We start from the raw sequence: 50,745 nt of genomic DNA, 5'->3' as shown, positions 1-50,745 counted from the left end.
TACCGCCGGCTTCCTTCAGATTCCCCCTCGCGAAGGACACCCTTGCCTTAAGTTAACGTTTCCCACTATCAAGGCACGTTCGGGACTTACACCCTAGAGTTCACGCCCATGCCGGGCGCACATAAAAGTAAAAAGCTCGTTTTAAAAAACGAGCTTTTTACTTTTATCTTATTATTGATTTGTTAAACTTCTACAAGTTTCATTTTAGGAACTAAAGATTTCATAATGAACCATGCCACTATATAGGCTACGGCACAAATACTAAACATAATAGTGTATCCTGTGTCAATATTACCCAAAGCGTCATATTTATCAAAAAGAAATCCACCTAATTTTGACATCACCACACCTCCGATACCTCCAGCCATACCGCCAATTCCTGTAACAGATGCAACCGTAGTTTTTGGGAACATATCCGATACTGTAGAAAAGATATTTGCAGACCATGCTTGATGTGCAGAAGCACCTACTCCTATCAATAAAACAGGAACCCAATAAGAAATATCACCGAATGGCTGAGCCAATAATACTACTAATGGGAATAATGCTATAATTAACATGGCTTTCATACGCCCATCGTAAGCATTATAACCTTTATTGATAAAGTACATTGGAAACCAACCTCCACCTATACTTCCAACCATTGTCATACTATACAATACAGCCAAAGGAAGCATGATTTGCGTTCCTGTCATCGCATATTGATCTTTTAAGAAAGAAGGCAACCAGAATAAGAAAAACCACCATACTCCATCAGTCATAAACTTACCAATAGCAAAGGCCCAAGTCTGTTTGAAGCTCAACAATTTGTACCAAGGAATATTGTATTTAATTTCATTACCGGAAGCATCTTCTGTCGGTAATAAAGTATCGCTATTAATATATTCTAACTCAGCCGCAGAAAGACGTTTTTGCTTAGATGGTTTTTCATAGAATATAAACCAGAAAATCAACCATAAGAATCCAACAATACCCACAACCCAGAAAGCCGATTGCCAGCCCCAGGTTACGGCCATCCAAGGCACAGTCAATGGTGCTAAAATAGCACCAATATTAGAACCAGAATTGAAAATACCTGTCGCTAAGGCACGTTCTTTTTTAGGGAAATATTCTGCCGTAGTTTTGATGGCTGCTGGAAAGTTTCCAGACTCCCCAAAACCTAATAATACACGAGATACCATAAAACCTATTACAGAAACGGATAATCCTGTAATTCCTAATACCCCTAGAATAGTAGCTGAAAATCCACCAACTTCAACAGCATAAGCATGTAAAATAGCTGCCAATGACCAAATAACAATGGCCCAAGCAAATCCTTTTTTAGTTCCCAACTTATCGATAAATCGACCAGCAAACAGCATAGCTATGGCATAAGAAAACTGAAAAGCTGCTGTAATATTAGCGTAATCTGTTTTAGTCCATCCAAACTCTTCTTCTAAAGTTGGATGTAATAAACTTAAAACCTGTCTATCTAGATAATTAATCGTAGTTGCAAAAAAAAGCAAGGCGCATATAGTCCACCTATATTTCCCAATATTCCCCATAATCTTATTTTATATAATTCTGTTATCGTATATTATCTTGAATTAACTTCCTAAGATACCTAATTCCAAACCTCGCAATTCTGCCAAACCTCTTAATCTACCTATAGCGGAATAACCAGGATTTGTCACTTTATTCAAATCATCCAACATTTGATGACCATGATCAGGACGGAAAGGAATTGCTGTATCTCGTTTTTGATTTTCAGCAACAATAGATTTCATTATTTTGTACATATCCACATTACCCTCTAAATGGTCTGCCTCATAAAAATTGCCTAATTCATCAATTTGTACGTTCCGCAAATGCGTGAAGTACACTCTATCTTTGATAAGATCAAAAATGGACAATAAATCATTATTTGGATTAGCCCCTAAAGATCCTGTACAGAAACAAAATCCATTGAAAGGTTGGTTAACTCCTTCCAAAATAGCTTTATAATTATCGTAGTTAGAAACCACACGTGGCAATCCTAAAATAGGAAATGGCGGATCATCTGGATGAATAGTCATCTTTATACCAGTTTCTTGACACGTATCTGCTATCTCACTCAAGAACCAAAGCAGATTATCCTTTAGCCCTTCAGTTCCAATATTTTTATAAATATTAATGCTAGCAGTCAAATCTTCTAATAGAATTTCCTTTTCTGTAGGAATGCCCATCAAAATATTTTGCGTCAAAAGTTTCAAATCCGCGTCAGTAAGTGAAGTTAGCTTCTCTTCTACCTGTGCTAAAATTTCTGCATTATAATCTTTCTCCGCACCTTCACGTTTTAAAATATGGATATCAAACAAGGCCAAATCTGACCAGTTAAAATATAACGCCTTCGAGCCGTCTATCATCTCATATTCCAAATCTGTACGTGTCCAATCCAATACGGGCATAAAATTGTAACATACTGTTTTGATTCCGCACGAAGCTAAATTTCGAAGTGTTTGCTTATAATTTTCAATATATTTACCCGCATCCGCAGATCTTGTTTTAATTGCTTCATGTACAGGAACAGATTCAACGACAGACCAAGTTAAACCTGCCGATTCAATAATATTTTTTCTTTCCAGAATATCTTCAACTGGCCATATTTCGCCATGTGCTATATAATGTAAAGCTGATACGATTCCTGTTGCACCTGCTTGTTTCACGTCTGACAAACTCACCGAATCATTCGGCCCATACCATCTCCAAGTTTGTTCTAATTTCTGTTTGCTCATTTATATTTAACGTTTATACTCCAGTCCAAGCTGTAAAACCACCATCAACATATAATACTTCGCCATTCACGAAACTTGCCGCATCACTCAATAGAAATACTAATGCTCCTTCTAATTCTGAAGGATTTCCTAGACGTGAAAAAGGTGTATTGTTTATAAATTTTTGTCCTCTCTCAGTGTATGATCCATCTGGATTAGTAACCAGTGCTCTATTTTGTTCAGTTAAGAAAACTCCTGGAGCAATAGCATTCACGCGCACTCCATCTCCATAACGAAGAGACAACTCTGTAGCCATCCATTTTGTATAGCCTACAATTCCTGTTTTCGCTACCGTGTAGCCCAAAACACGTGTAATAGCCTGATGCGAAGACAGAGAAGCAATGTTGATAATTGAACCTTTACCTTTTTCAGCTATGACCTGGCCAAATATATGTGTAGGAATGATGGTACCATTTAAATTTAATTCGATAGCTGCTAAGGTATCAGTGACTGCTACCTCAAATAGATTTTTATCTGGTCCGATAGTAGCATTTGGCATATTGCCTCCAGCTGCATTAACCAATCCATCTATTGTACCCCATTTTTCTAAAATCTGCTCTTTGGCACGTATAATTTGTTCTTCCTTCAGTACATCTGCTTGGATAGCAAGCCCTTCCCTACCTAAGGATTCTACCAATTGAACACGTTCTATAGCCTTCTCTAGATTTCGGCCTAAAATAGCAACTTTGGCACCCGCTTCGGCCAATGCTTTTACAAAAGATTCTCCGAGTATTCCTGTTCCTCCTGTAATAATGATAACTTTCCCTTTTAAGGAAAATTGATCCAATATACCCATGATATGATACTGTCTTAAAATAAGGTTTATAACTATTATAAAGGTGCTAATATCAGGCTACAATTAAAAAAAATACAACGATTATTTACGGTAACGATTTCGCAAAATTATAAATGGTCTGCTTCGAGTATTTTGTAAAGTATTTGTAATTTGGGTGATTATTGAAATCTAAAATGAATAAACCTAATAAAAGAGTATTGTGTTTTGGAGAACTACTTGTTCGCCTCCAATCTACTGCAGATTCATTTTTCGGCAATCAACAAAATACACTTAAAATTTATGCTGGTGGATCAGAAGCAAATGTAGCTGTGACACTTGGACAGTTAGGTATTGCTACAAGCTATTTCACGGCCGTTCCGAAAAACGCAATATCTAAAGAAATTGAAAGTATACTTGAATCAAAACAGGTAGATACTTCGAAAATTTTGCATCAAGGCGATCGTATAGGTTCTTACTTTTTGCTCTCGGCAAATGGTTTGACAAGCGGCGAAGTAATCTATGATCGCAAGTACTCTGCTTTCAGTGATTTGAAAGTGGAAAATATAAATTGGGACAAACTTTATGACGGAATTGATTGGTTTCACTTTACAGCCATCACGCCAGCACTGAATGAAAGTCTAGCTTATCTAACAGAAGTAGCTTTAGAAGAAGCTATAAAAAGAAATATTACGATATCTGTAGACCTGAACTACCGAAGTAAATTATGGCAATATGGAAAAGATCCTATAGAGATAATGCCGAACTTAATTCGATATGCGGATGTTGTTATGGGTAATATTTGGGCTTCTAATAAAATGTTGGGAACCAGTATTCAAGAGCATTTGGATAGAAGTACCTCAAAAGAAGAATATGTAAATTTTGCAAACCAAGTAGCGTACGAAATGATGGAAAAATTCCCAAAAGTTAGTCAAGTTGCTAACACCTATCGTTTCATGGATAATCCTAAGCACAACCTATTTTATGGAACCTACCACACACGCGAAACAAATGTATTTTCTGATACACGTGAAACTTTTGAAGTCATAGATCGTATTGGTAGTGGAGACGCTTTTATGGGCGGATTGATCTACGCATTAATAAACGAATTGCCCGCACAAGAAATTATTGATACAGCAACAGCCGCTGGTTTCGAAAAACTTTTTGTGAAAGGTGATTTAGGAAATGGTAAAATCTAACATAATGAATATACGAGAAACTATACAAGCCTATCCCGTAATACCAGTATATTATAATGACGATGCTGAAAAATGTATTGAAGTGGTTAAACAATGTTATTCTGGTGGAATTCGGGTATTTGAATTTGTAAATCGTGGAGCCAAAGCTTTAGAAAATTTCAAAATCTTACTGGAATACAAAAACGAAAATCTCCCTGATTTAAAATTGGGCATTGGTACAATTAAAACAGCAGAGCAAGCTAGAGAGTTTGCAGAAGCAGGAACTGAATTTTTAGTCAGTCCAATTGTCAAAGCAGAAATAGCTGTCGTTGCAAAAGAATATAATTTGGATTGGATTCCTGGTTGTATGACCCCAACTGAAATAGCTTTAGCTGAAGAATTAGAAGCTAAATTGGTTAAATTATTTCCAGGTGATACTTTAGGACCTAACTTCCTAAAAGCCATTAAACCATTATTTCCTACATTGAAGTTTATGCCAACAGGTGGAGTGGATACTACTAAAGAAAGTATTAAATCTTGGCGACAAGCAGGTGTATTCTCTGTAGGATTGGGTTCAAAATTATTTGCTGCTCCAAACGAAGCCTCCAATGAAAATTGGTTAGCTGAAAGATGTACACAATTATTAGAATGGGCTAAATAATTACAATTTAGATATAAGAAGTAAAGGCTTTCCAAAATTGGAAAGCCTTTACTTCTTATAAGGAAGAAGAAGATTAATCTTCTTCTTTCGAAGCCAATAATTGATCGTATTCTTCGCGAGAACCTACGATAATATTGCTGTAAGAACGTAAACCTGTACCTGAAGGAATCAAGTGACCTACGATTACGTTTTCTTTCAAACCTAATAAGTTATCACGTTTACCAGCGATCGCTGCCTCATTCAATACTTTAGTAGTTTCTTGGAAAGAAGCCGCCGAGATGAATGATTTAGTACCTAATGAAGCACGTGTGATACCTTGTAGCATAGGGCTTGATGTAGCTGGAACAGCATCGCGTACTTGAACCAATTTCAAATCCTGACGTTTCAAGTTAGAGTTTTCCTCACGCAATCTACGTAAAGTAACGATCTGACCTGGACGCAATGTATTTGAATCACCAGCATCTACTACTACTTTTTTATCAAATAACGAATCGTTTTCTTCCATGAAGTCCCATTTGTTTACTGCTTCTTTTTCTAAGAAACGAGTATCTCCTGGATCTTCGATGTGAACTTTTTGCATCATTTGGTGTACGATTGTCTCAAAGTGTTTATCGTTGATTTTCACACCTTGAAGACGGTAAACCTCTTGAATACCATTAACGATATATTCTTGTACTGCAGCTGGACCTTTGATATTCAAGATATCGCCAGGAGCAATCTGACCATCCGATAATGGCATACCTGCTTTTACGAAGTCGTTATCTTGTACCAAGATGTGTTTCGAAAGTGGAACCAAGTATTTTTTAACTTGACCGTCACGAGACTCGATTGAGATCTCACGGTTACCACGTTTCACACCACCTAAAGTTACAACACCATCGATTTCAGTTACAACAGCTGGATTTGAAGGGTTACGAGCCTCGAATAACTCCGTTACACGAGGAAGACCCCCTGTGATATCTCGTGTCTTACCTGTAGAACGAGGGATCTTAACAAGGATAGCACCTTCTTTCAATTTTTGACCATCTGAAACTGCAACGTGAGCTCCTACTGGAATGTTGTATGAACGAACTACCTCACCTTTGTTGTCAAGGACTTTGATAGTAGGGTTTTTCGTTTTATCACGAGTTTCGATAATAACTTTCTCCTTGTGACCTGTTTGCTCATCAGATTCTTCACGGAAAGTAACACCTTCGATGATGGCATCGAATTCTACTTTACCCGCAAATTCAGAGATGATTACCGCATTATATGGATCCCAGTCAACAAGTTTAGTACCTTTTTCAACTTTCTCACCTTCTTTCACGTATAAGTTCGATCCGTAAGGAATGATTTGTTGGTAAAGAACTTTACCGTTGTTAACGATTTTGATCTCACCTGAACGACCTAATACAATTTGGTAAGGACCTTCTTCACCTTCTTTTTCTACTGTACGAACGTTTTCGAATTCGATAGTACCTTCGTATTTTGCGATGATAGATGAATCAGAAGCAATGTTAGAAGCCGTACCACCGACGTGGAACGTACGAAGTGTCAACTGTGTACCTGGCTCACCAATTGATTGTGCTGCGATTACACCGACAGCTTCACCCAACTGAACGCGTTTACCAGAAGCTAAGTTACGACCGTAACAACAAGCACATACACCACGTTTAGACTCACAAGTCAATACCGAACGAATTTCTAAACCTTCGATACCTGCTTCGTCAATAGCTTGTGCCACTTCTTCAGTGATATCTTCGTTAGCCGCTACGATTAATTCGTTAGTCTCAGGGTGGTACACATCATTTAATGGTGTACGACCCAAGATACGATCGTATAATGGTTCAACGATATCATCGTTATCTTTTAATGCAGTTGTATAAATACCTCTTAAACCTCCACAGTCGAAATCAACAACGATCATGTCTTGTGCTACGTCATGTAAACGACGAGTCAAGTAACCAGCATCGGCTGTTTTCAAGGCTGTATCGGCAAGACCTTTACGCGCACCGTGGGTAGAGATAAAGTACTCTAATACGGATAGACCTTCTTTGAAGTTTGATAAGATCGGGTTTTCGATAATTTCACCACCAGAAGATCCTGATTTTTGAGGCTTAGCCATCAAACCACGCATACCTGCTAACTGACGAATCTGCTCTTTCGAACCACGGGCACCAGAATCCAACATCATGTATACAGAGTTGAAACCTTGGTTATCATTCGAAAGAATTTCCATCACGTGTGACGTCAACTTATTGTTGATACGTGTCCAGATATCGATGATTTGGTTGTAACGCTCGTTGTTTGTAATGAAACCCATGTTATAGTTATTCATTACTTCTTCAACTTCAGCAGTAGCTTGAGCAATCAAATCCGTTTTAGCTGCAGGAATTTGAACATCTTGTAAGTTGAATGAAAGACCTCCTTTGAATGCTGTTTGGAAACCTAATTCCTTCATATCATCCAAGAACTGAGCAGCGCGCGCCATACCTGTAGTCTTAACGATCTCACCAATTACATTACGTAATGATTTTTTCGTTAAGATTTCATTGATATAACCAACTTCTTCTGGAACGATTTGGTTAAAAATTACACGACCTACTGTAGTCTCGATAATTTTTTGAACCAACTCACCGTTTTCATTCAAGTCTTTAGTTCGTACTTTGATCCAAGAGTGAAGATCTACTTGTTTCTCGTTCAAGGCAATAATTACCTCTTCTGGAGAATAGAAAGTACTTCCCTCCCCTTTCATCTTACGATTTTCATCCGATTTACGGCCTTTAGTAATATAGTAAAGACCCAATACCATGTCTTGAGATGGTACTGTAACTGGAGAACCGTTAGCCGGGTTAAGGATATTGTGTGCCGCCAACATTAAGATCTGAGCTTCCAAAATTGCAGCATTACCTAATGGTAAGTGAACCGCCATCTGGTCACCGTCGAAATCGGCGTTGAACGCTGTACACACTAATGGGTGTAATTGAATCGCTTTACCTTCTACTAATGTAGGTTGGAAAGCTTGGATACCCAAACGGTGAAGCGTAGGAGCACGGTTAAGTAATACTGGGTGTCCTTTTAATACATTCTCCAGGATATCCCATACGATAGGATCTTTGCGATCTACGATTTTCTTAGCCGATTTTACAGTTTTTACAACACCACGCTCTATCATCTTACGGATGATGAATGGTTTGTAAAGCTCTGCAGCCATATCTTTAGGAAGACCACACTCGTGTAGTTTCAAGTGAGGACCTACGACGATTACAGAACGAGCAGAGTAGTCAACACGTTTACCTAATAAGTTTTGACGGAAACGACCTTGTTTACCTTTCAAAATATCAGATAATGATTTCAACGCACGGTTACCTTCTGTTTTCACAGCGTTAACTTTACGTGAATTATCAAATAACGAGTCAACAGCCTCTTGAAGCATACGTTTTTCGTTACGTAAGATTACTTCTGGAGCTTTGATTTCGATCAAACGTTTCAAACGGTTGTTACGGATGATTACACGACGGTATAAGTCATTCAAATCCGAAGTCGCGAAACGACCACCATCCAAAGGCACTAAAGGACGTAACTCAGGTGGAATAATAGGAACGATCTTCACGATCATCCATTCTGGTCTGTTTTCGATACGCTCGTTAGCTCCACGGAAAGCTTCTACAACATGAAGACGTTTTAACGCTTCGTTTTTACGTTGTTGAGAAGTTTCGTTAGCAGCTTGGTGACGTAAATCGTATGATAACTGATCTAAATCAAGACGTTTCAATAATTCTTCTAACGCCTCAGCACCCATTTTAGCAACGAATTTTTGAGGATCGTTATCGTCTAAGTATTGGTTTTCTTTTGGTAAAGTATCTAAAATATCTAAATACTCTTCTTCTGTCAAGAAATCCATGTAAGAAATACCATCATCTTCTTTGATACCCGCTTGGATAACTACGTATCTTTCGTAGTAGATGATCATATCTAATTTCTTAGTAGGAAGACCTAATAAGTAACCAATTTTATTAGGAAGAGAACGGAAGTACCAAATGTGTGCAACAGGAACTACCAAAGCAATGTGTCCCATACGCTCACGACGTACTTTTTTCTCCGTAACTTCAACACCACAACGGTCACATACGATACCTTTATAACGGATACGTTTGTATTTACCACAGTGACATTCGTAATCCTTTACAGGACCGAAGATACGCTCACAGAATAAACCGTCACGTTCTGGTTTGTAGGTACGATAGTTGATCGTTTCTGGTTTAGTAACCTCACCGCTTGAACGCTCCAAAATAGTTTCTGGAGAAGCTAAGCTAATCGTGATTGAAGTAAAGTTACTTTTAATTTTATTATCTTTTTTGTAAGACATACGTTGTATAACTTAAAGATGTATGTTAGAGCATAAGAGGCTCATCGCCTCCTATGCTTGAATATTACTTGATTAATCTAATGTGATATCTAAACCTAAACCACGCAATTCGTGTACTAATACGTTGAATGATTCAGGAACAGATGGTGTTGGTAAGTTGTTACCTTTTACGATAGCTTCGTAAGTTTTAGCACGACCTACAACGTCATCTGATTTCACAGTTAAGATCTCTTGTAAGATGTTAGATGCACCGAATGCCTCAAGCGCCCAAACCTCCATCTCACCGAAACGTTGACCACCGAACTGAGCTTTACCACCCAATGGCTGTTGTGTAATCAATGAGTAAGGACCGATAGAACGAGCGTGCATTTTGTCATCCACCATGTGACCTAATTTCAACATGTAGATAACACCTACAGTAGTTGGTTGGTCAAAACGCTCACCTGTCAAACCATTGTGTAAATATGTACGACCTGATTTAGGTAATCCTGCCTTCTCTACCCACTCTTCTACTTGGTCCATTTCAGCACCATCGAAGATTGGAGTAGCAAACTTAACGCCTAATTTTTGACCAGCCCATCCAAGAACTGTTTCATAAATCTGACCTAAGTTCATACGAGAAGGTACACCTAGAGGGTTCAATACGATATCTACTGGAGTACCGTCTTCTAAGAATGGCATATCCTCATCACGTACGATACGTGCTACGATACCTTTGTTACCGTGACGACCCGCCATCTTATCACCCACTTTCAATTTACGTTTCTTAGCTACGTAAACTTTAGCCATCTGAACGATACCAGAAGGAAGCTCATCACCCACAGAAACTGCGAATTTATCACGTTTGAAAGCTCCTAATTCTTCGTTCAATTTAATATTGTAGTGGTGAAGCGCTAATTTAATTAACTCATTTTTGTCTTCATCAGTAGTCCAACCAAACGGATTAATGTTTGCATAGTCTAAGTCAGTTAAGATTTTTTGAGTGAATTTAGCACCTTTAGCTACTAACAACTCTTTGTATACATTATAGACACCTTGGCTAGTTTTGCCATTCACGATAGTGAATAATTTCTCTACCAAACGCTCTTTTAATACTCTTAAGTTTTTCTCGTGTGCTACTTCTAATTTTTCTAAAGCTTTTCTTTCAACTTCTTTAGACATTTTCTTAGCACGAGAAAATAATTTAGTATCGATAACTACACCTTTGATTGAAGGTGGAGTTTTCAAAGAAGCATCTTTTACGTCACCCGCTTTGTCACCAAAGATCGCACGTAATAATTTCTCTTCTGGAGAAGGATCTGATTCACCTTTAGGCGTAATCTTACCAATTAAGATATCACCTTCACCTACCTCAGCACCTACACGGATAATACCGTTTTCATCTAAGTCTTTAGTAGCTTCTTCCGATACGTTAGGGATATCAGCAGTTAATTCCTCTTCCCCACGTTTTGTATCACGTACTTCCAATTCAAACTCTTCAATGTGAAGTGAAGTGAAAATATCTTGAGATACTACACGCTCAGAGATTACAATCGCATCCTCAAAGTTGTATCCTTGCCAAGGCATGAACGCTACTTTCAAGTTACGACCTAATGCTAATTCGCCATTTTCAGTTGCATAACCTTCACATAATACTTGACCTTTAGTCACTTTCTGACCTTTCTTAACGATAGGTTTCAAGTTGATACAAGTATTTTGGTTGGTTTTCTTGAACTTAATTAATTTATATGTTTTGATATCATCGTCAAATGATACTAAACGCTCATCTTCATTACGTTCGTAACGGATTTTGATTTCTTCAGCATCAACATACTCTACAACACCATTACCTTCAGCATTGATCAATGTACGAGAGTCAGAAGCCACACGACCTTCCAAACCAGTACCTACGATAGGTGCTTGAGGGCGTAACAATGGCACCGCTTGGCGCTGCATGTTTGATCCCATCAATGCACGGTTGGCATCATCATGCTCCAAGAATGGAATCAATGAAGCCGCGATTGAAGTAATTTGGTTTGGAGCAACGTCCATATAATCCAATTTCTCTGGCTCAATAATAGGGAAGTCACCCTCGTATCTAGCTTTTACTTTTGGATCTACGAAGTTACCTTTATCATCGTAGTAAGCATTCGCTTGCGCGATTGTTTTGCCGTCTTCATCCTCAGCCGATAAGTAAACTACAGGCTCATCTACGACTACTTTACCGTCTCTTACTTTACGGTAAGGAGTTTCGATAAATCCTAAGTTGTTAATCTTAGCGTGAACAGATAAAGATGAAATCAAACCGATGTTTGGACCCTCAGGAGTTTCGATAGTACACAAACGACCGTAGTGCGTGTAGTGAACGTCACGAACCTCAAAACCAGCACGCTCACGTGATAGACCACCAGGACCTAACGCTGACAAACGACGTTTGTGCGTGATCTCAGCCAATGGGTTAGTTTGGTCCATGAACTGAGAAAGTTGGTTCGTTCCGAAGAACGAATTGATTACTGATGACAATGTACGAGCATTAATCAAATCAGTAGGTGTAAATACTTCGTTGTCACGAATGTTCATACGCTCACGAATAGTACGTGCCATACGAGCCAAACCTACACCGAATTGTGCATACAACTGCTCACCAACAGTACGTACACGACGATTTGACAAGTGGTCAATATCATCCACCTCAGCTTTAGAGTTGATCAAGTTGATCAAGTACTTCACGATAGCGATGATATCTTGACGAGTCAACACTTTAGTTTCAGGATCAGTATCCAACTTCAACTTACGATTAATGCGGTAACGACCTACATCACCTAAATCATAACGTTTGTCTGAGAAGAATAAACGATCGATGATACCACGAGCAGTTTCCTCATCAGGTGGTTCAGCGTTACGTAATTGACGATAGATATGCTCCACCGCTTCTTTCTCTGAGTTAGATGTATCCTTTTGTAAAGTGTTATATATGATAGAATAGTCCGCATTGTTTGCTTCATCTTCTTTCGCTAAGATAATAGACTTAACGCCAGCGTCGATGATCAAGTCAATGTGATCTTCTTCTAATACAGTTTCACGTTCAAGGATAATTTCGTTACGATCGATAGATACTACCTCACCAGTATCCTCATCTACGAAATCTTCCGTCCATTTATTCAATACCCTTGCCGCTAAACGACGACCAACGTATTTCTTTAATCCAGATTTACTAACTTTAATTTCATCAGCTAAATCGAATAATTCTAAGATATCTTTATCTGAATCATAACCGATTGCACGTAATAAAGTAGTAACTGGGAATTTTTTCTTACGATCAATATACGCATACATCACGTTGTTAACGTCTGTAGCGAACTCAATCCAAGATCCTTTAAAAGGAATTACCCTTGCAGAATAAAGTTTTGTACCATTTGTGTGTCTACTCTGACCAAAGAAAACACCAGGAGAACGGTGTAGCTGAGATACAATTACACGCTCCGCACCATTGACAACGAAAGTGCCCTTTGGTGTCATGTATGGAATTGTACCTAAGTATACATCTTGTACGATAGTTTCGAAATCTTCGTGTTCTTCGTCATTACAAGACAACTTCAATTTTGCTTTCAAAGGCACGCTATAAGTCAAGCCACGCTCAATACACTCTTGAATATCATAGCGAGGAGGATCAATGAAGTAATCCAAAAACTCTAGCACGAATATGTTTCTTGAATCAGAAATAGGGAAGTTTTCCGCGAAAACCTTGTACAACCCTTCCTGATGGCGGTTATCAGAAGTAGTTTCTAATTGAAAAAACTCCCTGAAAGACTCCAATTGCACATCCAAGAAATCAGGATAATCGATTACCTTTTTACTTGTAGCAAAATTTACTCTTTCGTTTTGAATATTATTGTTTGCCAAGGGAATAAGATTTTAGTTTAAAAAAACTGAAATTAATGTTTTGCTGTTTTGAGTCTTTAGATCATGCGACAGCATACACACGAAAAGACTTATTATATATTAAAACGGGAATAGACTCTGATAAATTATCAGAGTCTAATCTCGTTTTGGTGTTATTTGAAATTATTTAATCTCAACAACAGCACCAGCTTCTTCTAATTGTTTTTTCAAAGCTTCAGCTTCGTCTTTAGAAACACCAGCTTTTAATTCTTTAGGAGCACCGTCAACTAAATCTTTAGCTTCTTTCAATCCTAAACCAGCTAAGTCTTTTACTAATTTAACTACAGCTAATTTTTGACCACCAGCTTCTTTCAAGATAACGTCGAATGAAGTTTTCTCTTCAGCAGCAGCAGCGCCACCTTCAGCTGGAGCAGCAGCAACTGCAACAGCAGCAGCAGCAGGCTCGATACCGTACTCGTCTTTTAAGATATCAGCTAATTCTTTAACTTCTTTTACTGTTAAGTTAACTAACTGTTCAGCAAGTTGTTTTAAATCTGCCATTTTATTTTGATTTTTTGAATGTTCTTTTAAAAAATATTGTTAATTAAACTACGAACTTTTTTAATTGTATAAGGTGCTCGTTAACCTCTTTGTTCTAAAGCTTTTAATACGCCAGAGATTGTATTTCCACCCGATGAAAGAGCAGAGATAACATTTTTCGCTGGAGATTGAAGTGCCGCGATAACGTCTGCGATAAGCTCTTCTTTCGATTTTAGAGTTACTAAAGCATTTAATTGATCATCACCTACGAAAGCAGTTTCTTGAATGTATGCTGCTTTTAATACTGGTTTGTCACCTGCTTTACGCAATTCTTTAATCAATTTCGCTGGAGCATTACCTGTCTCAGAGAATAATAATGTAGAAGCACCTTTCAATACACCTACTAACTCAGGAGACTCGATACCTGCTTCGATTAATGCTTTCTCGATCAAAGTGTTTTTAGCCACTTGCATCACGATACCTGCATCGAAACATTTACGGCGAATTCCGTTGATTTTTTCAACAGTTAAATCAGCAGTATCAGTAATATAGAAGTTACCGTAAGATTTAATCTGTTCTGCTAAAGCTTGAACAATTTCTTGTTTTTCTTCTTTTCTCATGATTAAATACCTGCTACTGATTTAGTTTCTACATGAATACCCGGACTCATAGTTGATGAGATGTGGATACTCTTGAAGTATGTTCCCTTAGCTGCTGAAGGTTTTAATTTAGCGATTACTTGCAATACTTCTAAAGCGTTTTCGTAAATCTTCTCTGCTGGGAAAGACACTTTTCCTACCGAAGTATGGATGATACCTGTTTTGTCAACTTTAAAATCGATCTTACCGCCTTTTACGTCTGTTACAGCTTTACCTACCTCTGTAGTTACTGTACCAGTCTTAGGGTTAGGCATTAAGTTTCTTGGACCTAAAATACGACCCAATTTACCTACTTTAGCCATTACCGAAGGCATAGTGATGATAATGTCAACGTCAGTCCAACCACCTTCAATTTTGCTGATGTACTCATCTAAACCTACGAAGTCTGCACCTGCAGCTTTAGCTTCTTCTTCCTTATCAGGAGTTACTAATGCTAAAACACGAACAGTCTTACCAGTCCCGTGAGGTAATGTCGCAATACCACGAACCATTTGATTCGCTTTGCGTGGATCTACGCCTAAACGTACGTCGATATCCACAGAAGCATCAAATTTTGTTGTAGTAATCTCTTTCACTAAAGCAGAAGCTTCAGCCAAAGTATACGCTTTACCAGCTTCAATTTTGGATAGTGCCGCTTTTTGATTTTTTGTTAATCTAGCCACTTTCTTAAACTGATTTCGTTAATTAATTTTTCCAAGGAGCGTCACCTGAAACAGTGATACCCATACTACGCGCTGTACCAGCTACCATGCTCATTGCAGATTCTACAGTGAAAGCATTTAAGTCAGTCATTTTGTCTTTTGCAATCGTTTCAACTTGCTCCCAAGTAATAGAAGCAACTTTTTTACGATTTGGCTCACCTGATCCACTTTTCAATTTAGCAGCATCTTTTAACTGAACTGCTACTGGTGGAGTTTTGATGATAAAATCAAATGACTTGTCAGCATAAACAGTAATTACTACTGGTAATACTTGACCTGGTTTGTCTTGCGTACGAGCATTGAACTGTTTACAGAAATCCATAATGTTCACACCTTTAGCACCTAAAGCAGGTCCTACTGGAGGAGATGGATTTGCTGCACCGCCCTTAACTTGTAATTTTACTAACGCACTGACTTCTTTTGCCATTTTGTTTTGAATTTAATTTGTTAAATGTTTGTTAGTAAGTTGGAAGCAATAACGTAACATTTACTTTTCGTTTACCGTTAAACAATAGTTTTCACAACTAAACGAGGTGCAAAGATAATAAGAATATTTTAAATACAAAAGAATACTGAAAATATTTAATACTAACCTTACTAAAATTTATTTAAGCATAAAAAAGCCTTCCCACGTATAATAGGAAGGCTTAATTTATTATAAATAATATTATTCTTTTTCTACTTGCATGTAGTTTAATTCAAGTGGTGTCTTACGACCGAATACTTTAACCATTACAGTTAATTTTTTCTTATCCTCATGAACCTCTTCAATCTCACCCGTAAATCCGTTGAAAGGACCATCTGTCACTTTCACTGACTCACCTACGAAGTATGCTACATTGATAGATTCACCTTGCTCCGCCATTTCATCCACTTTACCTAAGATTCTATTCACCTCAGCTTGACGCAATGGAATTGCTACACCAGCTTTATCACCTAAGAAACCGATAACACTATTCAAATTTTTGATTGCGTGTTCGATTTCACCATTTAAAGCAGCCTCTATTAATACATATCCTGGATAGTAGTTACGCTCTTTCGCTACTTTTTTTCCGTCGCGCATTTGGTAATACTTCTCCATCGGAATTAACACTTGAGGTACTACGTGTTGAATACCTAATCTATTAACTTCCGCCTCTATGTATTGTTTTACTTTCTTCTCTTTACCACTTACAGCACGTACAACGTACCACTTTAAACTTTGATCAGCCATATTATTCTTCTAGATAGAACTTTATTTAGTACCGTATAATAACTCCAATACATTACTTGAAGCCTTATCCATTACCAATACTACTAAAGCTATGATCAACGAAGCTACAAGTACTACCACTGCATGGTTTTGCAATTGAGACCAAGTAGGCCAAGTAACCTTCTCAGTTACCTCTTGATAAGACTCTTTAAAAAAATCAAGTACTTTAGCCATTGTTTGATTATTTATTTAAGTTATTTAGCACGGGCACCAGGACTCGAACCCAGACCAAAGGTTTTGGAGACCTTCGTTCTACCTTTAAACTATGCCCGTGTATTTCTTATTTTGTGATGCAAATATAGTGTTCTATTAGCATTAGACCAAATATTTTTTGCTTTTTTTACTATTTAAAGAACAATATTTACATTGAAAAAAATAAGCTAATCAGCATCAGCTAATTAGCTTATTTTATATTTTATAGATAATCTATAAGATTACGCTAAGATTTCAGTTACCTGACCAGCACCTACTGTACGACCACCTTCACGGATAGCGAAACGTAGACCTTTTTCCATAGCGATAGCGTTGATCAACTTAACAGTGATTGTAACGTTATCACCTGGCATAACCATCTCAGTACCTTCTGGTAAAGAAATTTCACCCGTTACGTCAGTTGTACGGAAGTAGAATTGAGGACGGTATTTGTTGAAGAATGGAGTGTGACGACCACCTTCAGCTTTTGATAATACGTAAACCTCAGCTTTGAAATCTGTGTGAGGAGTTACTGAACCTGGTTTACAGATAACCATACCACGTTTGATATCAGTTTTCTCAATACCACGTAACAATAAACCTACGTTATCACCAGCTTCACCGTAATCTAAGATTTTACGGAACATCTCAACACCTGTTACTGTAGATTTCAAGTTCTCAGCACCCATACCTAAGATCTCAACTGGATCACCAGAGTTGATTACACCTCTTTCGATACGACCTGTAGCAACTGTACCACGACCAGTGATTGAGAATACGTCCTCGATTGGCATCAAGAAAGGTAAGTCAGTCAAACGTGGAGGAATTGGAATGTAGTTATCTACAGCATCCATTAATTCCATAATTTTTTCAACCCACTCAGGCTCACCATTCAATGCACCTAAAGCAGAACCTTTGATTACTGGAATATCATCACCTGGGAATTCGTAGAATGATAATAATTCACGAACTTCCATTTCAACTAAGTCTAATAATTCTGGATCATCAACTAAGTCAGTTTTGTTCATGAAAACTACTAACGCAGGAACACCTACTTGGCGAGCCAATAAGATGTGCTCACGAGTTTGAGGCATAGGACCATCAGTAGCAGCAACTACGATGATAGCACCGTCCATTTGAGCAGCACCAGTAACCATGTTTTTCACGTAATCGGCGTGACCTGGACAGTCAACGTGTGCATAGTGACGGTTAGCTGTTGAATACTCAACGTGCGCTGTGTTAATAGTGATACCACGTTCTTTTTCTTCAGGAGCAGAGTCAATTGAATCAAATGAACGAGCTTCTGATAAACCTTTATCAGCTAATACTTTAGTGATAGCTGCAGTTGTAGTAGTTTTACCGTGGTCAACGTGACCGATTGTACCTATGTTTAAGTGCGGTTTACTACGGTCAAATTTCTCTTTTGCCATGTTTATGCGAATTAGTAATTATTAAATATTTCTTATTAAATTCTGTTACAAAAATAATAAACTTATTGTATCGAGCCAAAGATGGGATTTGAACCCACGACCTCTTCCTTACCAAGGAAGTGCTCTACCCCTGAGCTACTTCGGCTTTTTATAAAAGCTTATTTACGGAATTATGCCTCCACCTTACACATTTGAACCATGAAAGATAGAGACTGAAAAACCTTGAAAATTTGGAGCGGAAGACGAGGTTCGAACTCGCGACCTATAGCTTGGAAGGCTATCGCTCTACCAACTGAGCTACTTCCGCTTTTGTTTACAACCTCTAATATTGATTTAAATTGTAAACTAACAATATTAGTGTGGAGGGAGAAGGATTCGAACCTTCGAAGCCGAAGCAACGGATTTACAGTCCGTCCCATTTGACCGCTCTGGAACCCCTCCAGACCTGTGATTTCTCACATTTAGAGCCTCCTATCGGAATCGAACCAATGACCTACTGATTACAAGTCAGTTGCTCTACCAGCTGAGCTAAGGAGGCTTTTATTTTTATTGTCTTATCAAACTCTCGAAGAACATCTACTCTTCCGAGTAGCTGGTGCAAAGATAGAAAAATTCATTTCAAATTTGCAAGAGAATTTATCAAAAACTTTTTATTATTTATTTCTTAAAGAACACTATCAAAATACGTCCTCAATTCATCGCCTGTGTTCGTTTTTGATGTTGCAAAGATAGACACAGGATTCACATTTCAAAAATTTTTAATCAAAAAAAGATATTCAAAAACGTCATTAAGCTGATATGCAGCTCAATAATTTTTCATTAAAAAATTTAAACAAACCTTTACAAATGTTTTGGGTTATATTTGAAACGACAATTTTCAACATATGTTGTATGAAAAAACACTTAACTATTTTTTTATTGCTGCTCATTTCTGGATCTATACACGCTCAAGATTTCACAAATTTTATCAAAAGAATTATCAAAAACACTTTTTCATCACAGGGTGACACCACACGAAAAGGAAGCTTTTTCATCTTACCAGCCTTTGCATACGCTCAAGAAACTGGCGCAGAATTTGGAATCGCAGCTACTTACAACTTCTATTTGGATAAAGAAAATGTAACAAGCCGCACTTCTAACATCTCTTTGATAAGTACTATCACAACGGAAAAGCAAAAAAAAATTAATATAAACGCTGATCTTTGGACAAAAAATAATGATTACCATATCCTACTAGAACTCAGAGCGCGGGATTGGCCATTCAACTTTTATGGCATAGGGAATAATACTTGGAAAGCAGACGAAGATTATTTAGATCAAACACTCTATCGCATTAAAGCAGATGTAGAAAAAAGAATAGCTCCTAAATTATATCTTGGAGTCAATACAAGTTATGATCATTTCAAATTTGAAGACATAGAAAATGGAGGGATTTTCGACAGAGATCCCAGCATTTCAGGAAAAACAGGAGGACAATATGCAAGTATTGGATTATCTGCATTATATGACACACGCGATGTCACCACTTATACAAACAAAGGTTTTTACAGCCGTTTCAAATATGCTTTTGTCCCTCAATTATTCAAGGAAACAGACTTTAACGGTTCACTTTTAGAAGCTGATGTACGCGGGTTTCACCCATTATCAAAAAAGGTTAACGTTGCTGGGCAGATTTTATATCGTGGCACGTATGGAGAAAATATTCCTTTTTATAGTTTACGTGATTTAGGAGGAGACATGACTATGCGCGGATATTATTTAGGACGCTATAAAGACAAAAACTATTTAGCTACGCAAGCGGAATTACGCTATCGTTTCCACCCTCGATTCGGAATACTAGCTTTTGGCGGCACTGGTACTACTTTTTCTCCAGAACACAAAGCTCGCTTTATACCTAGTTACGGTGCTGGTATGCGCTATTTCTTTAGTATAGAACATAGCAGCAGTATACGTTTTGATTATGCTTTCGGGGAAAAAAGAACTGGAGAAGAAAGGCAAACAGGTTTTTACCTCAGCTTAAGCGAAGCGTTTTAATAGAACCAATACGGAAAGCGCAACTTAAAGGATTCCTTGGGTTGCTCTTTTCTTTTACAGATTATTCCAAATTCAAATAAATCAATCAATACCACAAAATCTGTATGTTCCTGCATGGATTTCCAGATTCTTCTATGAGTTGCCTTTTGATGTATGTCTTTGACGAAAATCATAAAATACGAATCTTGTAAAGCCAATAGATCGTCTAAAGAATGCTGATGAAAATCGGTAATTAAAAAAGAAGAACTCTCCACCCCTTTTACATTATAATAATCTATAATATCCTCTATCAACGATTTACTTCGCGTGATGTTCTTATTATAAATCAATTCATCAGTCAAAGCATATACAAATGGGGAGTGCGTACCATGACGGCTATTTGACGTGATAAAATGCTTGATTTTTTTCAGAAGATAAATCATAGCGCAAAAATACACATATTGATTAACAATTTTTGAAAGCTGAATTCTTAATAAATGAATCAATTTTACTAAATTTAATATATGAATGAGAGAGAGGTAAAAGCGATAATATCTTTATTAGACGATCCAGATACAGAAATTTTCAATCAGTTGGAGCAACGTCTTGTGACATTTGGCCCAGAAGTAATTCCACTACTGGAAGAAAATTGGGAATCTTCGTTTGATCCATTATCTCAGTCTAGAATTGAAAATATAATTCACAAAATCCAATTTGACCAGATAAAATATGATCTTCAATTTTGGGATTTAAAAAACAATGATGACTTACTAGAAGGTCTATTAATTATAAATCGATACCAATACCCTAATTTGGATGAAAATAATGTATTGTTGACCATCTCGGAACTGAAGCGAAACGCGTGGTTTCAATTAATGTACGATATGAGTCCGCTGGAGAAAGTAAAACTGCTTAACAATATAATCTTCCGCGAATTTGGACTTTCAGGCAATACCACAAATTATCACGATCCGCAAAACTCCTTTATTCATAAAGTATTAGAAACAAAACGTGGAAATCCTATTTCCTTATCGTGTATATATAGCATCATCGCCCAACAATTGGATATCCCGATTTATGGCATAAATCTTCCAAAACACTTTATAGTAGCGTACATGGAAGATATGGAACAACCTCCCTTGTTTTACATCAACGCGTTCAATAGAGGCCAAATCATGCATCAAAACGATATACATTCCTTCTTGAAGCAATTGAACCTTCCTTCAAGTGAAGAATACACCATGCCCTGTACGAACAAAGCCATTATTAAACGCGTATTACGCAATTTAATAACGGCTTATGAAAATATTGGGAATCCTCAGAAAAGAGAGGAAATTGACATCCTTTTAAAAATTATCGAAGATTAACGCGCATCCAACGAAATACTTTCGGGTGTTCTACCTCTTAAGTTTAATTCTGCATTAGGAGCAACATTCCCGTTATCTTCAATCAAATAACGAAAAACTCTTTTAGCTCCAGAATCAGCGACATAGATATATTTACCGTCTGCACGAGAGTCAATCGCCACATCCATTGGCTGTTTGAGTTTTGTAGCAGCGCCAGTTATAATACGCGTAGGCGTAATTTTTTGTGTAGTACTATGCGAAGAAAAGTTTTCAAACACTAAAATTCGACCATCTCTAACTTCGTTACCAACTACCGAATAATCAGTCAATAATAATATATCTTTTGATTTAGAATAAGAAATCCCTCTTAAATTTCTAGCACCTTCAATTGTTAAGGTATAGGTTGGAGAAATATTTGTTAACGTAGTATCCGATTTCTCGATGAGATTTTGAGCAAATCCTTTATAAGATACAACCGCCCCTTCAATACTCGCATCTCCTGTACGAACAATATATACATCCTTTTCATCCATCGTTATACCCCAAGGAATAAAATCTAATACCATTTGAAAACGAGGTTTAGCATAGAAACCTGAATTAATAGGCTTATAAAAAGCAAATAAATAAGGTGTAGCAACAGTATCCGATTTTTGAATAGCTAATAGAAACTCTTGAGCTAAAGTACCCGTGGCGTTATTTACAACGGTGTAATGCATCCCCCTTACATTGTCTAACCTTCTGTTCGGTAACTTTGCGCGGCTCGAAGGCACTCCCAAAACATTCACAGATAACACTTGAATGGAAGTATCATTTAAACCAGGTGAATTTATCCCCGATTGAAATATCATACCATTGCTCAACGGAGAATAATGAATAGTTCTACCCCCTTTTGCTGCGGACACATAACCTTTCACATCTGATTCTGCGGGAAAAGTATCGCCATCAGCGGGATCCACAATCCAGATATTTTCTAAATTAGTCGACGCTCCAGCCTGATAATCTGAAGTAGAAACGTATAATCTTGAAATAGCTTTTATCTCTCTTGCTGGTGGTTCATCATCATCACGTTGACATGAAATAGCTCCTATTAATAGTGTCGGTATTAAATATAAAAATAATAATTTGCGCATATAATTCGAATCGATTACTTCGTTTACAAATGTATAAATTTTTGTTAGTAAGTATTTAAACGAAAATAGCATTCTGAACGTTACAAAATTGAAATTACTTTTAAAAGCCAGCAGATTTCCGTAAAATTGTAGTCGAATACCTTTGAGGCTATGGAAACTAAAAAAGAATTGATAAGAGAGAAACTTGAATTACCTAATCAGGGCAAAAAATTACTTCTGCACTCCTGCTGTGCTCCTTGTGCCGGCGAAGTCATGGAGGCTTTGATTGCATCTGATATAGAATTCACTATCTATTTCTACAATCCAAATATTCATCCACGCAAAGAATACGACATTCGTAAAGAAGAGAATATTCGTTTTGCTGAGAAACACAATATCCCCTTCATCGATGCGGATTATGACGTTGACCATTGGTTTGAATTAGCCAAAGGCATGGAGCATGCTCCTGAAAGAGGCGAAAGATGCACCATGTGTTTCGATATGCGATTCGAAAAAACAGCAGAATACGCTGCCGCAAATGGATTTGACGTAATATCCAGCTCCTTAGGGATTTCTCGCTGGAAGAATATGGAGCAGATCAACAACTGTGGTTTGCGTGCAGCATCGAGATGGCCTAATATGGATTATTGGACATTCAACTGGCGAAAAAAAGGCGGCTCCGCTCGTATGTTAGAAATTAGCAAACGTGAGAAATTCTACATGCAAGAGTACTGTGGCTGTGCATATTCGCTACGCGACACGAATAAATGGCGTATGGCGAATGGACGTGAAAAAATAGAATTAGGTGTAAAATATTATGGTGATGATGAATAATTATTTCACAAAATAATTGCATCCTAAAATATAAAACATTAATTTTGCAGGCTCAAATACAAGATTGTGAAGTATCTAAAACAATATAGAATTCCATTTTCGGGATTAGCAGCAGGAAAGCACGATTTTGAGTTTGAGATAAACGATAAGTTCTTTGACTGCTACGAGCATTCATTAGTAAAGAAAGGTAATCTTACCGCTAACGTCTCCCTACAAAAACAGGAAGCCATGCTGATTGTCAATTTTGACATTCAGGGTACGATAAAATTGAATTGTGATGTATGCTTAGCCGAATTCGATGCTCCTGTATCTTTTCAAGAAAGAATTATAGTAAAATTCATCAATGAAGAGTGGGACAACGAAACTGATGAAGTAATTATTCTCAATAAAACAGATCATGAGCTTGATATAGCAAACCTGTTGTACGAATACATTAATGTACAAGTTCCGTATTATACAAAATGTACTGAGCAAGGTGTAAATATTACGTGTGATCCAGAGATGCTCGCTAAAATCAGTTCAGAAGAAGAAGGATCGGACATAGAGGAAGAAAACATTGACCCGCGTTGGGCCGCATTAAAGAATATTAAAAACAATTAAAAAACATAATACGAGATGGCACATCCAAAACGTAAAACTTCGAAATCAAGAAGAGACAAAAGAAGAACGCACTATAAGGCTGAAAAACCTACATTGACAGTTTGTAAAGAAACTGGTGCTGTACACGTACCTCACAAAGCGTACGAAGTTGATGGCAACTTATATTACAACGGTAAATTAATCGTTGAGAGAGCAGCAGCTGTCTAAAAATATCTTTAGAGAAAACATCCCAAATTGAGTAAAAAATAGATTTTTTTGCTTTACTTTGGGATGTTTTTGCGTATTATTGAAGGAGAAAAATAATAACGGATGAAGATAGGATTAGACGTTCTAGGTGGGGATTTTGCCCCAAAATCAAACATACTAGGTGCTATTGAAGCACAAAAAAGTCTTTCTGATGATCAACGCATAGTGTTGATTGGTCCTGAGGAAGACACAAGAAAAGCCATAGAAGAAGCAGGCGCAGACCCATCATTATTTGATTACGTACATGCACCAGATGCTATCTCTATGCATGAGCATCCTACCAAAGCTATCACACAGAAGCCTAATTCAAGCATCGCTAAAGGTTTTGAATTACTAAAAAATGGCGAGATAGACTCCTTCTCTTCTGCCGGCAACACAGGCGCCATGCTTGTGGGAGCTATGTTCAGCGTTAAAACTATTCCAGGAGTAATGCGACCAGCAATCGCAACGAATGTACCCAAATTAAAAGAAGGCTTTGGAATTCTTTTGGATGTGGGAGCTAACGCAGATTGTAAACCTGAAATGTTAAACCAATTCGCTTTATTAGGCAGTTTGTATGCAGAATATGTGTACAACATCCAAAATCCTAAAGTAGGTTTATTAAACATTGGCGAAGAAGAAGAAAAAGGTAATGCCCTAACAATCTCAACCTATCCTTTACTCAAATCAAACCCTAAAATTAATTTCATAGGCAATGCCGAAGGCCGCGACTTATTTTCGGATCATGCGGATGTATACGTATGTGATGGTTATACAGGAAACGTGGTACTTAAATTAGCCGAATCATTTTATGTTGTTACTTTGAAAAAAGGTTTTAAAGATGATTTCTTTGATAGGTTCAACTATGAGCAATATGGTGGAAGTCCAATTCTAGGTGTGAATGCTCCTGTATTAATTGGACATGGAATCTCCTCTCCTACTGCTATAAAAAATATGGTATTACTATCTAAAGGTATGATCGAATCGAAATTTATCGATAAGATTAAAACTGCTTTTAACTAACATTATATGTCTAAAATTCACGCAGCTATCACGGCGGTAAACGGATATGTTCCTGATTATGTATTGACAAACAAGGAACTTGAAACTATGGTGGATACGAATGACGAATGGATTGTCTCTCGTACTGGTATTAAAGAACGCCGTATCTTAAAAGGAGAAGGATTAGCTACCTCAGATCTTGCAGTACCCGCAGTAAAAGGTCTATTAGAAAAGAGAGGTATTACTGCAGAAGAAATCGATTTGATTATTTTCTGTACAAGTACTCCAGATATGTTATTCCCAGCCACAGCAAATATCTTAGCAGACAAAATCGGAGCTAAAAATGCTTGGGGTTACGATCTACAAGCAGCTTGTTCTGGTTTCTTATTCGGATTGACAACAGGAACTCAATTTATTGAATCAGGAAAACATAAGAAAGTATTGGTTGTCGGCGCAGACAAAATGTCTTCTGTAGTAAACTACAAAGATCGCAATACGTGTATTCTATTTGGTGATGGATGTGGAGCAGTATTGTTAGAACCAAATGATGAAGGTAACGGCATACAAGATACTATTCTAAAAACTGATGGCTCGGGCGGTCAATTCTTAAACATCAAAGGCGGAGGTTCATTGAACCCTGCAACGCACGAAACTATAGAAGCAGGTTTACACTATGCCTACCAAGAAGGTCGTACAGTTTTCAAATTTGCTGTTACAAACATGGCAGATGTTGCACATGAAATTATGCAACGCAATAATTTGACAGCTGATGACGTAGCATGGTTAGTGCCACATCAAGCTAACAAAAGAATTATCGACGCTACCGCTGAACGTGCAGGTTTACCAGAAGAAAAAGTAATGGTAAATATTCATAAGTACGGAAATACCACAAGTGGTACTATCCCATTATGTTTATGGGAATGGGAAAGCCAATTGAAAAAAGGTGATAATTTAATATTAGCTGCTTTCGGTGGAGGATTCACTTGGGGATCAGTTTATTTAAAATGGGCTTATTAGCTAAGTCAATTTTTCCTATATTTATCGACTAATTTTTAATAATTAATAAACAAATTTGACAAAACCTACTATCATGAGTATGGACATTAAACAAATTCAAGACTTGATTAAATTCGTATCTAAATCAGGTGTGAATGAAGTATCGATTGAAGAGAAAGATTTCAAAATCACGATAAAGACAAATCAAGAACCAACGTATGTAACAGCGACAGTACCAGCAGCTATCCCTGCTGCGGCTCCTGCACCAGCGGCTCCGGTAGCACCTGCAGCGACTACCCCTGCTACACCAGCGGCTCCAGCATCTGATGAGTCTAGCTACATCACAGTTAAATCACCGATGATTGGTACGTTCTATCGTTCTCCAGGTCCTGATAAACCAGCCTTTATCAATGTAGGTGATGAGATTGCACCAGGAAAACCGTTATGCATTATCGAGGCAATGAAATTATTCAACGAAATTGAATCGGAAGTTTCTGGTAAAATCGTTAAAATTTTAGTGAACGACGCGCAACCAGTTGAATACGATCAACCATTATTCTTAGTTGATCCAAGATAATCTCTAGCTGCCCTAGGCAGCTTTTTGAGTTTAATAAGATGCTATGCAAGCATAGTACAATTGGTATATTAAGTCATTCCTTATGTTCAAAAAAATATTAATAGCAAATAGAGGGGAAATCGCTCTACGTATCATTCGCACATGTCGCGAGATGGGCATCAAGAGTGTCGCTGTATATTCAACAGCAGATAAAGATAGTTTGCACGTACGCTTTGCAGATGAAGCTGTCTGTATTGGTCCTCCAGCAAGTAAAGATTCTTATTTAAATATTCCAAATATCATTGCAGCTGCTGAATTAACAAATGCAGATGCAATCCACCCAGGATACGGATTTTTATCTGAGAATGCTAAATTCTCAGCAATTTGTGCTGAATATGGTATCAAGTTTATTGGTGCTACTGCAGACCAAATTGAGAAGATGGGAGATAAAGCTTCAGCTAAAAATACAATGAAAAAAGCTGGCGTTCCTACAGTACCTGGATCTGATGGTCTTGTACCTGACGTAAAAACAGGTATCAAATTAGCTAATGAAATTGGCTACCCTGTTATTATCAAAGCTACTGCAGGTGGTGGTGGCCGTGGTATGCGTATCATCTGGAAAGATGAAGAGTTCGAACCAAACTGGGATTCCGCACGTCAAGAAGCTGGCGCAGCTTTCGGTAATGATGGGATTTATTTAGAAAAATTCGTTGAAGAACCGCGTCACATCGAGATTCAGGTAATTGGTGACCAATACGGTAAAGTATGTCACTTGTCTGAGCGTGACTGTTCGATCCAACGTCGTCACCAAAAATTAGTAGAAGAAGCTCCTTCTCCATTTATTACACCTGAATTGCGTGCAAAAATGGGTGAAGCAGCTATCAAAGGAGCTACTGCTGTAAATTATGAAGGTGCGGGTACAATTGAGTTCCTGGTGGACAAACACCGCAACTTCTACTTTATGGAAATGAATACTCGTATTCAAGTTGAGCACCCTGTTACGGAAGAAGTAATCAACTTTGATTTGATCAAAGAACAAATTAAAGTGGCTGCTGGTATTCCTATTTCAGGAAAAAGTTACGAGCCTACTATGCATGCCATAGAATGTCGTATCAATGCTGAAGATCCATTTAATAATTTCCGTCCTTCACCAGGTCGCATTACTAATTTCCACTCTCCAGGTGGTCATGGTGTACGTGTAGATACGCACGTATATGCTGGATATACTATTCCACCAAACTATGACTCTATGATTGCGAAATTGATCTGTGTGGCTCAAACGCGTGAAGAAGCAATCGCTACGATGGAAAGAGCATTAAGCGAATTTGTAATCGAAGGTATTAAGACCACTATTCCATTGCATTTGAGATTAATGCGTGATCCAAATTTCAGAGCAGGTAATTTTACTACAAAATTCATGGAAACTTTTGATCTTTCTGAATACCCAGAAGAAGAGGAAGCGTAAAAATTTTGTGTTGATATTTAATTAAATACCATTCTTATCCCAAAGAATGGTATTTTTGTTTTCGTTACTTAAAATTGCTTATGTCAAATAAAAAACTCATCGACGCTATAAAGAATAAAGGAAAGAACTTAGAAGCAGAGATGTCATTCTTCGAGCACCTAGAAGTCTTGAGATGGCATATCATCCGTGCTGTAATAGCTGTTGCTGTATTTGCAATACTTTCATTTACATTTTACGATTTTGTGTTCAATCAAATCATTATGGGTCCTAAAAATTTAGATTTTTGGACTTACCGTATGATGTGTAAAGTGGGAGACTTATTGAACTTGGATGGGTTTTGTGTAGAAAAAATTCCTTTTAACATTATCAATACAGAATTGGCTGGACAGTTTATGTTACAGATTAATTCTTGTTTGCTGATGGCTGTAGCATTAGGATTTCCGTATTTATTGTTTGAAGTATGGTTATTTGTAAAGCCAGCGTTGACAGACGTAGAAAGAAGATCTGCTAGTGGATTTGTGTTTTATGCTTCTATCCTATTTGCTCTCGGAGCTTTGTTTGGATATTACATTGTTGTTCCTCTTTCAGTCAATTTCTTGGCAAACGTTTCTTTAAGTACAGAGATTACAAACCAAATTACTATTGACTCTTATTTATCAACAATTGCCACGTTGACATTGGGCTGTGGAGTGATATTTTTATTACCTATTTTGATCTTTATACTATCAAAATTAGGCTTAATGACACCGCAATTTATGCGTGCGAGTAGACGCTATGCGATTGTTATCATCTTGATTATAGCAGCGATAATTACACCTACAGCGGATGTTATTACTTTGCTTACCGTAAGTGCGCCGATGTTTATCTTATATGAATTGAGTATATCGGTATCGGCAAACGTACATCGTAAGAAACAACAAAAAGAAAAAGAATTTTATACTAATTAAAAATATAATACTATGAAAATTGCAATAGGCAGCGATCACGCAGGTTACGATTACAAAGAGACTTTGGTAGCGTATTTGAAAGAGTTGGGACATGAAGTTCAAGATTTTGGTCCTGCGACTGGAGATTCAGTAGATTATCCTGATTACGCACATCCTGTAGCTTCTTCGGTAGAAAATCAAGAAAATGAATTAGGTGTTTTAATTTGTGGTAGCGCGAATGGAGTGGCAATTACAGCAAATAAACATCAAGGAATCCGCGCAGCTATTGCATGGCAAAATGAAATCGCTGCTTTAGCACGTCAACACAATAATGCGAATGTATTATGTATTCCTGCACGTTTCATCGATCTAGAATTAGCAAAAAAAATCGCACAAACTTTTATTACTACTGAATTCGAAGGTGGAAGACACGCAACACGTGTAAATAAAATCTCTTGTGCTTAACCAATAATCATAAACTGACTATGAGAAAAATCCTTTCAATATTTTTTATTCTTCCTCTAGCTTATAGCTGTTCGGTGGCACAATCACCTTCAAAATATGCTAATACCATTACGGAAGAATCATCGAAAAACCATTTGACTATTCTGGCAAGTAAAGAATTTGCGGGAAGAGGAACAGGTCAAGAAGGTGGTCAAAAAACTGTAAAGTATGTAGCTGATCAATTTCAATCGTATGGTTTAAAACCCATTGTAAATGGATCGTATTACCAACCTGTTTCTTTATTACAAGTAGCGTATAAAGTTCAGAACTTCACACTTGCTGGCCAAAATTTAGTATACGGTCAGGATTTTTATGTGCAAGGAGATAATACTGACGCTACATTCTCATCTGATGAGATTATTTTCTTAGGTTACGGTATTCAAGATGAAAAATACAATGAATTAAAAAACATTGATATTACAGGAAAGGTTGTTTTAATCATAAACGAAGGCGAACCTGTTGACGCAGATGGAAAATCTATTATTTCGGGGAGCACTTCGAAATCAATGTGGAGCACAAGTCGCTTCAAAAGAATCCAAGAGTTAACAAAGTTAAATCCAAAATTGATTCTGGCGACAAGTTCTCAAAATGAGGAAATGATCAAACGCATGAACAACCGTGGAATGATGGGACGCGTTGGCCTAGATAAAGGAAATGTTAATCAAGCTACAAGAACATCTGTCCCTGTAGTGCATATCAAAACTTCATTAGCGGATCAATTACTTTCAAAAATTGGTACCAGCGTAAATAATTTTACCTCTAAAACTACGAGTGCAGCTGCACAACCTCCAGTTATTAAATCGCCGGTGCAAGCCTCTATGGGTGTTAAGAATGATAAGCTAAATGATCCAAATGTAATTGGTTACCTAGAAGGTACTGATCTGAAAGATGAAGTTATCGTTGTAAGTGGACACTGGGATCATGATGGTATTTTGCCAGACGGCACTTACTTCCCTGGAGCTGATGATAATGGTTCGGGTACTGTTGCTGTTGTTGAATTAGCTAAAGCTTTTGCACAAGCTAAGAAAGAAGGAAAAGGTCCTCGTCGCAGTATTTTATTTATTGCATTGGCGGCAGAAGAAAAAGGTCTATTAGGTTCTCAATTTTATGTAGAAAATCCTATCATTCCTTTAACACAAACTGTAGCTTGTCTTAATATTGATATGATTGGTCGTATCGATGATAAACATTTGAATGGTGACCATAATTATATTCACGTGATTGGTGTCAATAAATTAAGTTCGGACTTAAAGCCAATCGTAGAAAAAGCGAATGCTGAGACAAAAATGAAATTGGATTATGACTACGATCATCCAGAAGAACCAATGCGCTTGTATTACCGTTCTGATCACTACAACTTTGCGAAGAATGGTATTCCATCGTTATTTTTCTTCTCTGGATTGCACCCACACTACCATACACCAGAAGACACTGTAGATAAAATTGATTTCCCAATGATGATAAAACGTGAGAAATTGATTTTCAATACAACATGGGAAATTGCAAATCGCGATAAAAAACCTGTGGTGGATATGCCATTAGCTGATGCTCAAGGCACTGGAAGGTAAAAAAACTTCCACTAATAAATAAAAAGTCCATCTGAATTGAATTCAAATGGACTTTTTACATTTCTGCACAATACTATTATAAAATTAATAGTTAAAAAAACTTAATTGACACTTTTTAACGATTTATAATAATATTTTAGTGCTATTAACCAGATAATTATGAAGTCATACTTTCTATCTTTAGTATTAATTTTGATTTTTGGACAGTTAATAGCTCAAAATAAAGGGAAAATTTCAGGGCATATAATTGATGCTGAAAATAAGGCATTAGCCAAAGCTACTATTTCGATAATCAACCCTAAAGATTCAACTGTGCTGTCCTATTCCTTGACTGATGAAAAGGGTAAATTTGAATTTATCAAGCTACCAATCCTCACCAAGCTTAACTTATTTATTACACACATCAATGCCGAAACATATCTTACAGAATTTGAAATTGATAATAATCTAATCAAAGATTTTGGTAGCATACAATTAGGCGGCAAATCCATTGATGAAGTGGTCGTGACCGCAGCTCCTCCCATACGAATGAATAAAGATACATTGGAGTACAATGCAGACTATTTCAAAACTAGACCAAATGCTAATGTAGAAGAATTATTGAAAGAACTGCCTGGTCTACAAGTAAACATGGATGGCAAAATATATTACCAAGGTAAGGAGGTAAGTCAAGTTAAAGTAAATGGAAAAGATTTTTTTGCAAGTGATTTTCGTATTGCCACACGAAATCTAGATGCTAGTCTTGTGAAAACAGTGCAAGTATATCGCGATCGGGGGGAATCAAAAAAAACGGTTGAAAATGAAGAAAATCTTCCTATTACCATAAACTTGAAATTTAAAAAAGAATTATTAAGGACAGATTTTGGAAAAGCATATGCCAGTGGTGGCACGAGAGATAGGTATGAAGCTGGTGCGCTATTTAACACATTTAGAGATACCTTACAGCTTAGTTTCATCGGATTTGGCAATAACATCAACAGAGAAAGTTTTGACTATAACGAATTAAATCAACATGCAGGATTAGGCCGATCGGAGAATTATGGATTTAATGATTTTGGGGGTAGAAATTATTGGGGAATTGGTAATAATATAGGGTTAGGCTTCAATCTAAACTACGATTGGGGCAAAAAGACCAAGCTCAATGTAATGTATATGTTCAAAAAAAACAATACATACACTGATTACAACACAGTAAGTAAAATGCTGTTAAATGAGTATGAAGAAACTGCATCATATGCAAGCTCGGATTCACAAAACGAAAATCAGCACGATATTACAACTTTATTTAGACATCGATTTGATACGACAATGTTTATTGAATTTAAGCCTAGGATAAGCTTCAGTAAGAACTCATCAATTAACTTGGGCAGCAGTTATACTTTGAGTGCTATTGATTCACTAAATCGTAACTCGTCGAATAGCTTAACAAACAGAAAAAGATTTTCCTATGGACACGATCTATTCTTTGAAAAACAGATTAACCCCCAACACCTTGTGACATTTACGAATTCGATAAATTACAGTTCGAAGAACAACGATATACTCGACGAAAGTATCACTAAACTATTCAAAGAAAATCAACCAAATACTAGTATTTGGTCTAATAATATTGAAGACCGTCTAGACAATAATATTTATTTCAGTACAAGCTATCAAAATAGAATGATCAAGAAGCTAAACTTTGACACTTATTTTACTGTGAGAAATATTATAGATAGGCCACTTGAAACATTTTTTTATAATAGAAACAACGCGGGACAAGTACATGGCACAGATCTAGAAAACAGTTATGAAATCAATACACAAGATTATATATCAGGAATAAAATTTTATTATAAACCACTAAAAGATTTAGATATTAACTTCGGGACTGCCTATCAAATAAAGCATAATGATTTTGATTTTATTTCAATTAATACCCAAAGAAATATAAAGAATACCTATTGGTTACCCAACATCAATATTAGGTACAAAACAGTACATACGAGTTGGTCAAAAGATGTAAGAGATCCCTATTCTAATATTCGCACACAGACATACAATCTCAATCCTACTTCCACACAATTGCCTTCATTAAACTTTGATCCAGTAGAGATTCAAAATGTTTCTTTGAGATTTAATAAGTTCAATCAAAAAATTCAATTTGGATTTAATTTGAACTATTATTACGAAGATAAATCTTCAGCATATCGATCTTGGATGGTTCCTAATACAGGACAACATACTGGACAATCTTACCAAAGTGGAGCTACAAATAGATATAGTGGTAGTTTCTATTTTAGGTATAATCTGAAAGGTTCTAAAAATTGGCAATATTATTTTTCATCCTCACCTTTCATTTACACACATCAGAATTACAATACAATTAATGATATTGAAAACCTGAATTCTATGTTTAATGCATCTTTGAATCAAGAGTTTTCCATCAGTTGGAGAAATAAAATTGCTTTCGCGCCAAAGTATAAAATAGACATTAGAAATAATACCAATTCAGTGAAAGACAATCCTGACTTTAGAAATTCAACCTATATCACGCATGATATAGGTGCAGGTTTAAATATTACAGGAATAAAACGATTCAACATAGAGACTAGTTATTCCTTACAGAATAGAGCAAGTGGCATGAATGAACGGAATAACTTTCACATTATAAATACGTCATTATATTACAATCTTAAAAATAGTTCTCAACTGAAACTTACAGGATTTGACATTTTGAATCAGAATAATGCCACTTATTGGGGAACGTATGGCAACAGAACTCATTTCCAGAATAGTATTGTACTTAGACAATACTTCTTATTAGGTTATATTCACAAATTCAATATTGCTAAATCAAAAGAATAAAGCTAGGTGATTAACCTAGCTTTATTCTTTTATGATTTGATATGTATCGTATCACGATTAATTGTTCTGAACTTTTCATCTTGATATTCTAAGAAATAGCGGTTTGGTAGTAGCTTGAGTTTTATCTTTTCTTCCTTATGTTTTGAATCTAGAATATGGAAATAGTTGATTCCAGTTTCTGTTTCATATTCCGCGAAGAGTTTTAAATAAACTTTTCCTTTTACATCCTGGATGATTGAGGGGACGGAAATTTCTGAATCCATCGCTTTTTCCGAAATATTCTCTGCGATTTTCCAATTGTTTCTATAAATCTTTTGCTGTGTATCTTGTAGGTTTATTGCATTAATCTTAGCTAGATAGTCCAATTTGCAAAATTTACAATTCAAATGCTCTTCACTGCTAATGTAATACACCAAACTCAACATTTTTTTGCCCTTTTCAAAAGGAATCAATACCTGACGTATGTCTAATCTCCCCAGTTCAAAGTCCTTTTGCAGATAATGTTGATCTTTACCGACTTCCTTCTTTTCAAAACCCTCAGTTTTCGGTAACTTCTTTTGATGTAAAACTGCCAAAAGATGGTACTGAGGTGATGAGTTTGGAATTGCAGAAAAAAGAACTTTTGCTCCCCTACTCTTTAGACCAATTTTCTTTAGTACATCTATATCTTGAGCATAAAACTCATTCAACTTCACTCCTGTCTCTCCACCATCTTGATAAGGATAGAAATTCATATATGTCCACACATTTACCTTCAATGCTGGATTAAAGTATTCATCCACATCATCCACAAATACACTTTCCTTTGCGAATTTGTGGGAAGAACAGGAAATTAAGGCAAAAAATGAGAGCAACAAAGTGGTTAATTTCATATTAACTTTTCGTCAAATCCAAACGAATAGGTAAAGAATAAGCTACACGTACAGTTTTACCATTTTGAATACCAGGAGACCATCTCTTGGAAGTTTTTAAAACAGCAATCGCTGCATTTCCTGTACCATGTCCTAAATCTCTTACCACTTTTAAATCACTAAGTGAGCCATCTTTTTCAACAACAAAAGTAACTTGAATTGTCCCCTTTACTTCGGCATCAATTGCAGCTTGTGAATATTTATAATTATCTCCAATCCATTTGCGATATGCTGTCATTCCACCCGGTGGTTCAGGAATAATTTCTACAGCGGTGAAATTTGAACTTTTATTAGAACGTGTATTTGCTAGAAAAACAATTTTACCTCCACTTTTATCATGTATCGTATCTTGAAAACTCTCTTTAACTTCTCCCATATTCGTCACATCCAACCGTATTGGTAATAAATAAGCAAATCTTACCACTTTACCGTTTTGGATTCCAGGCGACCATTTTTTTGACGTTTTTATCAATTCAATAGCTGCCTCTCCTGTACCATGACCAACATCTCTTACAAATTTTATATCACTTAGAGAACCATCTTTTTCTACAATAAAGCTAACATGCACTGTACCATTAACTCCAGCATCAATAGCTGATTGTGGATATTGATAATTATCTCCTATCCATTTACGATAAGCTGCCATTCCTCCTGGTGGCTCTGGACTAATTTCGGTTTGTTGAAATACTGCATCATCTTCTATACCTTCAATGGCTTTTTTCCGAATCTCTTCTTTTTCTTCCTGCGATAAAACTACTCTATCTGTATTAGATGACAATAAAACTTTTCCTTCCTCATTTACACCAAGCAAAAAATAAGCTTGTGAGGATATAGCTTTACCATTTTTTACTGCAGGCTGCCAATTAGGAATATCTGCGAATACTTTCTCAGCTTCAGGAAGTGGTTTCTTATTTTTATTGGTCACCACTAAATCTGCTAATTTACCAGTTGACTCAACTGTAAAATTCATGTGGAAAATTGAATTACCTTCCTTCTCTAATAAATTTTCCTCTTTAAGTCTATTTTTACACCATTCTATAAATGCTTGAGGGTCTTTGGGTGCCGCTACAGTATCTCCAAAAACTTTAACCTCATCTTCCAAATTAGCAGTCATTACTTTATTGATAACTGCTGGATTGGAAATAGGCAACTTCACATCTTCCATCTTTGATTCAACCTTTGCTACGACACTTTTAGCTCTGGAGGTATTAAATACTATTGTTGATATTCCAACAACCAATACAGCTGGAATTATCCCTAAATACAAAAAGCGTTTATTTTTTGATGATTTATTTTTAAATAACATCATGATTCTTTTCTTTAAAAACGATTGATTGGAAAACTCATGCACCAATACATTTTGCGGTACTTGGAGCGCATGAGCCACTAATAACTCGGCATAAGCTACTTTATCTTCCGTACTCAATTCATCCGCTATACATTCATGCTGAAATTTGATTTCCTTGCTCAGGTGGTACACCACAGGATTAAACCAATTCAATGCCTTGAACAACTCCATAAATAGTATATCATAGCTGTGTCCTTGCTCGATATGGATTTCTTCGTGTCGTTCAATACTTTTATAGGATTTGACTTCTTTACCTAAAAACATTTTATTGAAAAATGAAAAACCCAAAAAAGGTGCGTCAGTTTGAAACATTTTGCGCACATACCATAGTCTCCAAAATATGATTGAAAAACTTGTAATCAAACCAACGATATAAATCCATTTTAGCATATCCACCAAATACAAGGAAGAATTTTGCTGTGCATAGACTACAATTGGTATATCAATAAATTCGTGTACATTGACCATAGGAATAATAATATCATCCTCAAAAAATGTAGATAAGTCAATAAATAATCCTACCGGAATCAGTAATGCGAAAAATGCTGTGCTGAGCAAATAAACTCTGTTCCACTGGAAAAAAGTTAATTTTCGGAAGCTGAAATAGTATAAGCTATAACTTATGATGACAGCTATATTGACTAATAGCAGATAAATTACCATAATGTAAGTTTATAAGTAGTTTATAATTTTATTTGTGCTTGTTGATAATGTTCAAAATATCGTCCAGATCTTTGACATCCAATTTGTTCTCTTCCAAAAAGAAAGAAAGCATCTGTTTGGGTGAATTTTCAAAGTATCCACTCAGCAATTTATCGGCTACGACTTTCTTGTAGTCTTCTTTGCTGATCGCTGGTATATATTTATGACTCTTACCGTAAGCCTCGTGATTCACAAAACCCTTGGTCTCAAGAATACGAATTATCGTAGAAACAGTATTATATGCAGGCTTTGGCTCAGGTAGACGTTCGATAACTTCTTTTACGAAGCCTCCTCGCATCTCCCACAATTCATGCATGATTTGCTCTTCCGCCTTTGTAAGTTCTTTGATTTCGTCCATAACTCTATTTATAAAAATTAGATTGGCACGTCTGCCTATAATCGATTACTAAAACTAATCTAAAACTAATTTTTTAGTTTTACAACTATTTTTTTAGTTTTCATAAAAAAAAGGCTTCCATACTACATTGAGCATGAAAGCCTAAGCCTATTTGTAACAAAGAATGTTTTAATCTACAACTTACTACACGCTAATTTTCGAACCACATCAGCTAATAAATCAATCTCTGCAAAGGTGTTGTAAAAAGCAAAAGAAGGTCGTACAGAATTTTCATAACCCAATCGGCGCAAAATTGGTTGTGCACAATGGTGTCCCGTACGCACAGCGATACCATGATCATTCAATACCTTTCCTACTTCCTCATTGCTGAAACCAGCAATTGTAAATGACATAACGCTCGCTTTATCTTTCGCTGTTCCGATAAGTTTTACTTTTGGAATTTGCTTAAATAGACTCGTAGCATAATCCAAAAGTTCATGTTCATATTTGGCGATTCGTCCTATACCGATTTTTTGTACGTAATCCAACGCTGTGGCTAAACCTACGGCATCCGCAATATTACCAGTTCCTGCTTCAAAACGATTGGGTGCAGGGTGAAAAATTGTCTTTTCGAAAGTAACATCCTGAATCATATTTCCACCACCTTGGTAAGGTTGCGTTTTTGATTAAGCAATTCTTCTTTTCCATAAACCGCACCTATTCCAGTAGGTCCAAAAATTTTGTGCCCAGAGAAAACAAAGAAATCTGGATTCAAATCTTGAACATCTACTTTGATATGCAAAATAGATTGTGCACCATCTAGCAACACTTTAGCACCAACTGAATGCGCTATTTCAATAATTTGTTTAGCAGGTGTGACGGTTCCTAAGGCATTACTCACATGCGTAAATGAAACCAGTTTCGTCTTATCCGTGAATAATTTTTTGTACTCATCAATAAGTAACTCACCATCATCATTCACTGGAATAACTTTGATCTTGAAACCATTCTTTTTGCTCAACAATTGCCAAGGTACGATATTCGCGTGATGCTCTAAATTTGAAATAATAATTTCATCACCTTCTTTGAGATTTTCTGCACCCCAACTATTGGCTATAAGATTAATGGATTCAGTTGTTCCACGTGTAAAGATGATTTCGTTAGCTGACTGTGCATTGATAAAAGCCCTGATAGTTTCCCTTGCCCCCTCATAAGCATCCGTCGCCCGAGCCGCTAGCTCATGTGCCGCACGGTGAATATTCGAATTTTCGTGTTGGTAGAAATAAGCCAAACGGTCAATCACTACTTGTGGCTTTTGTGTCGTCGCTGCATTGTCAAACCAAACTAACGGACGACCATTCACATATTCTCCAAGAATCGGAAAATCCTTGCGAATAGCATACACATCAAAATTGGAACTGTGATCTTGAAGTAAATCATTTCATACAAATGAATATGGACTTCCTAAAGGGCTAATTGCAGCATTGAATGCTGAATAAGTCTCCTTCGCAAAAGGTATATCCGCTGATAAATCGGGTTGGTAAGACACAGGATTATTGAATGCAAAAATATCTTTTGGAATCAAATCATCTAAATTAGAGGTTTGTGATTCCAAAATAGACTGATAAGCGTACGAATCCGAAAATCTATCTGAAATATCTTCCAATCCCGAATAACTCGATCCTTTATTGACATAATTATCAAAAGTAGGCTTTACTTCTTGCTTGAAATGTGGTGAACTCCCATCCCCTGCTTGCGCTAAAGGATGCTTGCCTTCATCTCTTAATAAAGGATCTTTGAGACTTGTCTGAGGATCAGAAATATTAAATTCTTTCGAATGCGAGCTCACATGTTCAAAATCTGCTGGCGATTGTCGTTGATAAACTCCTGAGTCCGAATGATTAGCATTGTTGGAAGAATTGTTAAAATGGTACAACCCCTCAAACAGTTGGTTTGCAATTGCTGCCAATTCCTTATCAGAAGGTATTGAATTATATTGTGCCATGTAATTAGTTTTAAAATGAATAAATGTACTTTATCACACATAACTAACTGCTAGATGCAATTAGTATTTGTATTCGTGATAATTTGTCACATCTACATCTTCCAAAACGGCTAAAGCATCATCTACCAACACCACTAAAGAACAATACAAAGAAATTAAATACGAAGCAATGGCTTTGTCATTAATGCCTGTAAACTTTACCGAAAGCCCTGGTGTTTGCTCACCCGGAAGATTTGGTTGATATAATCCCACAACACCTTGCTTACTTTCTCCTGTTCTTACCAGAATGATTTTTGTTTTTCCTTTCACAATAGGCACTTTATCCGACGGAATCAATGGAATACCTCTCCAAGTAATGAATTGTGAACCAAACAAAGATACTGTCGGAGGTGGGACAACTTTACGGGTACATTCTCTACCAAAAGCAGCAATAGCCTGTGGATGCAACAAGAAGAAACTTGGGTTTTTCCATACTTTGGTTAATAACTCATCCAAATCATCTGGAGTTGGAGGTCCCAATCGCATTTTGATAACCTGCTTTTTTGCCACACTATTCAACAATCCATAATCTGCATTATTGATTAATTCACTTTCCTGGCGTTCTTTGATTTTTTCAATTGCCAAACGTAATTGTTCACTAATCTGATTGTAAGGCTTACTATACAAATCCGATACGCGTGTGTGAATGTCGATCAACGTATTAACCGCACTCAAATTATATTCTCTCGGATTCTCATCGTAATCAACGAAAGTATGCGGCAATACACTTTCATCACGACGTGAACAATCCACTTGGATTCCTTCTTCACCTACAACACGATTTAAGCGAAATACACCAGATTCAACAGGCAGCCATTGTTATAATAGGGTAATCCATCTCGGCGTAATACTTTCTAATTGAGGAGCTGTCCGGGTAGCAATGGCTAGATGTCTCGCTGCAACATCGCCTAAGGCAGTTTGATTTTCTTTTGTACTCACGCGTTATTTAAAACTAGTTAATGTAAAAATTATTTAATCTACTAAATCAATAGTAAATATAGATTAATAAATTAAAAACAGAATTATTTTAGTTAAAATAATTTTTATTAACCTTAAAACAACTTAATCAAATTTCCATCTGCGATTAGATTTCTTTTCTGCATGTTTTGCTTTGCGATCTAATCGAGCCAAAATTTTTGAGCGAGGGATTTTGGTAGAAATACGTTTTTTCACAACTTTAAAAGTACTTTCCAAGAGTGCCGAAAGTTTGTCAAAGGCGATCACCTTATTTGCTAACTGACTTCTACTTTCCGAAGCATCAATTTGCAGCATTCCATCGCCCTGAATACGGTTAGAAAGTTTCGTACGGATAAGCACTTTTTGCTGATCACTTAACAAAGAGGAATTTTCAAAATCCCACAACAAAGAAGCTTTGGTTTCTACTTTATTCACATTTTGTCCACCCGCACCAGAAGAACGTGATGTTTTGTATTTTATTTCCTTTTTTAATTCTGCTACAGAGACAATCATAACATAAAGATTACGTATTTATTGCAAATCGAATGTAAAACCTTGCTTACCTTTGCTTGTTATAAAATTATAAATAATTCTTCATGAAAATTGGTATTGTTTGTTATCCAACATTCGGTGGATCTGGCGTGGTAGCCACAGAATTGGGAAAAGGTTTAGCTTCTAAAGGACACGAAGTACATTTTATCACGTACAACAAGCCAGCTCGTTTAGATTTCTTCTTAGAAAACTTATACTATCATGAAGTTTCGATTTCCCAATATCCTTTATTTGACTTCCCACCTTACGAATCTGCTTTAGCAAGCAAATTGGTAGATGTGGTTCGTTTTGAGAAATTGGATGTACTACATGTACATTATGCTATTCCACATGCCTCTGCTGCTTATTTAGCAAAACAAATTTTAAAGACCTACGGTATCAATATTCCTGTAGTGACTACATTACACGGTACAGATATTACCTTAGTCGGAAAAGACAAAACCTTCAAACCTGTAGTGACTTTCTCTATCAATGAATCCGATGGAGTAACTACAGTTTCTGAAAATCTGAAAAGCCAAACTCTGGAATCTTTTGATATTACAAGAGATATTCAAGTTATACCAAACTTCATCGATCTAACGCGTTTTGTGAACAAAAATCGTGAACATTTCAAAAAAGCTATAGCTCCAGGGAATGAACGTATTATGGTGCATACTTCGAACTTCCGTAAAGTAAAAAACACACAAGATGTAGTTCGCATCTTTCATGAAGTTTCCAAAACTATCCCTAGTAAATTATTAATGGTTGGTGATGGCCCTGAACGTAGCAATGCGGAGGAATTATCTCGTCAATTAGGTATTTCTCAATCCGTTCGTTTCTTGGGTAAGCAAGATGCCGTGGAAGAAATTTTATCGGTTTCCGATCTATTTTTAATGCCATCTTCTTCCGAAAGTTTTGGTTTGGCGGCATTGGAAGCGATGGCATGTCGCGTACCAGTGATTTCATCAAATATTGGTGGTCTTCCTGAACTAAACGTACAAGGTGTAACAGGATTTCTAAGTGATGTAGGTAATATTGAGGAAATGGCGCAAAATGCTATTCATATTTTGGAAGATTGTGATCGTTTAGAAAAGTTCAAACAAGCGGCTTACGAACATGCACAAAAATTTGAAATCAGTCTAATTTTACCACTTTATGAAGATTATTATCAACAAGCTATTACGAATTCAAAAAAATAAAACAAATGCTTCTATTGCCTTAGATAGCAGGAAAAAAGTTATATCTTTGTCTTTTGGAAATCTTCCAAAGAAAAAAACTATATGAAATATAAACGTATCCTACTAAAACTTAGCGGCGAAGCCCTAATGGGTGAGCAAAATTACGGTATCGACATCAATCGCGTCGCTCAATACGCTAACGATATCAAAGAAATTCATTCTCAAGGTTTAGAAATTGCAATTGTCATCGGAGGTGGAAATATCTACCGTGGACTGAGTGCCGAAAAAGCGGGTATGGATAGAGTGCAAGCCGATTATATGGGCATGTTAGCTACCGTAATCAACAGTATGGCTTTGCAAGATGCTTTGGAAAAAGTAGGATTGAAAACTAGATTGTTAACAGCGATCAAAATGGAACAAATTTGTGAACCATTTATTCGTCGCCGTGCAGTTAGACATTTAGAAAAAGGAAGAATTGTAATCTTCGGAGCAGGTACAGGTAATCCATATTTCACTACAGATACAGCCGCTTCCTTACGTGCTATCGAAATCAATGCAGATGCTGTACTAAAAGGTACTCGCGTGGATGGTATCTACACTGCTGATCCTGAGAAAGATCCTACAGCAACTAAATTTGAACATATTTCTTTCAACGAAGTATACCAAAAAGGTTTGAATGTAATGGATATGACTGCATTCACATTATGTCAAGAAAACAACCTTCCAATCATTGTATTTGATATGAACAAGCCAGGTAATTTGAAAAAATTAGCGAATGGTGAGCATATCGGTACTGTAGTAAGTTAAGTATAAAATATTAAAACATATGAACGAACTGATTTCTATTGAATTGGACGACTGCAAAGAGAAAATGACTAAGGCAGTTGCTCATACCGAGTCAGAACTAACAAAAATCCGTGCGGGTAAAGCTTCTCCAGGTATGTTGGATGGTATCCATGTGGATTATTATGGTTCTTCTACTCCACTTTCTCAAGTAGCCAATGTAAATACTACAGATGCACGTACTATCGTGATCCAACCTTGGGAAAAATCTATGTTAGGAACAATTGAAAAAGCTATCATTGATTCTAACATTGGTCTTAATCCTCAAAATGATGGTGTTGTTATCCGTTTAGTAGTACCTCCTCTTACAGAAGAAAGAAGACGTGATTTAGTGAAAAAAGCGAAGGAAGAAGCTGAAAAAGGTCGTGTAGCGGTACGTAACATCCGTAAAGATGCAAACGAGTCTATCAAGAAATTGAAAAACGACGGTGCTTCTGAAGACGAAATAAAAGTAGGTGAAGCTGAAGTTCAAAAATTGACGGATACTTACATCGCTAAAGTAGATACATTAGCAGAATTAAAAGAAAAAGATATTATGACGGTCTAAGTTGTATTATTCTATAAAAACAAAGGGCTTCCATTCAAAAATGGAAGCCCTTTGTTTTAAAGTTAAAATTATTACATTTATAAGACCAAGATTTCTAGGATATGCATTCATTCTTTTATTTATCATTCTGTGTATTAAATGTGGTAAGTTTTATACTACTAATTTATTACTTCTTTAAATGCACTTCGTTGATAAATAAAAGAATAGGAATAATTCCTGCAATAATCTTCTTTTTTGGAGCCTCCTCATTATTATCCAGTTATTTACCTTCCGAAACCTCCAAGAAGTCGAATGATATAACCTTAAATCATTTTTCAGATAAAGCTGGTATACCCGATTTCAAAAACATTATTATAGACGATAAAGAATTTGCTCGATTATCCATTGATGTTCAATATCAAGAATTTCCATACGCACAAAATGTTCCACTAAGTATTGGAACTAGTTTTACGGGTTTAGCAGCGGGTGTAAAATGGAACCAACGAATAATAGATATAACGCCCATAAAAAATAACCTTTTCCAATATTATGTATCGGGAGAATATAAATGGTCATTTCTAGGCATTAATATATATACGCAATCAAAACGATTTGAAGGAAAAATTGTTCTTGATTAATACTAATCAAACTATAAACATGCAAAATTCGAGAAGAAATTTTTTAAAACAAGCAGGTATAGGTGCTGTAAGTGCTTATCTCGGTTCATCATTACTTTCTGCTTGTACTTCATCCACTAAAACAGTCACAGGCAAGGGTCCTATCCACAATATAGGTCTTCAGATTTATTCATTACGTGATCTATTATCACAAGATCCCAAACTTACTTTAGAAACTGTTGCTAAGGTAGGCTATACTCACATCGAAACCTTTGGTGTAGATGTCGCTAATAATTCATTCTGGGGATTGAAAGTACCAGAATTAAAGAAAATTCTATCGGATAATGGATTATCAACTTTCAGCGGTCATTATGATTTAGGAAAATATTTGGATCGTAATAACAACGATAAAGAAAGTGTTGAAAAATATGTGGAAATAGCTGCTGAACTTGGACAACAATATGTAATTGCACCGGTAAATCCGATGCATGACCTAAATAATCTTAAAGTAGAAGATTACCAATATGCAGCCGAACAATTGAATAAAGCTGGAAAAATCGCAAAAAAAGCGGGATTAAAGATTGGCTATCACAATCACTTCTGGGAATTCAGACAATTCGCGAATAATACGAGAGGTTTGGATATTATGTTAGCTTTTACCGAAAAAGATTTAGTAGCTTTCGAAATGGATTTGTTCTGGATAGAAAAAGCAGGTTTAAATCCTATCTCCTACTTTGAAAAATATCCTGGAAGATTCGAAATGTGGCATGTAAAAGATATGGACAAACAGTTCACAAAAACCGTCGTGGGCGAAGAATATGACCAATCACCGTTGGATTCTATTTTCAAAGATGTGAAATATACAGAAGTTGGAAGTGGAACAATAGATTTTGTGAATATTATACAGGCTGCTCAAAAGTCAGGATTAGTCCATGCTTTTGTAGAGCAGGATGATATTTATTTGCCAAATAAATTTGAGAGCGTAAAGAAAAGCTATGATTATGTTCAGAAGTTTTTAGCGAAATAAAAAAGGGACTTTCGAGTCCCTTTTGATATTTAAAATTTCATATTTTCTACTTCCGTCGCTGTTTCTTCTACTTTCTCTTTTAATCCTTTTTTAAAGGTCAAAAGATTCGAAGCGACTTGTGCATCATTAGTTCCGATGATTTGTGCGGCTAAGATACCTGCATTTTTAGCAGCATTCAACGCTACAGTTGCTACCGGAATACCATTTGGCATTTGTAGAATTGACAACACAGAATCCCATCCATCGATAGAATTAGACGATTTAACAGGAACACCAATAACTGGTAAGTGTGTTATCGAAGCTACCATTCCTGGCAAGTGCGCAGCACCACCTGCTCCAGCGATAATCACTTTCAATCCACGTTCAGCAGCTTTCTCTGCATACTCAAACATACGATGAGGTGTACGGTGCGCCGAAACAATAGTTACTTCAAAACTAACACCTAATTCTTTTAAAACATCTACAGCATCTTGCATTACTGGAAGATCTGATTTACTTCCCATTATAATGCCTACTTGCACGGATTGTGAACTCATAAATTTTTATGCAATAACTTTTAATATTTCTTGTACTTTGCGCGCATTACTGATTGCCAATTCTCTGTCTGCATTTACAATACATACGTGTCCCATTTTACGGAATGGTTTTGTATATTTTTTACCGTATAAATGTACATATACGCCATCCATTGCCAACACCTCTTCCACTCCTTCGTATTTTGCCAAACCTTCATAACCTTCTTCTCCCAAAAGATTGATCATTACAGCATTTGAACGTGCAGATGTATCTCCCAAAGGAAGATTAAAGATAGCACGCATATGTTGCGCAAATTGCGAAGTGAAGTTACCTTCAATAGTTTGGTGACCCGAATTATGCGGACGCGGTGCTAATTCATTAACCAAGATTTCTCCTGTTTTTGTTAAGAACATTTCCACAGCCAAAAGACCTACAATCTGTAAATCATTCGCAATTTTCTTAGCCAATTCTTCAGCTTGTTGTTGAATCTCGAAGCTATAAGTTGAAGGTGAAATCAAGAATTCTACCAAATTAGCCTCTGGATTAAATTCCATTTCCACCATTGGGAAAGTTTTCACTTCTCCTTTATCGTTACGTGCTACGATAACCGCAATTTCTTTTTCGAAATCAACGATCTCTTCGATGATTGAAGGTTCTGCGAAAGCATTCGCTAAATCATCCTCTGTGCGGATCATTTTTACACCTTTACCATCGTATCCATCTTTACGTAATTTTTGGACGTAAGGAATAGATAGATTTGCTGTTTTCAAAGAATCAATATTGGAGATAAATTGAAAAGCAGACGTTGGAATATCATTTTGCTTAAAGAATTGCTTTTGCAATCCTTTATCTTGAATCAAACGAATAACACGAGATTGCGGATATACGATTACACCTACTTCTTCCAAAGCTTCCAACGCATCCACATTTACTTTCTCGATTTCAATAGTGATCATGTCCAAATCCTTACCGAAATTGTAAACAGTATCATAATCACTCAATGAGCCACATTCGAAATGTTGACATAGTTTACGACACGGAGCATTTTTATCCGGATCCAACACATGTACATTCACGTTGTAATTGATAGCCTCTTGGATAAACATGCGACCTAATTGACCGCCACCAAGAATGCCTAACTGCAACTCACCATAAAAATCTTTTGCCATATTATATTTTAACTATTAAACAGTCTCTTCAAAATACTTATCTTGAAAGATTTGCTCGCTTTCTATTTTCTTTTGTAATTCTAAAAATGCGCCAATCAAGGCTTCAGGACGTGGAGGACATCCTTGTACATACACATCCACAGGTATAATTTTGTCCACTCCTTTAACTACATGATAACCATGTTGCCAATATGGACCGCCACAGTTCGAACAAGAGCCCATTGAAATTACATAACGTGGTTCGGGCATTTGTTCATACAATCTTTTGATACGATCTGCCATTTTGAACGTAACCGTACCTGCAATAATCATCACATCGGATTGTCTAGGAGAAGGACGAGGAAATACACCGAAACGATCCAAATCGTAAGTCGATGCCATAGCGCCCATCATCTCAATAGCACAACAAGCTATACCAAAACTCATAGGCCACATCGATGATAAACGAGCCCAATTCAATAAGTCATCTATCTTAGCGACGACGACACCATCTGATTTAAGTTGTTGCTCTAGATTTGTCATGCGTTTGGTTTTTTAAATCTTGGTTTGAATCCTACAGATGCTTTAGGTTGAACTACTTTTTCCTTTTGCTCAGCGACCACTTCTACTGCTTTATGATCTTTGATAGCATATTGTTTGCTATTCAACGCTTCATAAGCACTTAACGGTACGCCTGTATCCACGGAAGGAATAGTATGTTTAGGTTTGACCCAATTCAAATCACCACGCACCCATACATAAACCAGTCCTAAAATCAATATACCTAAGAAAATAGCCATCTCGATCATCGTAAACCATCCCCAACGTTTATCTGCAGCAATTAATTCGGATTGACCGAAAACTGTAGCCCATGGAAATACAAAAATTAATTCCACATCAAACAAAAGGAATACTAAAGCAATGACATAAAATCTAGGATTGAACTGTACCCATGAACTTCCTGTGGTTTCTTCGCCACATTCGTAAGTACTTAATTTAATGGGATTAGGTTTATTAGGTGCTAATAATTTAGCCATGAACATCGTCACACACACCAATAGGATTCCTACTACTCCTATTAAGAGAATAGATCCATATGCTGATAACTGTGTGGGGTGATCGTCCATATTACAAAATTAACAATTAATTCCTTAGCTCTAAAATTAAGGAACAAAAATCATTTATAAAAACAAAACCAAGTCAAGAAATTGACTTGGTTCTGAATATTATTGGATTAACATTTCTCTATTAAAAAGGTTTGCCTGGCATTTTAGGCATATTACGCATCATCTTCGCAGCCATCGCTGGATTTGACATTTGCTTCATTACCTTACGCATATCCATGAATTGTTTGATTAATTTATTCACCTCATCGATATTCGTACCCGAACCTTTTGCAATACGATTTCTTCTACGTTGGTCGATAGCATCAGGATTCTCACGCTCAAATGGAGTCATAGAATCGATAATAGCTTCGATAGGCTTGAAAGCATCGTCTTCGATTTCAATATCTTTCAATGCTTTACCAGCTCCGGGAATCATACCAATCAAATCTTTCATGTTACCCATTTTTTTGATTTGTTGGATTTGAGAACGGAAGTCGTTGAAGTCAAATTTATTTTTACGAATTTTCTTTTGAAGTTCAGCTGCTTGTTTCTCGTCAAATTGTTGTTGAGCACGCTCTACTAAGGAAACGACATCACCCATACCCAAAATACGAGATGCCATACGATCTGGATAGAACACATCCAATGCTTCCATTTTCTCACCTGTACCAATAAACTTGATTGGTTTATTTACGACAGATTTGATAGATAAAGCCGCACCACCACGTGTATCACCATCCAATTTCGTCAATACCACACCGGTGAAGTCCAAACGATCGTTGAATGCTTTAGCCGTATTCACCGCATCCTGACCAGTCATTGAATCCACTACGAAAAGAATTTCGTGAGGTTGAGTAGCTTCTTTAACAGCTGTAATCTCATTCATCAACGCTTCATCAATTGCTAGACGACCTGCTGTATCGATGATGATTACATTATTGCCATTTCTTTTACCTTCTTCTACCCCAGCTTTTGCAATAGCAATAGGATCTGTAGAATTACGGTCTGTATATACAGGAACACCTACTTGACCACCTAATACTTCCAATTGATCAATCGCCGCAGGACGGTAAACGTCACCTGCAACCAATAAAGGTTTTTTACCTTTTTTGTCTTTTAAGAAGTTAGCTAATTTACCCGTGAAAGTAGTTTTACCCGCACCGTTTAAACCAGCGATTAAGATAACAGTAGGATTTTTTGATAAATCTAAATCAGTAACCGTACCACCCATCAATGCTGTCAACTCATCATTCATGATTTTTGTCAACAACTGACCTGGTGAAATACTTGTCAATACATTTTCGCCTAAAGCTTTTTGTTTTACTTCATCGGTAAAGCTTTTGGCTGTTTTATAATTCACATCGGCATCCAATAAGGCCTTGCGAATTTCTTTCATCGTCTCCGCAACGTTGATTTCTGTAATATTTCCTTGTCCCTTTAATACTTTAAAGGCTCTATCTAATTTATCCTGAAGATTTGAAAACATAGTTAATCTTTTGAAATTCTTATGCTAAGCTACAAAGTTACAAAATTGAAGTGAAAGGACGCCCATTCAAATCGCAATTCCACAAAAAAGGGGATAAATAATTTACCCCCTGTATAAAAGTATATTTCGATTTACTAATCTCTTCTACCTAATAACATTTGTGCATAGTATAATAATGTTACTAATGCAGATAATGCAGCTACTACATAAGTCATCGCAGCCCATTTCAATGCATCTTGTGCACCATCGTGCTCTACTGTAGAATGTGTAATATTTGCAGTATTCAACCAAGCTAAAGCTCTTCTGGAAGCATCAAACTCTACAGGCAACGTAATAAAACTAAATACTGTAGTTACGGCTAAGGCAGCAACACCTATTTGAAGTAATATTAACACCTTAGAGAAAATAGCCAACATCACACCAATCATCAACGTGAACTGAACGATACGCGAAGCAACATTCACAATTGGCACCATTGCCGAACGGAATTGCAACCAGGAATAGGCTGTAGCGTGTTGCACAGCGTGTCCACATTCGTGAGAAGCTACCGCAGCAGCTGCCACACTACGTCCGTGATATACTTCTGGACTTAAATTCACCGTGCGATCTGCTGGATTATAATGATCCGTTAATTGTCCTTCTACAGAAATAATTTTCACATCATATATATTATTATCGTGAAGCATTTTTTGTGCAACTTCGGCTCCTGATAAACCAGAAGTCAAAGGCATTTCCGAATACTTCTTAAATTTATTCTTGAATCTTGATTGGACAATCATACTAATGATACCAATTCCTATAAGCAAAAACCAAATCGTCATATCGTTATTCTTTATTTAATTTCTATTCTTTTTAACTCTTTTCTATTCAATATCAAAATGAATTCCAAACTCTAAATTCATCTTTTATACTGTCAAGATGACAACTAACAATCCCAAATATAACAAATTCAGCCAAATATTCCGATAGAGTAGGAAGGTAATCATTATTTGATTACCTGACCCCTCACACCACCGTACGTGCCGTTCGGCATACGGCGGTTCATTAAACATTAACAGTCTTTGGGACTATTATATCGGTAAGATATAGTA

General features: G+C 36.6%; 48 protein-coding genes and 5 tRNA genes. 20 read left to right on the top strand and 33 right to left on the bottom strand.

Translation table 11 applies throughout. From position 1 onward, the window contains the following. Positions 1–182 precede the first annotated feature (182 nt). From H8B04_RS12725 to H8B04_RS12715, 3 genes are read right to left on the bottom strand one after another with little or no spacing between them, the layout of a single operon-like run. Positions 183–1,544: an MFS transporter gene (locus H8B04_RS12725; RefSeq protein ID WP_223815415.1), complete on the bottom strand. Its 1,362-nt coding sequence runs from the start codon at positions 1,542–1,544 to the stop codon at positions 183–185. A gap of 42 nt (positions 1,545–1,586) precedes the next feature. Next, entirely contained in the window at positions 1,587–2,753 is a 1,167-nt protein-coding gene (gene uxuA, locus H8B04_RS12720) for a mannonate dehydratase (RefSeq protein WP_190302592.1), read from the bottom strand. A gap of 13 nt (positions 2,754–2,766) precedes the next feature. Then, positions 2,767–3,588, bottom strand: a complete 822-nt coding sequence (locus H8B04_RS12715; RefSeq protein WP_190302591.1) for an SDR family oxidoreductase — start codon at positions 3,586–3,588, stop codon at positions 2,767–2,769. Positions 3,589–3,761: 173 nt separating this feature from the next. Between H8B04_RS12715 and H8B04_RS12710 the strand changes: the two genes are divergently transcribed. Both H8B04_RS12710 and H8B04_RS12705 read left to right on the top strand, forming a co-directional pair. Then, positions 3,762–4,763 (top strand): sugar kinase, encoded by a 1,002-nt coding sequence (locus H8B04_RS12710; RefSeq protein ID WP_165291605.1) that lies wholly within the window; start codon positions 3,762–3,764, stop codon positions 4,761–4,763. Positions 4,764–4,767: 4 nt separating this feature from the next. Continuing rightward, entirely contained in the window at positions 4,768–5,403 is a 636-nt protein-coding gene (locus H8B04_RS12705) for a bifunctional 4-hydroxy-2-oxoglutarate aldolase/2-dehydro-3-deoxy-phosphogluconate aldolase (protein WP_165291604.1), read from the top strand. A 73-nt stretch (positions 5,404–5,476) separates the two neighbouring features. On the opposite strand, the gene rpoC is transcribed toward H8B04_RS12705, so the two are convergent. From rpoC to H8B04_RS12635, 14 genes are all read right to left on the bottom strand, one after another. Beyond that, on the bottom strand, positions 5,477–9,751 hold the full coding sequence (rpoC, locus tag H8B04_RS12700; protein WP_190302590.1) for a DNA-directed RNA polymerase subunit beta': 4,275 nt from the start codon (positions 9,749–9,751) through the stop codon (positions 5,477–5,479). 72 nt (positions 9,752–9,823) lie between these two features. Beyond that, a complete protein-coding gene (rpoB, locus tag H8B04_RS12695) occupies positions 9,824–13,633 on the bottom strand; it encodes a DNA-directed RNA polymerase subunit beta (RefSeq protein WP_165291602.1) in 3,810 nt (1,269 codons plus the stop codon). 162 nt (positions 13,634–13,795) lie between these two features. Further along, positions 13,796–14,173 carry a 50S ribosomal protein L7/L12 gene (gene rplL / locus H8B04_RS12690; RefSeq protein ID WP_002992785.1) on the bottom strand — a complete coding sequence of 126 codons (378 nt, stop codon included), beginning with the start codon at positions 14,171–14,173 and terminating at the stop codon, positions 13,796–13,798. Between the two features lie 80 nt (positions 14,174–14,253). Beyond that, positions 14,254–14,772, bottom strand: coding sequence for a 50S ribosomal protein L10 (gene rplJ / locus H8B04_RS12685; RefSeq protein WP_165291601.1), 519 nt, complete (start codon positions 14,770–14,772; stop codon positions 14,254–14,256). 2 nt (positions 14,773–14,774) lie between these two features. Beyond that, on the bottom strand, positions 14,775–15,473 hold the full coding sequence (rplA, locus tag H8B04_RS12680) for a 50S ribosomal protein L1 (protein ID WP_165291600.1): 699 nt from the start codon (positions 15,471–15,473) through the stop codon (positions 14,775–14,777). 22 nt (positions 15,474–15,495) lie between these two features. After that, entirely contained in the window at positions 15,496–15,939 is a 444-nt protein-coding gene (rplK, locus tag H8B04_RS12675; RefSeq protein ID WP_149913097.1) for a 50S ribosomal protein L11, read from the bottom strand. Positions 15,940–16,179: 240 nt separating this feature from the next. Beyond that, complete coding sequence (nusG, locus tag H8B04_RS12670) at positions 16,180–16,725, bottom strand: transcription termination/antitermination protein NusG (protein WP_165291599.1); 546 nt, start codon at positions 16,723–16,725, stop codon at positions 16,180–16,182. Positions 16,726–16,746: 21 nt separating this feature from the next. Then, complete coding sequence (secE, locus tag H8B04_RS12665; RefSeq protein WP_165291598.1) at positions 16,747–16,938, bottom strand: preprotein translocase subunit SecE; 192 nt, start codon at positions 16,936–16,938, stop codon at positions 16,747–16,749. A gap of 28 nt (positions 16,939–16,966) precedes the next feature. Continuing rightward, a tRNA-Trp gene (locus H8B04_RS12660) sits at positions 16,967–17,037 on the bottom strand. A gap of 161 nt (positions 17,038–17,198) precedes the next feature. Then, positions 17,199–18,386, bottom strand: a complete 1,188-nt coding sequence (gene tuf, locus H8B04_RS12655; RefSeq protein WP_093365846.1) for an elongation factor Tu — start codon at positions 18,384–18,386, stop codon at positions 17,199–17,201. 73 nt (positions 18,387–18,459) lie between these two features. Further along, positions 18,460–18,531 (bottom strand) — tRNA-Thr (locus H8B04_RS12650). 86 nt (positions 18,532–18,617) lie between these two features. Next, positions 18,618–18,693 (bottom strand) — tRNA-Gly (locus tag H8B04_RS12645). Between the two features lie 53 nt (positions 18,694–18,746). After that, positions 18,747–18,827: transfer RNA gene (locus H8B04_RS12640), tRNA-Tyr, on the bottom strand. Between the two features lie 24 nt (positions 18,828–18,851). Continuing rightward, a tRNA-Thr gene (locus tag H8B04_RS12635) sits at positions 18,852–18,924 on the bottom strand. A gap of 353 nt (positions 18,925–19,277) precedes the next feature. On the opposite strand from H8B04_RS12635, the gene H8B04_RS12630 reads away from it, so the two are divergent. Then, positions 19,278–20,420 (top strand): BamA/TamA family outer membrane protein, encoded by a 1,143-nt coding sequence (locus H8B04_RS12630; protein WP_190302589.1) that lies wholly within the window; start codon positions 19,278–19,280, stop codon positions 20,418–20,420. Here the strand turns inward: H8B04_RS12630 and H8B04_RS12625 are convergent. Beyond that, on the bottom strand, positions 20,417–20,842 hold the full coding sequence (locus H8B04_RS12625) for a hypothetical protein (protein ID WP_190302588.1): 426 nt from the start codon (positions 20,840–20,842) through the stop codon (positions 20,417–20,419). The two genes, H8B04_RS12630 and H8B04_RS12625, sit on opposite strands and share 4 nt — an antisense overlap. Before the next feature lie 81 nt (positions 20,843–20,923). Between H8B04_RS12625 and H8B04_RS12620 the strand changes: the two genes are divergently transcribed. Continuing rightward, the gene (locus tag H8B04_RS12620; protein WP_165291596.1) at positions 20,924–21,766 is read left to right on the top strand and encodes a transglutaminase-like domain-containing protein; all 843 of its coding nucleotides are present in this window, start codon (positions 20,924–20,926) and stop codon (positions 21,764–21,766) included. Here the strand turns inward: H8B04_RS12620 and H8B04_RS12615 are convergent. After that, positions 21,763–22,875, bottom strand: a complete 1,113-nt coding sequence (locus H8B04_RS12615) for an NHL repeat-containing protein (protein ID WP_165291595.1) — start codon at positions 22,873–22,875, stop codon at positions 21,763–21,765. The two genes, H8B04_RS12620 and H8B04_RS12615, sit on opposite strands and share 4 nt — an antisense overlap. Positions 22,876–23,025: 150 nt before the next feature. Here H8B04_RS12615 and H8B04_RS12610 point away from each other — a divergent pair, with 150 nt between their 5' ends. The 11 genes from H8B04_RS12610 to H8B04_RS12560 all read left to right on the top strand — a co-directional run bounded on the left by H8B04_RS12610 (position 23,026) and on the right by H8B04_RS12560 (position 34,377). Next, the gene (locus H8B04_RS12610; RefSeq protein ID WP_190302587.1) at positions 23,026–23,688 is read left to right on the top strand and encodes an epoxyqueuosine reductase QueH; all 663 of its coding nucleotides are present in this window, start codon (positions 23,026–23,028) and stop codon (positions 23,686–23,688) included. Between the two features lie 66 nt (positions 23,689–23,754). Beyond that, positions 23,755–24,288: a YceD family protein gene (locus H8B04_RS12605; RefSeq protein WP_165291593.1), complete on the top strand. Its 534-nt coding sequence runs from the start codon at positions 23,755–23,757 to the stop codon at positions 24,286–24,288. A 15-nt stretch (positions 24,289–24,303) separates the two neighbouring features. Further along, positions 24,304–24,495, top strand: coding sequence for a 50S ribosomal protein L32 (gene rpmF / locus H8B04_RS12600; RefSeq protein ID WP_165291592.1), 192 nt, complete (start codon positions 24,304–24,306; stop codon positions 24,493–24,495). Between the two features lie 102 nt (positions 24,496–24,597). Then, complete coding sequence (plsX, locus tag H8B04_RS12595) at positions 24,598–25,536, top strand: phosphate acyltransferase PlsX (protein WP_165291591.1); 939 nt, start codon at positions 24,598–24,600, stop codon at positions 25,534–25,536. 6 nt (positions 25,537–25,542) lie between these two features. Continuing rightward, on the top strand, positions 25,543–26,532 hold the full coding sequence (locus tag H8B04_RS12590) for a beta-ketoacyl-ACP synthase III (protein WP_165291590.1): 990 nt from the start codon (positions 25,543–25,545) through the stop codon (positions 26,530–26,532). A 73-nt stretch (positions 26,533–26,605) separates the two neighbouring features. Next, entirely contained in the window at positions 26,606–27,088 is a 483-nt protein-coding gene (accB, locus tag H8B04_RS12585) for an acetyl-CoA carboxylase biotin carboxyl carrier protein (RefSeq protein ID WP_190302586.1), read from the top strand. Between the two features lie 82 nt (positions 27,089–27,170). Then, entirely contained in the window at positions 27,171–28,532 is a 1,362-nt protein-coding gene (accC, locus tag H8B04_RS12580; RefSeq protein ID WP_165291588.1) for an acetyl-CoA carboxylase biotin carboxylase subunit, read from the top strand. Positions 28,533–28,612: 80 nt separating this feature from the next. Then, complete coding sequence (tatC, locus tag H8B04_RS12575; RefSeq protein WP_190302585.1) at positions 28,613–29,479, top strand: twin-arginine translocase subunit TatC; 867 nt, start codon at positions 28,613–28,615, stop codon at positions 29,477–29,479. A gap of 12 nt (positions 29,480–29,491) precedes the next feature. Beyond that, complete coding sequence (gene rpiB / locus H8B04_RS12570; protein ID WP_190302584.1) at positions 29,492–29,923, top strand: ribose 5-phosphate isomerase B; 432 nt, start codon at positions 29,492–29,494, stop codon at positions 29,921–29,923. Positions 29,924–29,943: 20 nt separating this feature from the next. Next, positions 29,944–31,530: a M28 family peptidase gene (locus tag H8B04_RS12565; RefSeq protein ID WP_190302583.1), complete on the top strand. Its 1,587-nt coding sequence runs from the start codon at positions 29,944–29,946 to the stop codon at positions 31,528–31,530. Positions 31,531–31,689: 159 nt separating this feature from the next. Next, positions 31,690–34,377 carry a peptidase associated domain and porin domain-containing protein gene (locus tag H8B04_RS12560; protein ID WP_190302582.1) on the top strand — a complete coding sequence of 896 codons (2,688 nt, stop codon included), beginning with the start codon at positions 31,690–31,692 and terminating at the stop codon, positions 34,375–34,377. A 29-nt stretch (positions 34,378–34,406) separates the two neighbouring features. On the opposite strand, the gene H8B04_RS12555 is transcribed toward H8B04_RS12560, so the two are convergent. The 8 genes from H8B04_RS12555 to arfB form a co-directional block, all read right to left on the bottom strand. Further along, complete coding sequence (locus H8B04_RS12555; RefSeq protein WP_190302581.1) at positions 34,407–35,249, bottom strand: hypothetical protein; 843 nt, start codon at positions 35,247–35,249, stop codon at positions 34,407–34,409. A 1-nt stretch (position 35,250) separates the two neighbouring features. Beyond that, complete coding sequence (locus H8B04_RS12550) at positions 35,251–37,299, bottom strand: M56 family metallopeptidase (protein WP_223815414.1); 2,049 nt, start codon at positions 37,297–37,299, stop codon at positions 35,251–35,253. Positions 37,300–37,327: 28 nt separating this feature from the next. Continuing rightward, entirely contained in the window at positions 37,328–37,696 is a 369-nt protein-coding gene (locus H8B04_RS12545; protein WP_190302579.1) for a BlaI/MecI/CopY family transcriptional regulator, read from the bottom strand. A 173-nt stretch (positions 37,697–37,869) separates the two neighbouring features. Beyond that, a complete protein-coding gene (locus tag H8B04_RS17350) occupies positions 37,870–38,328 on the bottom strand; it encodes an aminotransferase class V-fold PLP-dependent enzyme (RefSeq protein ID WP_317170663.1) in 459 nt (152 codons plus the stop codon). After that, complete coding sequence (locus H8B04_RS17345) at positions 38,325–39,080, bottom strand: aminotransferase class V-fold PLP-dependent enzyme (protein ID WP_317170662.1); 756 nt, start codon at positions 39,078–39,080, stop codon at positions 38,325–38,327. Before H8B04_RS17345 ends, H8B04_RS17350 begins: the two co-directional genes overlap by 4 nt. Before the next feature lie 36 nt (positions 39,081–39,116). Further along, complete coding sequence (locus H8B04_RS12535; RefSeq protein ID WP_190302578.1) at positions 39,117–39,680, bottom strand: hypothetical protein; 564 nt, start codon at positions 39,678–39,680, stop codon at positions 39,117–39,119. Positions 39,681–39,740: 60 nt separating this feature from the next. Beyond that, positions 39,741–40,532, bottom strand: a complete 792-nt coding sequence (locus H8B04_RS12530) for a family 2A encapsulin nanocompartment shell protein (protein WP_223815416.1) — start codon at positions 40,530–40,532, stop codon at positions 39,741–39,743. A gap of 249 nt (positions 40,533–40,781) precedes the next feature. Continuing rightward, positions 40,782–41,189, bottom strand: coding sequence for an alternative ribosome rescue aminoacyl-tRNA hydrolase ArfB (arfB, locus tag H8B04_RS12525; RefSeq protein WP_190302577.1), 408 nt, complete (start codon positions 41,187–41,189; stop codon positions 40,782–40,784). Positions 41,190–41,272: 83 nt separating this feature from the next. Between arfB and bshA the strand changes: the two genes are divergently transcribed. The 5 genes from bshA (at position 41,273) to H8B04_RS12500 (ending at position 45,398) form a co-directional block, all read left to right on the top strand. Further along, complete coding sequence (gene bshA / locus H8B04_RS12520; protein ID WP_190302576.1) at positions 41,273–42,406, top strand: N-acetyl-alpha-D-glucosaminyl L-malate synthase BshA; 1,134 nt, start codon at positions 41,273–41,275, stop codon at positions 42,404–42,406. An 81-nt stretch (positions 42,407–42,487) separates the two neighbouring features. Next, on the top strand, positions 42,488–43,192 hold the full coding sequence (gene pyrH, locus H8B04_RS12515) for a UMP kinase (protein ID WP_165291579.1): 705 nt from the start codon (positions 42,488–42,490) through the stop codon (positions 43,190–43,192). Between the two features lie 19 nt (positions 43,193–43,211). Next, a complete protein-coding gene (frr, locus tag H8B04_RS12510; RefSeq protein WP_165291578.1) occupies positions 43,212–43,775 on the top strand; it encodes a ribosome recycling factor in 564 nt (187 codons plus the stop codon). A 188-nt stretch (positions 43,776–43,963) separates the two neighbouring features. Continuing rightward, positions 43,964–44,392 carry a hypothetical protein gene (locus H8B04_RS12505; protein WP_223815413.1) on the top strand — a complete coding sequence of 143 codons (429 nt, stop codon included), beginning with the start codon at positions 43,964–43,966 and terminating at the stop codon, positions 44,390–44,392. A 19-nt stretch (positions 44,393–44,411) separates the two neighbouring features. Further along, positions 44,412–45,398 carry a sugar phosphate isomerase/epimerase family protein gene (locus tag H8B04_RS12500; RefSeq protein WP_190302574.1) on the top strand — a complete coding sequence of 329 codons (987 nt, stop codon included), beginning with the start codon at positions 44,412–44,414 and terminating at the stop codon, positions 45,396–45,398. 29 nt (positions 45,399–45,427) lie between these two features. Here H8B04_RS12500 and purE read toward each other — a convergent pair whose 3' ends face one another. From purE to H8B04_RS12470, 6 genes are all read right to left on the bottom strand, one after another. Further along, the gene (purE, locus tag H8B04_RS12495; protein ID WP_165291575.1) at positions 45,428–45,934 is read right to left on the bottom strand and encodes a 5-(carboxyamino)imidazole ribonucleotide mutase; all 507 of its coding nucleotides are present in this window, start codon (positions 45,932–45,934) and stop codon (positions 45,428–45,430) included. 6 nt (positions 45,935–45,940) lie between these two features. Continuing rightward, entirely contained in the window at positions 45,941–47,083 is a 1,143-nt protein-coding gene (locus tag H8B04_RS12490) for a 5-(carboxyamino)imidazole ribonucleotide synthase (protein ID WP_190302573.1), read from the bottom strand. A 15-nt stretch (positions 47,084–47,098) separates the two neighbouring features. Then, positions 47,099–47,605, bottom strand: a complete 507-nt coding sequence (locus tag H8B04_RS12485) for an NADH-quinone oxidoreductase subunit B (RefSeq protein WP_159634244.1) — start codon at positions 47,603–47,605, stop codon at positions 47,099–47,101. Beyond that, a complete protein-coding gene (locus H8B04_RS12480) occupies positions 47,602–48,189 on the bottom strand; it encodes an NADH-quinone oxidoreductase subunit A (protein WP_190302572.1) in 588 nt (195 codons plus the stop codon). Before H8B04_RS12480 ends, H8B04_RS12485 begins: the two co-directional genes overlap by 4 nt. A 121-nt stretch (positions 48,190–48,310) precedes the next feature. Further along, complete coding sequence (gene ffh, locus H8B04_RS12475; RefSeq protein WP_165291572.1) at positions 48,311–49,654, bottom strand: signal recognition particle protein; 1,344 nt, start codon at positions 49,652–49,654, stop codon at positions 48,311–48,313. Between the two features lie 134 nt (positions 49,655–49,788). Then, positions 49,789–50,475, bottom strand: coding sequence for a zinc metallopeptidase (locus H8B04_RS12470; RefSeq protein WP_165291571.1), 687 nt, complete (start codon positions 50,473–50,475; stop codon positions 49,789–49,791). Positions 50,476–50,745 lie beyond the last annotated feature (270 nt).

This window comes from Sphingobacterium litopenaei (assembly GCF_014692495.1).
Lineage (GTDB): Bacteria > Bacteroidota > Bacteroidia > Sphingobacteriales > Sphingobacteriaceae > Sphingobacterium > Sphingobacterium litopenaei.
The sequence above is the reverse complement of the archived record's forward strand: the minus strand, read 5'-3'. Positions and strand labels throughout refer to the sequence as shown.

Bases quoted from the DNA above. Each gene is read 5' to 3' on its own strand.
- rpoC (WP_190302590.1), bottom strand. From the start codon at position 9,751: ATGTCTTACAAAAAAGATAATAAAATTAAAAGTAACTTTACTTCAATC.
- H8B04_RS12630 (WP_190302589.1), top strand. From the start codon at position 19,278: ATGAAAAAACACTTAACTATTTTTTTATTGCTGCTCATTTCTGGATCT.
- H8B04_RS12565 (WP_190302583.1), top strand. From the start codon at position 29,944: ATGAGAAAAATCCTTTCAATATTTTTTATTCTTCCTCTAGCTTATAGC.
- H8B04_RS12535 (WP_190302578.1), bottom strand. From the start codon at position 39,680: ATGGCACAATATAATTCAATACCTTCTGATAAGGAATTGGCAGCAATT.
- H8B04_RS12560 (WP_190302582.1), top strand. From the start codon at position 31,690: ATGAAGTCATACTTTCTATCTTTAGTATTAATTTTGATTTTTGGACAG.
- H8B04_RS12715 (WP_190302591.1), bottom strand. From the start codon at position 3,588: ATGGGTATATTGGATCAATTTTCCTTAAAAGGGAAAGTTATCATTATT.
- H8B04_RS12545 (WP_190302579.1), bottom strand. From the start codon at position 37,696: ATGGACGAAATCAAAGAACTTACAAAGGCGGAAGAGCAAATCATGCAT.
- secE (WP_165291598.1), bottom strand. From the start codon at position 16,938: ATGGCTAAAGTACTTGATTTTTTTAAAGAGTCTTATCAAGAGGTAACT.
- rpiB (WP_190302584.1), top strand. From the start codon at position 29,492: ATGAAAATTGCAATAGGCAGCGATCACGCAGGTTACGATTACAAAGAG.
- H8B04_RS12610 (WP_190302587.1), top strand. From the start codon at position 23,026: ATGGAAACTAAAAAAGAATTGATAAGAGAGAAACTTGAATTACCTAAT.
- H8B04_RS12480 (WP_190302572.1), bottom strand. From the start codon at position 48,189: ATGGACGATCACCCCACACAGTTATCAGCATATGGATCTATTCTCTTA.
- tuf (WP_093365846.1), bottom strand. From the start codon at position 18,386: ATGGCAAAAGAGAAATTTGACCGTAGTAAACCGCACTTAAACATAGGT.
- plsX (WP_165291591.1), top strand. From the start codon at position 24,598: ATGAAGATAGGATTAGACGTTCTAGGTGGGGATTTTGCCCCAAAATCA.
- H8B04_RS12490 (WP_190302573.1), bottom strand. From the start codon at position 47,083: ATGGCAAAAGATTTTTATGGTGAGTTGCAGTTAGGCATTCTTGGTGGC.
- tatC (WP_190302585.1), top strand. From the start codon at position 28,613: ATGTCAAATAAAAAACTCATCGACGCTATAAAGAATAAAGGAAAGAAC.
- uxuA (WP_190302592.1), bottom strand. From the start codon at position 2,753: ATGAGCAAACAGAAATTAGAACAAACTTGGAGATGGTATGGGCCGAAT.
- rplJ (WP_165291601.1), bottom strand. From the start codon at position 14,772: ATGAGAAAAGAAGAAAAACAAGAAATTGTTCAAGCTTTAGCAGAACAG.
- pyrH (WP_165291579.1), top strand. From the start codon at position 42,488: ATGAAATATAAACGTATCCTACTAAAACTTAGCGGCGAAGCCCTAATG.
- H8B04_RS12725 (WP_223815415.1), bottom strand. From the start codon at position 1,544: ATGGGGAATATTGGGAAATATAGGTGGACTATATGCGCCTTGCTTTTT.
- H8B04_RS12620 (WP_165291596.1), top strand. From the start codon at position 20,924: ATGAATGAGAGAGAGGTAAAAGCGATAATATCTTTATTAGACGATCCA.
- H8B04_RS12710 (WP_165291605.1), top strand. From the start codon at position 3,762: ATGAATAAACCTAATAAAAGAGTATTGTGTTTTGGAGAACTACTTGTT.
- ffh (WP_165291572.1), bottom strand. From the start codon at position 49,654: ATGTTTTCAAATCTTCAGGATAAATTAGATAGAGCCTTTAAAGTATTA.
- frr (WP_165291578.1), top strand. From the start codon at position 43,212: ATGAACGAACTGATTTCTATTGAATTGGACGACTGCAAAGAGAAAATG.
- purE (WP_165291575.1), bottom strand. From the start codon at position 45,934: ATGAGTTCACAATCCGTGCAAGTAGGCATTATAATGGGAAGTAAATCA.
- rplL (WP_002992785.1), bottom strand. From the start codon at position 14,173: ATGGCAGATTTAAAACAACTTGCTGAACAGTTAGTTAACTTAACAGTA.
- rplK (WP_149913097.1), bottom strand. From the start codon at position 15,939: ATGGCAAAAGAAGTCAGTGCGTTAGTAAAATTACAAGTTAAGGGCGGT.
- H8B04_RS12470 (WP_165291571.1), bottom strand. From the start codon at position 50,475: ATGACGATTTGGTTTTTGCTTATAGGAATTGGTATCATTAGTATGATT.
- accC (WP_165291588.1), top strand. From the start codon at position 27,171: ATGTTCAAAAAAATATTAATAGCAAATAGAGGGGAAATCGCTCTACGT.
- accB (WP_190302586.1), top strand. From the start codon at position 26,606: ATGAGTATGGACATTAAACAAATTCAAGACTTGATTAAATTCGTATCT.
- H8B04_RS12615 (WP_165291595.1), bottom strand. From the start codon at position 22,875: ATGCGCAAATTATTATTTTTATATTTAATACCGACACTATTAATAGGA.
- H8B04_RS12500 (WP_190302574.1), top strand. From the start codon at position 44,412: ATGCAAAATTCGAGAAGAAATTTTTTAAAACAAGCAGGTATAGGTGCT.
- H8B04_RS12485 (WP_159634244.1), bottom strand. From the start codon at position 47,605: ATGACAAATCTAGAGCAACAACTTAAATCAGATGGTGTCGTCGTCGCT.
- arfB (WP_190302577.1), bottom strand. From the start codon at position 41,189: ATGATTGTCTCTGTAGCAGAATTAAAAAAGGAAATAAAATACAAAACA.
- nusG (WP_165291599.1), bottom strand. From the start codon at position 16,725: ATGGCTGATCAAAGTTTAAAGTGGTACGTTGTACGTGCTGTAAGTGGT.
- bshA (WP_190302576.1), top strand. From the start codon at position 41,273: ATGAAAATTGGTATTGTTTGTTATCCAACATTCGGTGGATCTGGCGTG.
- H8B04_RS12550 (WP_223815414.1), bottom strand. From the start codon at position 37,299: ATGGTAATTTATCTGCTATTAGTCAATATAGCTGTCATCATAAGTTAT.
- rpmF (WP_165291592.1), top strand. From the start codon at position 24,304: ATGGCACATCCAAAACGTAAAACTTCGAAATCAAGAAGAGACAAAAGA.
- H8B04_RS12555 (WP_190302581.1), bottom strand. From the start codon at position 35,249: ATGAAATTAACCACTTTGTTGCTCTCATTTTTTGCCTTAATTTCCTGT.
- H8B04_RS12625 (WP_190302588.1), bottom strand. From the start codon at position 20,842: ATGATTTATCTTCTGAAAAAAATCAAGCATTTTATCACGTCAAATAGC.
- H8B04_RS12590 (WP_165291590.1), top strand. From the start codon at position 25,543: ATGTCTAAAATTCACGCAGCTATCACGGCGGTAAACGGATATGTTCCT.
- H8B04_RS12705 (WP_165291604.1), top strand. From the start codon at position 4,768: ATGAATATACGAGAAACTATACAAGCCTATCCCGTAATACCAGTATAT.
- H8B04_RS17350 (WP_317170663.1), bottom strand. From the start codon at position 38,328: ATGATTCAGGATGTTACTTTCGAAAAGACAATTTTTCACCCTGCACCC.